The sequence below is a fragment of the Acinetobacter parvus DSM 16617 = CIP 108168 genome (genome assembly GCF_000368025.1).
GTDB lineage: Bacteria > Pseudomonadota > Gammaproteobacteria > Pseudomonadales > Moraxellaceae > Acinetobacter > Acinetobacter parvus.
Genome location: NZ_KB849210.1, coordinates 90229 through 147899, shown reverse-complemented (window position 1 = coordinate 147899; position 57671 = coordinate 90229). Strand labels below are relative to the sequence as shown.

The 57671-nt window shown below is 43.8% G+C and carries 44 protein-coding genes, 4 pseudogenes and 1 riboswitch (1 of these 49 running past the window's edge); of the genes and pseudogenes, 24 read left to right on the top strand and 24 right to left on the bottom strand.

Going from position 1 to position 57671, the window contains the following annotated elements:
- The 4 genes from F988_RS01355 to exaC all read right to left on the bottom strand — a co-directional run.
- Nucleotides 1–220 carry the 5' end (the start) of an AAA family ATPase gene (locus F988_RS01355; RefSeq protein ID WP_004680690.1) on the bottom strand. Its footprint begins 1163 nt before the window's first position, so 220 of the gene's 1383 nt are visible here — the first part of the coding sequence; the start codon lies at nt 218–220; its stop codon lies beyond the left edge, outside the window.
- A gap of 24 nt (nt 221–244) precedes the next feature.
- Entirely contained in the window at nt 245–1753 is a 1509-nt protein-coding gene (locus F988_RS01350; RefSeq protein ID WP_004680689.1) for an AAA family ATPase, read from the bottom strand.
- A 9-nt stretch (nt 1754–1762) separates the two neighbouring features.
- Nucleotides 1763–2530 carry a bifunctional phosphoribosyl-AMP cyclohydrolase/phosphoribosyl-ATP diphosphatase HisIE gene (gene hisIE, locus F988_RS01345; protein ID WP_004680688.1) on the bottom strand — a complete coding sequence of 256 codons (768 nt, stop codon included), beginning with the start codon at nt 2528–2530 and terminating at the stop codon, nt 1763–1765.
- Between the two features lie 294 nt (nt 2531–2824).
- On the bottom strand, nt 2825–4336 hold the full coding sequence (gene exaC, locus F988_RS01340) for an acetaldehyde dehydrogenase ExaC (protein WP_004680687.1): 1512 nt from the start codon (nt 4334–4336) through the stop codon (nt 2825–2827).
- 140 nt (nt 4337–4476) lie between these two features.
- Here exaC and F988_RS01335 point away from each other — a divergent pair, with 140 nt between their 5' ends.
- Entirely contained in the window at nt 4477–5658 is a 1182-nt protein-coding gene (locus tag F988_RS01335; protein WP_004680686.1) for a helix-turn-helix domain-containing protein, read from the top strand.
- Nucleotides 5659–5888: 230 nt separating this feature from the next.
- Here the strand turns inward: F988_RS01335 and mdh are convergent, their stop codons facing one another.
- From mdh to F988_RS01310, 5 genes are all read right to left on the bottom strand, one after another.
- Entirely contained in the window at nt 5889–7061 is a 1173-nt protein-coding gene (mdh, locus tag F988_RS01330; RefSeq protein ID WP_004680685.1) for an iron-dependent methanol dehydrogenase, read from the bottom strand.
- A gap of 472 nt (nt 7062–7533) precedes the next feature.
- Complete coding sequence (locus F988_RS01325; protein WP_004680684.1) at nt 7534–9153, bottom strand: ABC1 kinase family protein; 1620 nt, start codon at nt 9151–9153, stop codon at nt 7534–7536.
- A gap of 12 nt (nt 9154–9165) precedes the next feature.
- Entirely contained in the window at nt 9166–9876 is a 711-nt protein-coding gene (locus tag F988_RS01320; protein WP_004680683.1) for a ubiquinone biosynthesis accessory factor UbiJ, read from the bottom strand.
- Between the two features lie 10 nt (nt 9877–9886).
- A complete protein-coding gene (gene ubiE / locus F988_RS01315) occupies nt 9887–10828 on the bottom strand; it encodes a bifunctional demethylmenaquinone methyltransferase/2-methoxy-6-polyprenyl-1,4-benzoquinol methylase UbiE (RefSeq protein ID WP_004680682.1) in 942 nt (313 codons plus the stop codon).
- 193 nt (nt 10829–11021) lie between these two features.
- On the bottom strand, nt 11022–11729 hold the full coding sequence (locus F988_RS01310) for a DUF8198 family protein (protein ID WP_010589489.1): 708 nt from the start codon (nt 11727–11729) through the stop codon (nt 11022–11024).
- Nucleotides 11730–11933: 204 nt separating this feature from the next.
- Here F988_RS01310 and pap point away from each other — a divergent pair, with 204 nt between their 5' ends.
- Both pap and F988_RS01300 read left to right on the top strand, forming a co-directional pair.
- The gene (gene pap / locus F988_RS01305; RefSeq protein WP_004680681.1) at nt 11934–13352 is read left to right on the top strand and encodes a polyphosphate:AMP phosphotransferase; all 1419 of its coding nucleotides are present in this window, start codon (nt 11934–11936) and stop codon (nt 13350–13352) included.
- Between the two features lie 21 nt (nt 13353–13373).
- On the top strand, nt 13374–13631 hold the full coding sequence (locus tag F988_RS01300; protein WP_228127715.1) for a hypothetical protein: 258 nt from the start codon (nt 13374–13376) through the stop codon (nt 13629–13631).
- A gap of 40 nt (nt 13632–13671) precedes the next feature.
- On the opposite strand, the gene F988_RS01295 is transcribed toward F988_RS01300, so the two are convergent.
- A complete protein-coding gene (locus tag F988_RS01295) occupies nt 13672–14178 on the bottom strand; it encodes a hypothetical protein (RefSeq protein WP_004680678.1) in 507 nt (168 codons plus the stop codon).
- A 182-nt stretch (nt 14179–14360) separates the two neighbouring features.
- On the opposite strand from F988_RS01295, the gene F988_RS01290 reads away from it, so the two are divergent.
- The 3 genes from F988_RS01290 (at nt 14361) to recD (ending at nt 23582) form a co-directional block, all read left to right on the top strand.
- Entirely contained in the window at nt 14361–17999 is a 3639-nt protein-coding gene (locus tag F988_RS01290) for an exodeoxyribonuclease V subunit gamma (protein WP_004680677.1), read from the top strand.
- A gap of 3 nt (nt 18000–18002) precedes the next feature.
- Nucleotides 18003–21731 (top strand): UvrD-helicase domain-containing protein, encoded by a 3729-nt coding sequence (locus F988_RS01285; protein ID WP_004680675.1) that lies wholly within the window; start codon nt 18003–18005, stop codon nt 21729–21731.
- Between the two features lie 147 nt (nt 21732–21878).
- Nucleotides 21879–23582 carry an exodeoxyribonuclease V subunit alpha gene (recD, locus tag F988_RS01280; protein WP_378251354.1) on the top strand — a complete coding sequence of 568 codons (1704 nt, stop codon included), beginning with the start codon at nt 21879–21881 and terminating at the stop codon, nt 23580–23582.
- 719 nt (nt 23583–24301) lie between these two features.
- Here recD and F988_RS01275 read toward each other — a convergent pair.
- Nucleotides 24302–25600: a serine hydrolase domain-containing protein gene (locus F988_RS01275; protein WP_004680673.1), complete on the bottom strand. Its 1299-nt coding sequence runs from the start codon at nt 25598–25600 to the stop codon at nt 24302–24304.
- Between the two features lie 237 nt (nt 25601–25837).
- Between F988_RS01275 and rpsO the strand changes: the two genes are divergently transcribed.
- From rpsO to F988_RS01255, 4 genes are all read left to right on the top strand, one after another.
- Complete coding sequence (gene rpsO / locus F988_RS01270) at nt 25838–26107, top strand: 30S ribosomal protein S15 (protein ID WP_004637724.1); 270 nt, start codon at nt 25838–25840, stop codon at nt 26105–26107.
- Nucleotides 26108–26376: 269 nt separating this feature from the next.
- Nucleotides 26377–28464: a polyribonucleotide nucleotidyltransferase gene (gene pnp / locus F988_RS01265; RefSeq protein WP_171062016.1), complete on the top strand. Its 2088-nt coding sequence runs from the start codon at nt 26377–26379 to the stop codon at nt 28462–28464.
- An 86-nt stretch (nt 28465–28550) separates the two neighbouring features.
- The gene (locus tag F988_RS01260) at nt 28551–29774 is read left to right on the top strand and encodes a magnesium transporter CorA family protein (RefSeq protein WP_010589390.1); all 1224 of its coding nucleotides are present in this window, start codon (nt 28551–28553) and stop codon (nt 29772–29774) included.
- A 237-nt stretch (nt 29775–30011) separates the two neighbouring features.
- Nucleotides 30012–33011 (top strand): hypothetical protein, encoded by a 3000-nt coding sequence (locus tag F988_RS01255; protein ID WP_004680670.1) that lies wholly within the window; start codon nt 30012–30014, stop codon nt 33009–33011.
- Between the two features lie 62 nt (nt 33012–33073).
- Here F988_RS01255 and F988_RS01250 read toward each other — a convergent pair whose 3' ends face one another.
- From F988_RS01250 to F988_RS01230, 5 genes are all read right to left on the bottom strand, one after another.
- Nucleotides 33074–33400 carry a chaperone modulator CbpM gene (locus tag F988_RS01250; RefSeq protein ID WP_004680669.1) on the bottom strand — a complete coding sequence of 109 codons (327 nt, stop codon included), beginning with the start codon at nt 33398–33400 and terminating at the stop codon, nt 33074–33076.
- An 11-nt stretch (nt 33401–33411) separates the two neighbouring features.
- Nucleotides 33412–34377 carry a DnaJ C-terminal domain-containing protein gene (locus F988_RS01245; protein ID WP_004680668.1) on the bottom strand — a complete coding sequence of 322 codons (966 nt, stop codon included), beginning with the start codon at nt 34375–34377 and terminating at the stop codon, nt 33412–33414.
- A gap of 255 nt (nt 34378–34632) precedes the next feature.
- The gene (gene hslO / locus F988_RS01240) at nt 34633–35508 is read right to left on the bottom strand and encodes an Hsp33 family molecular chaperone HslO (RefSeq protein WP_004680667.1); all 876 of its coding nucleotides are present in this window, start codon (nt 35506–35508) and stop codon (nt 34633–34635) included.
- A gap of 118 nt (nt 35509–35626) precedes the next feature.
- Complete coding sequence (locus F988_RS01235) at nt 35627–37444, bottom strand: cation:proton antiporter domain-containing protein (RefSeq protein ID WP_004680666.1); 1818 nt, start codon at nt 37442–37444, stop codon at nt 35627–35629.
- A 37-nt stretch (nt 37445–37481) separates the two neighbouring features.
- Nucleotides 37482–39707 carry a primosomal protein N' gene (locus F988_RS01230; protein WP_004680665.1) on the bottom strand — a complete coding sequence of 742 codons (2226 nt, stop codon included), beginning with the start codon at nt 39705–39707 and terminating at the stop codon, nt 37482–37484.
- 161 nt (nt 39708–39868) lie between these two features.
- Between F988_RS01230 and gspF the strand changes: the two genes are divergently transcribed.
- The 3 genes and pseudogenes from gspF to F988_RS01215 all read left to right on the top strand — a co-directional run bounded on the left by gspF (nt 39869) and on the right by F988_RS01215 (nt 42223).
- Nucleotides 39869–41074 carry a type II secretion system inner membrane protein GspF gene (gene gspF / locus F988_RS01225; RefSeq protein WP_004680664.1) on the top strand — a complete coding sequence of 402 codons (1206 nt, stop codon included), beginning with the start codon at nt 39869–39871 and terminating at the stop codon, nt 41072–41074.
- 8 nt (nt 41075–41082) lie between these two features.
- Nucleotides 41083–41616: a type II secretion system major pseudopilin GspG gene (gene gspG / locus F988_RS01220; RefSeq protein ID WP_004680662.1), complete on the top strand. Its 534-nt coding sequence runs from the start codon at nt 41083–41085 to the stop codon at nt 41614–41616.
- Between the two features lie 262 nt (nt 41617–41878).
- Nucleotides 41879–42223 (top strand): annotated as a pseudogene (locus F988_RS01215) (hypothetical protein).
- Between the two features lie 60 nt (nt 42224–42283).
- Here the strand turns inward: F988_RS01215 and lnt are convergent.
- Together lnt and F988_RS01205 are read right to left on the bottom strand one after the other, a co-directional pair.
- Nucleotides 42284–43843: an apolipoprotein N-acyltransferase gene (gene lnt, locus F988_RS01210; RefSeq protein ID WP_004680659.1), complete on the bottom strand. Its 1560-nt coding sequence runs from the start codon at nt 43841–43843 to the stop codon at nt 42284–42286.
- Nucleotides 43840–44679 carry a CBS domain-containing protein gene (locus F988_RS01205; protein WP_004680657.1) on the bottom strand — a complete coding sequence of 280 codons (840 nt, stop codon included), beginning with the start codon at nt 44677–44679 and terminating at the stop codon, nt 43840–43842. Before F988_RS01205 ends, lnt begins: the two co-directional genes overlap by 4 nt.
- A gap of 175 nt (nt 44680–44854) precedes the next feature.
- Between F988_RS01205 and tusA the strand changes: the two genes are divergently transcribed.
- Together tusA and F988_RS01195 are read left to right on the top strand one after the other, a co-directional pair.
- Entirely contained in the window at nt 44855–45112 is a 258-nt protein-coding gene (tusA, locus tag F988_RS01200) for a sulfurtransferase TusA (RefSeq protein ID WP_004680654.1), read from the top strand.
- 35 nt (nt 45113–45147) lie between these two features.
- Nucleotides 45148–45942: a tetratricopeptide repeat protein gene (locus F988_RS01195; protein WP_004680652.1), complete on the top strand. Its 795-nt coding sequence runs from the start codon at nt 45148–45150 to the stop codon at nt 45940–45942.
- A 263-nt stretch (nt 45943–46205) separates the two neighbouring features.
- Here the strand turns inward: F988_RS01195 and F988_RS01190 are convergent, their stop codons facing one another.
- Nucleotides 46206–47918 carry an electron transfer flavoprotein-ubiquinone oxidoreductase gene (locus F988_RS01190; RefSeq protein WP_004680650.1) on the bottom strand — a complete coding sequence of 571 codons (1713 nt, stop codon included), beginning with the start codon at nt 47916–47918 and terminating at the stop codon, nt 46206–46208.
- Nucleotides 47919–48158: 240 nt separating this feature from the next.
- Here F988_RS01190 and F988_RS01185 point away from each other — a divergent pair, with 240 nt between their 5' ends.
- From F988_RS01185 to F988_RS01165, 5 genes and pseudogenes are all read left to right on the top strand, one after another.
- The gene (locus tag F988_RS01185; protein ID WP_004680649.1) at nt 48159–48743 is read left to right on the top strand and encodes a DUF1285 domain-containing protein; all 585 of its coding nucleotides are present in this window, start codon (nt 48159–48161) and stop codon (nt 48741–48743) included.
- Between the two features lie 47 nt (nt 48744–48790).
- Complete coding sequence (murI, locus tag F988_RS01180; RefSeq protein ID WP_004680647.1) at nt 48791–49669, top strand: glutamate racemase; 879 nt, start codon at nt 48791–48793, stop codon at nt 49667–49669.
- Nucleotides 49670–50128: 459 nt separating this feature from the next.
- Nucleotides 50129–51112 (top strand): annotated as a pseudogene (locus F988_RS01175) (DUF4062 domain-containing protein); the annotation flags it as partial.
- Nucleotides 51113–51199: 87 nt separating this feature from the next.
- Nucleotides 51200–52216, top strand: coding sequence for a ferrochelatase (hemH, locus tag F988_RS01170; RefSeq protein ID WP_004680643.1), 1017 nt, complete (start codon nt 51200–51202; stop codon nt 52214–52216).
- A gap of 23 nt (nt 52217–52239) precedes the next feature.
- On the top strand, nt 52240–52884 hold the full coding sequence (locus tag F988_RS01165; RefSeq protein WP_004680640.1) for an MBL fold metallo-hydrolase: 645 nt from the start codon (nt 52240–52242) through the stop codon (nt 52882–52884).
- 27 nt (nt 52885–52911) lie between these two features.
- Here F988_RS01165 and F988_RS01160 read toward each other — a convergent pair whose 3' ends face one another.
- The gene (locus F988_RS01160) at nt 52912–53103 is read right to left on the bottom strand and encodes a DNA gyrase inhibitor YacG (protein WP_004680638.1); all 192 of its coding nucleotides are present in this window, start codon (nt 53101–53103) and stop codon (nt 52912–52914) included.
- Between the two features lie 91 nt (nt 53104–53194).
- Here F988_RS01160 and F988_RS01155 point away from each other — a divergent pair, with 91 nt between their 5' ends.
- Nucleotides 53195–53842 (top strand): class I SAM-dependent methyltransferase, encoded by a 648-nt coding sequence (locus F988_RS01155; RefSeq protein WP_004680636.1) that lies wholly within the window; start codon nt 53195–53197, stop codon nt 53840–53842.
- The gene (locus F988_RS01150) at nt 53832–55025 is read left to right on the top strand and encodes a TIGR03862 family flavoprotein (protein WP_004680635.1); all 1194 of its coding nucleotides are present in this window, start codon (nt 53832–53834) and stop codon (nt 55023–55025) included. Before F988_RS01155 ends, F988_RS01150 begins: the two co-directional genes overlap by 11 nt.
- Here the strand turns inward: F988_RS01150 and F988_RS15650 are convergent.
- Both F988_RS15650 and F988_RS01140 read right to left on the bottom strand, forming a co-directional pair.
- Nucleotides 55014–55300 (bottom strand): annotated as a pseudogene (locus F988_RS15650) (DUF6508 domain-containing protein). The gene F988_RS01150 and the pseudogene F988_RS15650 overlap by 12 nt on opposite strands.
- Nucleotides 55301–55379: 79 nt before the next feature.
- Entirely contained in the window at nt 55380–55712 is a 333-nt protein-coding gene (locus tag F988_RS01140) for a HopJ type III effector protein (protein WP_004680631.1), read from the bottom strand.
- A 264-nt stretch (nt 55713–55976) separates the two neighbouring features.
- Nucleotides 55977–56043: riboswitch (Fluoride riboswitch) on the top strand.
- Between the two features lie 129 nt (nt 56044–56172).
- Here F988_RS01140 and crcB point away from each other — a divergent pair.
- Nucleotides 56173–56553 (top strand): fluoride efflux transporter CrcB, encoded by a 381-nt coding sequence (gene crcB, locus F988_RS01130; RefSeq protein WP_004680627.1) that lies wholly within the window; start codon nt 56173–56175, stop codon nt 56551–56553.
- A gap of 113 nt (nt 56554–56666) precedes the next feature.
- Here the strand turns inward: crcB and F988_RS01125 are convergent, their stop codons facing one another.
- Both F988_RS01125 and F988_RS01120 read right to left on the bottom strand, forming a co-directional pair.
- Nucleotides 56667–56921: a type B 50S ribosomal protein L31 gene (locus F988_RS01125; RefSeq protein ID WP_004680625.1), complete on the bottom strand. Its 255-nt coding sequence runs from the start codon at nt 56919–56921 to the stop codon at nt 56667–56669.
- 98 nt (nt 56922–57019) lie between these two features.
- Entirely contained in the window at nt 57020–57460 is a 441-nt protein-coding gene (locus F988_RS01120) for a protein NO VEIN domain-containing protein (RefSeq protein ID WP_004680623.1), read from the bottom strand.
- A 41-nt stretch (nt 57461–57501) separates the two neighbouring features.
- On the opposite strand from F988_RS01120, the pseudogene F988_RS14225 reads away from it, so the two are divergent.
- Nucleotides 57502–57671 (top strand): annotated as a pseudogene (locus tag F988_RS14225) (IS4-like element ISAba33 family transposase); the annotation flags it as partial.

Genomic DNA, 57671 nt, shown 5'->3' with positions numbered 1-57671 from the left:
GCATAATGTCCTGATCCGCAATCACAACACCAGCAGTACGAATATCCTTATAGCGTGCCGAAAACCAGGTCAGAGCCTGATAGATATTTTTTAGAATGGTGGTTTTACCTGTGGACTGGTCACCCAGAATCAGGGTAATCGGATATTGTTCAGGTTGAAACTCAATGTTTAAGTCCCGAAACCTGCCAACATGCTTAAATAGAACCGATTCAAGTTGCATAAGTTCACCTCAGTCACGAGCGCTTTAACCTACGGACTGGCGAAGACTTGAGGGAGCGCTTTGTTTTAGCTTTAATTGTTGTATCAGGTCATAAAGATGATGGATATTTAAACTTACTTTAGCACGCGTACAGGCGACGTAAAGTAGTCTTAATTCCTCATCTGTAATTTTATGTTCCAGTCCGTTAATCTTGAACTGGTAATCATCTTCAATATGCACCCGATTCCATTCCAGGCCCTTGGCCTTATGCGCGGTTGAGATCACATAGTCTGCCTGTTCAATCGGGGTAATTTTCGCCAATGCCTTTTTCAGTGGTTCAGTGCCATGTTCATCCACCAGCTTGACCAAAGGCTTGATGTCACTGCCATCATTGGTTTCACAGTATTCATGCACATCATGCCATGAATTAAACCACGCCAGTTCAGGCACATCGGTAATGCGTTTGCCCTGTTTTAACAAACTCGCTGCATCGACAAATCGACTGAGTTTTTGATGGTCGGCTTGCAGGCTGACCTTATCACCATGCAGCAAGCCTGAAAGCAGTAATTCCATTGCACGCGCATTGGTACGACACAAAATTGCATCGCGCATTTTGGTATGCGGTTTATTCACCACACTCGATTTAGCATTTGGATTGCCCAATAACGGAACAGTTTCGTTTAATGCACCAAGCAGACTATTGGCAACATCGGCGATAGCGTCACCAAAACGGAATGAGGTGGTGAGACGACTTTCGGGCAACGGCATTTGCTGCATGGCGTTGATTGCGCCACGCCAAGCATAGATTTGCTGATGTGCATCACCCACATAAATCACTTGTGTGCTTTTCTGGCGCAGTAAAATGCCGAGCATCAACGGATCAGCATCCTGAGCCTCATCAAACAGCACATAATCGGCGGGAATGTTGGGTTCAGACAATGCCCAAAGTTTGAGGTAAATATCGTGACCAATCCCTGCCTGATGGTTTTGATCAATTGACTCTAACCAACGGCGTTCAACTGCTGGATATAAGTGCTGTTGTAACGATTCAATATCATCTTGATGCAACCAGCTTGGTGCTTGAATATGACGAGGTGCAGGGTATTGTGAGCTGGTCGAGCAGAAATAGCTGACCGCATTAGCAACTAAACTCGCCAAGCGGCTTGGCATCAACACATATTTTTCATAACGTCCGCCCATTAATCGCCGCAGGGTAATGGGTTCCAGACGATATTCTTTTGCGATAAAACTTGGGCTTAAGCGAGGTAGTCGTAATTTATCAGTCACACCACGCGGTACACTGCGGAAAGCCAGCGAGTGAAAGGTACGACAATTTACATTGCCGTGAAATTTACTTTGTGCTTCCGATGCAATGGCCTTGTTAAAAGCCAAATACATACCACGCCGTTCGGGCATGGCGTCACTGATCATTTGCAACGTCGTGGTTTTACCTGTGCCAGCATACGCAATCACTTTAAAGGATTGCCCTAAACGGGCGTTATCTATGGCAACCGCTTGCTCATAGGTGGCTTTGGGTTTTTCGATACTCGACACAGGAATGGGTTACGCCTCTTTACTACGGTTGGCTTTTTCAACCAAACCAGAAAGACCTTGGCGACGCGCGAGTTCATCCAGAACAACGTGTGGGTCAAGATCAAAGTAACCGAGCATGACGATACTGTGGAACCATAAATCTGCAACTTCATAGATCAGGTCGTGTTTATTTTCCAGTGAAGCATGCGCCGCATAATCTTTGGCCGCGATGATACTTTCCACGCTCTCCTCACCGACTTTTTCCAGAATTTTATTGATGCCTTTTTTGTATAGGCTGGCAACATAAGAACTATCTGCTTCAGCTTTTTTGCGTTCTTGCATCAAACGACCTAAGTGACTGAGTACGTCGACTTGTTCAGCCTGACCATGATCGTGTGCTTCTGTTTTGGCGGATGCGCCGTAAATTGCAGTCGGATCTTTCAGTTGAGCATCAACAATTTCCCAACCTTGAGGGGTGAGTTTGCGATAGAAGCAAGACTCACGACCTGTATGGCAAGCAATACCACCATGCTGTTCAATTTGCAGAATAATTACATCAGCATCGCAATCCAAACGAATTTCATGCACTGTTTGGAAATGCCCTGATTCTTCGCCTTTGTGCCACAATTTTTGACGTGAACGTGAGTAATACACGGCTTGATTTTTTTCAGCCGTCAGTTGTAATGCTTCACGATTCATCCACGCAACCATTAACACTCGACCAGTTTGATGATGTTGTGCAATGGCAGGAACAAGACCATTGGAATCAAATTTAACTTCATCTAACCAGTTTGACATGAGTGAAAAATCCATTGAGTGGAAAGCCGTTAGTGTAGCGTTTGTGGCTAGGGTTGGCTATGTGTGTTTGTTTTTATTTTGGCATACGCAAGACACTCAGATGATATGAGTGGTTGATTTAGTCTTTTTATTAAATCAGAAAGGATGCCTTGCTAAAATTGTATGTGCCGCCTAATTACAATGAGTTTGAAAACATCATTGCAACGTAGGTGGATCGTGGTCGAGTGAATAAATAAAAAGGGCAAATGTCATATACATTCGCCCTTTTCAAAAAGAATGACATGGATGCCGTGTTTAGAAGAATCCAGCAGGTTTAGTTGAATAACTCACCAATAAATTCTTGGTTTGTTGATAGTGATCTAACATCATTCTGTGGTTTTCACGACCAACGCCTGATTTTTTATAGCCACCAAATGCAGCATGGGCAGGATAGATGTGATAACAGTTTGTCCAAACACGGCCTGCTTCAACTGCTCGACCAGCGCGGTATGAAGTATGTGCAGAACGAGCCCAAACCCCAGCACCTAAACCATAGATGGTGTCATTTGCGATTTTGATGGCTTCATCAAAATCTTTGAACGTTGTTACAGATAGAACTGGTCCAAAAATTTCTTCTTGGAAGATCTGCATCGCGTTGTGTCCTTTGAAGACAGTTGGTTCGATATAGAAACCTTCCCCCACTTCTTGTCTAGCACCACCACCCGTAAGAAGTTCAGCACCTTCTTCTCGACCCATGTTAATACAACGTAGGATTTTTTCCTGTTGTTCTTGCGAAGCTTGTGCACCAACCATTGTTTCAGTATCAAGTGGATGTCCAACTTTGATACGTTTCACACGCTCAATGGCTTTTTCTAAGAACTTATCCGCAATACTTTCTTGAACTAATGCGCGAGAGGGACAAGTACAAATCTCGCCTTGATTGAGTGCGAACATTGCAAAGCCTTCAAGTGCTTTATCAAGAAAATCATCTTCTTGATCCATAACATCTTCAAAGAAGATATTTGGAGATTTTCCACCAAGTTCTAAAGTGACTGGAATAATATTCTCAGTTGCATATTGCATGATCAACTGTCCAACTTGGGTTGAACCTGTAAATGCAATTTTGGCAATACGAGGATTAGTGGCAAGTGGACGGCCTACTTCGACACCATAGCCATTCACAACGTTTAATACACCAGCAGGTAGAATATCTTGGATTAATTCTAAAACAAGTAGAATGCTTACAGGTGTTTGTTCTGCTGGTTTTAATACGACACAGTTACCTGCTGCTAGTGCAGGAGCAAGTTTCCATGCAGCCATGAGAATTGGGAAGTTCCATGGAATAATTTGTCCAACGACACCTAAAGGTTCGTGGAAATGGTAAGCAATTGTATCTTCATCGATTTCTGAAATGCCGCCTTCCTGTGCACGGATACAACCTGCAAAATAACGGAAATGATCAATTGCCAGTGGAATGTCAGCTGCCAATGTTTCACGAACTGGCTTGCCATTATCCCAAGTTTCCGCAACCGCAAGCATTTCAAGGTTTGCTTCCATGCGATCAGCAATTTTGAGCAAGATATTTGAACGCACTGTTGGAGAACTTTTATTCCATTCAGCCTTTGCTTTATGGGCTGCATCAAGTGCAAGTTCAATGTCTTCAACCGAGGAACGCGGTATTTTTGTAAATACTTTGCCATCGACAGGTGAAACGTTGTCGAAGTATTCTCCTCTTACAGGAGCTACCCATTGGCCACCAATAAAGTTTTCATACTGTGCTTTAAACTGGACTTTGGAATCTGGTTGATTCGGATCGATGTAACGCATATATATATTCCTTTGCTTATAATTGATCTTAAGCGTCTACAGCTTTGGTATAAGGTACTTTTGTACGCTATTTGACTAGCATATAAGGGTGAAGGTTGGAGAAAGGTTGGAAAGCATGCTCAAGTGTGAGGGATACACAAATGTTTACAAAACAAGAGCTGATACGGCAAAGACAGTCTATTGATCAGTTAAAGCATCAAAATAGCCTGTCTCCCCAAAGCGCTGAGAAGTTAGAGCAGAGTATTGCGAGTTCTTGGCAGCGATCAGTGCTGTCTTCAATTCCAAAGGAGCGTTTGGCAGCACCTTTGCTCAACCACAATAAAAAACATAAAACCAGTCTGGATAAGGCCTTAAATGCCTGTTCCAGTGAACTGGGCCATATTGCCGCACAATCCTCGATGGTGATCGCTGTCGGTGATGTGGGAAGTACCATTATATGGACTGCTTCAAGTACACAAATGCAAAGTGCCGCTGAAAAGGTACATTTCATTGCAGGTGGGCAGTGGGCAGAGGAGGTGGTTGGAACCAATGCTTTGGCCCTGTCATTAAAAACCCAACAATCCAGCTGTGTATTTTCCAATGAACACTACATGGAATCCATTCATGACTGGGTTTGTTATGCAGCCCCAATTATCGACCCTTATTCCAAACAGGTACTGGGTGTGGTCGATTTATCAACCACCTGGAAAAAACACAATAGTCTAGGGGTTCTGGCAGCAGAGCGTTGTGCCTCCATCATTCAAACCGCACTTATTGATCAGCAAAGGCAACATTTGTATATTCGGGCTTTTTCAACCCCGCAAATTTTCTTTAATGGTAAATCGTTGGTTCTTACACCACGTCAAATTGAAATTTTGGCAATTTTGGTGCTGTGTCCAAATGGTTTAAATCTAGAAAAATTACACCAGGCCCTATATGGTGAGCGTAAGGTCAGCATTGGCACATTGAAAGCTGAAATGTCACAACTCAGGGATATTCTGGGTGGGATGCTAGGTTCACGGCCCTATCGTTTATTGGCCGATGTGGAGGCTGATTTTCTTTTGGCGGAACAGGCGCTTGATTCTGGTTATGTGGCTTCTGCGCTACAGTTATACAAGGGGGTGTTTTTGGCCAAGACAGAAAGCCCTTTTTTATGTGCATGGCGGGATTGCCTGGAATCGCGTTTAAGTGACGCGATTTTTAAAACCACAGAAACGGATCTTTTACTGAAGCATGTTGCTCATTTCCCAGAGGCAATAGATGCGGTTGAACGCCTGATGGAGTTATTGCCCTCAGAGCATCCGGCGCATTTATCACTGCATAAGTTTAGAGATGTGTACTAGAGCTTGCGTGTGGCATTTCATAAAAGCTGCTGTTGACGTGCAAAGTGAGGCCATATTTTATTTTTGGTTTAATGATTAAAGAAATCAAATGTATATCAGGATATTAGTTCAGTGCTTATGAACTGAGATCAAGAATTTATAATAAAAAAAGTGGGAATATCACCAGTTGGCTATTCCCACAAAAAAGTAAGCTGGTTCTCGGAGGCTTTGACTTACTTTTAACAGAAAGGTCAGAGTGCTGCCTTGAAGATCTCCACAACCTGGGCGTGAGTCGCCTTACGCGGATTGGTCAGCATGCATGCATCCTTTTGGGCATTTTCAGCCATGATTGCAAGATCCTCAGTTTTTACGCCAAGTTCATTCAGGCCAGATGGGATTCCAATTGAGGATGATAATTCCCGAATGGCATCAATGGCCGCGAATGCAGCTTCAGTTTCAGTAAAGCCGTCAGTATTTACACCCATCAATTCTGCAATTTTTGCATAACGATCCTGACAGGCAATTAAGTTGAATTCACAGACATGAGGTAGCAGTACCGCATTGCATACACCATGCGGCAGGTTATAGAAACCACCTAATTGATGTGCCATCGCATGAACATAACCAAGAGATGCGTTGTTAAACGCCATACCCGCCAAATACTGTGCATAACTCATGGCATCACGTGCCTCAATATTTTCGCCATTGGCGACAGCGGGGCGTAACCACTGGCTAATCATGGTAATGGCCTTTTCTGCACAGGCATCGGTAATTGGATTTGCTGCTGTGGAAACATAGGCTTCTACCGCATGCGTTAAAGCGTCCATGCCAGTTGCGGCGGTCAAGCCAGCGGGTTTGGCCACCATGAGTTTAGGATCGTCAATTGCAATCAGTGGGGTACAGCGCCAATCGACGATTGCCATTTTTACATGGGTGTCGGTGTTGGTAATGATACAGAAACGGGTCATTTCAGATGCTGTTCCCGCCGTTGTATTGATTGCAATCAACGGTGTCATGGGAACAGTGCTTTTATCAATGCCTTCATAGTCACGGATATGTCCACCACCAGCCGTTACCAGGCCGATGCCCTTGGCGCAGTCATGTGAGGAACCACCGCCTAAAGAAACGATGAAATCGCAGCCATTGTCATTATAGGCCTGTACGCCATGATGTACATTGATATCTGTTGGATTGGGCTCTGCCCCAGGAAAGATATGGCTGTCTACGCCAGCATCTTTTAAATATTCTGCAATGGTATTGGCTACACCAAATTTAAATAAGCCTTCGTCCGTTACAATCAAGGCTTTTTTAGCGCCGAGATTTTGAGCTTTCGTTCCAATTTCTTTGGCACAGCCAGGGCCAAAAAGTGACACGCAAGGGATGTAAAAACCGTTTGTTTGATCTGCAATATTCTTAAAAGCCATGGAGTGATTCCTTCTTCCATAATCCATTGTTTGTTATTCAGTGATCTCATCACTGTAGGTCTAGTATGGGAGGGTTAAATTTTTTTCCCACCTACCAAAAACCTACCAATAAATAAATGGGGTAGCATTGGAAACAGGAGAAGTGGTTCTGATATCCAACACAACAGGGGGTAGGATTTTCTTGGAAATAGTTTAAAACCACAGTTGATGGCATAATATTTTAATTAAATCAAATTCTTAATTTGGTTTTTTACGAGCTGGATGGAAGAGTTAAAATCAGGCGTTCAGCAGGAAATGGTTTTACTCAATTGAAAGGGTTTGGAATATTAATCATTTATACGAAGATTTAAAACGGAAGTATATAAGTCCTTTCACTTGAATCTTTATATTTATTAACTGGCCGTGATGAGGAGCCAGTCGCACCCCATCATACTTGAAGCTAAAAAGTCCCTTGTTTATAGGCGGGTGTGGCTTATTTCATAATACGCCACAGCGCCAACAAGCTACTCAATACAATTAAGACAATTGAGACAAACCACGGCGTAATAATGGCAATGGTCAGCAAAATCAGCATGGTGCTGCCAAACATCCAGCTACGGCGTTGCTGCTGCTGCATTTGCAAACGCATCTGCTGAATTTCTTTCAGCTGTTTATCATGCCAGGCTGACTGGTTTTTCAAGCCATTGAGGCTGTCAATCAACAGGCTAGGCAAGTCCTGTGCGCCCAATAATAAATCAGGAATTTGCTGACCAATTTCCTTGAAATTTTTCACTGGATTCATATTGGCCTTGACCCATTCAGTGAGAATCGGTTTTGCCAGTTTCCAGATGTCCAGTTGTGGGTAAAGGTCAGTGCCCAGACCTTCAACATGAACCAGCGTTTTTAAAAGCAACATGAGTTGTGGTGGAATTTCCAGATGGAAACGCCGTGCAATATCCATCACCTGAATCAGGATGCCTGCAAAATCCAGTTGATCCATCGGCTTGGACACCATAGGGCCAACGGTACGACGCATTTCACGTGCCAGTGCATCCTGATCGGTTCCTGGTGGAATCCAGCCAGCCTGATGCACAATCTGAATCAACTGCATAAAGTTGCTATTCATCACCGCCAGCAGCATCCGAGCAACCGTCATCTGGTCAGACTTGGACAGCTCACCCATAATGGCACAGTCCAGTGCAATAAAGCGTGGATTGCTTGGGTTAATGGTTTCAACAAAGACATTGCCAGGGTGCATGTCCGCATGGAAAAAGTTGTCTCGAAATACCTGGGTAAAGAAGATGGTTAAACCTTTTTCAGCCAGGTCTGCACGATCCATACCCAAACGATCAAAGGTCGCGATATCTGAAATAGGCACACCCGTGATGCGTTCAGCCACCATCACGTCTTTACTGTCCATATAGACTTCAGGTACATACATCATGCTGGAGCCTGTAAAGTAATGACGCATTCGGCGAGTATTGTCCGCTTCTAGACTCAGGTCAAGCTCATTTAAAATGATCTGACGGTAGTCCTGAATAATCTCGGACAGGTGCAGGGCACGGGCAGCTTCCAGACGGTTTTCCAGCCAATTCCCCAGCCATGCCAGAATTTCAAAGTCCCGAAGAATCTGGTTGTGAATATCAGGACGGGTGACTTTTACCACCACCTCACGACCATCATGCAATGCGGCAGTATGCACCTGTGCAATCGAGGCAGCGGCAAGTGGCTGTTCATCAAAACGGGCAAACAAGGTGCCAACATCGGCCTTGAGGGATTCCTGAATCCGCTGTTTGGCCAACTGGGTGTCGTAGGGTTTGACGCGATCTTGCAACAACACCAGTTGTGACAACACTTCTGGCGGAATCAGGTCACGACGAGTGGAGAGCAATTGACCCAGCTTAATCGCCAAAGGCCCCATCTCTTCCAGTGCTTGCTTGAGTTTAAGCGGATTCTTTTTTTCACGGCTTGACCAAGCCGCAGGATGCATTTTAATCACACCCAAGGCATGTTGGGCTTTTACAGGTAATTCTTCCGCAGGAAATAAAGTGTCAAGGCGATAATGTGCTGCAATGCGCCAAAGTTCAAATAACCGTCTAACATGCGGAATCATATAAAATCTTACCTAGTCTTGTGTGGGGTTCAATAATTCCTCTCCTTTTGAGGGGGAGGTGAGGAGGGGCTGTGATTGGGCCTGTAATTGCTGAAATCTGGCTTCCAGACGGTCTACTTCCTGATTGAGCTGGCGGGTCTCCCGATTCAGGTCATCCATTTGCCAGCGTGGGGCAAATAAGCCGCTATCTTCTTTTAGGGCATCTTCAACAAAGAACAGATGGCTTTGCAATGAGCGTTTGAGCTGCTTCGGTGCAAGCTGAATCTTAGCCAGTTCATGCGCCAGCTGAGGACCAATCCACGGAGAGAGATGTGCGGCAAGGTCAGGTTCTGCCTGCTGTATGATACGCTGGATATCCTGCAATAAATGATAGTCACCTTGCAGTGGAATATTGCCAATCTGGTCCATATCACTGAGCAGGAGTTTGACTAATTCGACCACATTGGCGACATGCAGGGTGGCTGTGGCATCTGTAATTTTATTTTGGACATCGTAGGGACGCTGTTCAAATATTGATGGGGTTGGACTGTGTCCAGTCACGGTAGGTTCCAGACGAACTTTATTTTCATCAAAAAAAACATCAACTGAGAGTTGTGGGCTATCAATCACAATACGTAATAATTGCCCTTGCAGTTGATTGAGTTGAATACGTGTTATCGCATCCAAATCAATCACATGATGAATGATACGTTCGACTGCACCGAGTGCTAAAATCGACCACATATCTTAAGCCTTAAAGTTTGAATCCGCGGTGAACTGCAACAATACCCCCAGTGAGGTTATGGTAGTCACAGCTTTGGAAGCCTGCATTTTCCATCATGCCTTTGAGGGTACGTTGGTCTGGATGCATACGAATAGATTCTGCAAGATATTTATAACTTTCAGAATCATTGGCAATCAGTTTACCCATGATTGGCAGGGCCGTGAATGAGTAAAGATCGTAGAGCTTTGAAAATGGCTCAAACACAGGTTTGGAAAATTCGAGGATCAGTAAGCGGCCACCTGGCTTAAGTACACGGTACATGGCTGCAAGTGCTGCATCCTTATCGGTCACGTTACGTAAACCAAAACTGATGGTGACGAGGTCAAAACTATTGTCTGCAAAGGGTTCTAATGTTTCAGCATTGGCAAGCACAAAATCCACATTGGTACAGCCTGCATCAATCAGGCGGTCACGCCCAACATTGAGCATGGATTCATTGATGTCTGAGAGTACGACATGACCTTGTGGACCGACTTCACGGCTAAATACTTTTGCCAGGTCGCCTGTACCACCAGCAATATCCAGTACATGCTGTCCACGACGCACGCCTGACATGTTAATGGCAAAACGTTTCCAAATACGATGGATACCGAATGACATCAGGTCATTCATGATGTCGTATTTGCTGGCGACGGAATGGAACACTTCCGCCACTTTCTGTGCTTTTTCATCGCTGCTGACAGTTTGATAGCCAAAATGGGTGGTTGCGCCAACATTACCTGTATTGGCACCACGCGGCAGGTTGTATTTCGGTACGGAACCTGTTGGTGCTGAGGTCAAATCCTGTTGTAAAGATTGCTGTTGACCTTGTGGCGCTCCCTGCGGAAGCGGTGTGCTGAGGAAAGGACTGACTTTGTCTGAACCTGGGTTTTGCTCAACTTCTGGGGTGGGCTGTTGGTTTTCGTTAGACATTGTTTTCTCCTAAACTTTCGCTCTAGCGGCACGAATCAGCATGCATCATGACAGATTTTGTATTTTTTTACAGGGTCTAGCATATCATTGTTATGAATAATATACAGAAAGTCACTTTCCAAAAAGTGTTTTAATTTTTTATGTGAAGATGAAAAAAATCCCTCTTGGTAGAGGGATTGGAATAGTCCAGCATTTAACTGCGGAAAGGATCTGGATGCCCTGAATGGACTTTCTCAATGATCTCGCGTTCTTTTGCGGTAAATGTTTTGATAAACGTTGCAGCAGACTTCATAGGCTTCATTGCAGCAAAACCTTCTTGGATAAAATCGTACATAGGTTCAAATTGATATTTGGTTGCAATGCCTTTACACATTTTAAAAGCCGCATACATCATCGTAGAGCGCATATACTTATCTAATGTGAGACCAAGCTCGTCAAGTAATTGTAATTGTTCATAACGTACATCGCCTTGATCGAGTTTGACTAAGGTCTGGCGCATGATTTCATCAGTTAGTGGTGTTTCCAAAGGATAATCTTTGAGTAGTTGTTCTGCGACTTGTTCATCGAGTTGAGTGGCAAGTACAGCAAGACTGACCGATTTTGTTCCTGTTTTAATTGCATTTTCAGGGAGTAAGCTCTCTGCTTTATGTGCATATTTCAACAGGCGTTCGATTTGCTGTGCAATTGCCTCAAAATCAGGACCGCCATACAAACGATTGAGAAAATACTGTGCCATCAGTTGATTTTCAGGCAGAGCAAAAAATTCTTTATGGGTTTCTGCGATGCGTGCTTTCATCCACGCTTGTACTTCATGCAGACGTTGCTTAAGTGCTGTATTTTGGTGGTAATTCAGAGTTTGGTATTGTAATAAAAGATGATCAAATGCAGCGAGTTTTGACATATTCGAACTCAAATAAAATAAAACCAGAAAATCATAGGGCGCATCATAACTGAGAACCATGACAGCATAAACCCTAAATGTCCAACAATCGGTCAATATGTTCATGCACTCATTTTGTCTACAGAAATTGTACAAGGGCCTTTGTTGGTACTGGGCCGATTTCACTATACTGATTTTGTGATAATGAGCCGTTTAGAGCAAAACATGAGTGTCCAACAACCAAAATTTGAATTACGTGATGAAGACGAACTCTCGCTGGATCTGATAGAGGCCCAGTATGCATTGAAAGACAGTCGGGGCAAGAGCAATGCAAAGAGTGTCCTGATTCTGGTCAGTGGCATTGAACTGGCGGGCAAGGGGGAGGCGGTCAAGCAGTTACGTGAGTGGCTTGATCCACGTTACCTGAAAGTCAAGGCGGATGCCCCAAAGCTATTGACAAATAACCAGACATTTTGGCAATCCTATACACGCTTCATTCCTGCCGAAGGTCAGATCGTGGTGATGTTTGGCAACTGGTACAGTGACTTGCTGGCAACGGCAATGCATGTGTCCAAGCCATTAAATGAGGCGTTGTTTGATGGCTATGTTGAGCAAATGCGTGCGTTTGAACATGATTTGCAACATAACCATGTGCATGTGGTTAAGGTCTGGTTCGACCTGTCATGGAAGTCTTTACAAAAACGCTTAGACCAAATTGATGCGTCCGAACAACATTGGCATAAATTACATGGTTTAGATTGGCGCAATAAAAAACAATACGATACCTTGCAGAACCTCAGCCACAGGTTCACCGATGACTGGTTTATCATTAATGGCGAGGATGAAAAGTACCGCGACCAGTGCTTTGCACAATATGTTTTGCAAACGCTTCAGGAACTTCCTGACCATCAAACTAAAGTCACGGAAAAATGGCAACAAGCACAGATTCCCACAGCACTATTAGAACCTTCAAAACAAAGCTTAGATAAAGATGACTACAAAGAAAAATTGAACAAATTAACCAAAAAAGTAGCTGATGCATTACGTTACAACGAACGAAAAGTGATTGTTGCTTTTGAAGGTATGGATGCTGCAGGTAAAGGGGGAGCGATAAAAAGAATTGTTAAAAAATTAGATCCACGTGAATATGAAATCCATAGTATTGCTGCACCTGAACGTTATGAATTACGCCGTCCTTATTTGTGGCGTTTTTGGAATAAACTCAATGATGGCGGAAAAATTACCATTTTTGATCGGACCTGGTATGGGCGTGTGCTGGTGGAGCGTGTTGAGGGTTTTGCCTCAGTGGTTGAATGGCAACGTGCCTATGATGAGATTAACCGTTTTGAACAGAACCTTGTGGATAGCCAGACGGTGATTGTCAAAATCTGGCTGGCGATTAGCAAGGATGAACAGGCCGTCCGTTTCAAGGAGCGTGAACAAACCCCACATAAGCGCTTTAAGATTACCGAGGAGGATTGGCGTAACCGTGATAAATGGGATGACTACCTTGAAGCCGCTGCGGATATGTTTGAGCGTACCTCCACCGACTATGCACCATGGCATGTGATTGCGACGGATGATAAAAATACGGCACGAATCGAAGTTCTAAAAGCGATTTTAAAACAGTTGAAAGTTAAGTAAGACTAAACTTCTGATGAGTTCATGAATATGTGGAAAAAATTGTTAAAAATAGGATTAATTTTAAGCTCCATATTTCTGCTCGCTTTTGTTTTTTTTATTGGATTTTATCTGTATATGATTTATGGTGTTCATCCCTCTGATGAGGGCAAGACAAGTATTTCATGTATATGGGAAAATGGAGAATTAACAGCAGAAAGAATAACCATTATTCAAGGCAAAAGAGTCATGACACAAGCTCAGGCTGAAGATTGTGCCGATTTAACACACTCGATGAAATGACTGAATCACTGATAGTCGGCTGATCAGTCATGTTCATGTTTTAAGCTACAATCGTACTACGGCTTTTTTGCTGAATCCGTTTTGCAAGTGTGTAGCAGTCCTGAATATGTGCCTCGGTGATTTTACGCATCATAAAGTAGCCAAGGCTGGCCGCCACCAGTTGCCCACCCAGAGGAATGAATTTAGTCACCTGTTTGGTGGCAATCTTGGTGAAAAAACCATTAAATGTTTTTTTCATTGCGGTACGTGCCACCACAAAACCTGACAACTCGAAGCCACGTTTACGCAGTTCATCCCAGTGAACTTTCTTGGTCTCTGGGTCATAAACGCTGATATGTTCAGGTGCCAGGCCAAAACGTGCATTAATATCAGGAATGATCTGCGTGAGCATGCCTAAATCAACCACCACATCGAAAAATGGAATGGGGACAATGGCCGCGCCAGCAGAGCAGTAGGCGGTCTTCTTGGTACGCGCCAGACATTCATCACGGATTTGTTCCAGATTTAAGCCTGGGTCAATTGAATCAGGAATTTTTTCAATTTTCATAAAGTTATACCTAAAGTCTATCTCTTGGTCGTATATTCAAGCGCATTAAATGGTGAATTTCAAAAATTTTTTATTTCATGCTGTGTTTAACGTGACATAGTTCCACAAGCTTGTATAGTGATGATTATCTACTTATTTTTATGTATCAAAATAGTCGTTTATTGATGAGGTTGTATTAACGGATGGGTATTCATGTTATTCAGAGTCAACGCCTTGATGTGTTATTGCAAGGTGTGATGGCATCCATTACCCAACCCAGTGCCTCCCCGTTTCAGGTGTTTAAAACCCAGCATTTTATTGTGCCGAGTCCTGCCCAGGAGCAGTGGCTGACCCAGAAAATTGCTGAACAGCAGGGTATGACGGCCAACTATCAATTCCATCAAAGAATTCGTGGTTTCCAGTGGTATGCCTATCAACAAGTGTTGGAGAATAAAGAACAAGTCCGTAAGGCCAATATTCCGCGTTTGATTTTAAAGTGGCGTATTCATCAAGCTTTACAGCCTTTTATTCAACCCGAACAGAATACTGTTGTGAATGAGCACCCTTTATATTCAATTGTGCAACGGATTTATGACAGTGCCGACCAGTTGCAGCACGGCACAGAAAAACAACTAAAAAAACAAAGTATGCTGTATTGGGTGGCGGAGCAAGTTTCGCAGCTGTTTAATAACTACATGATTTATCGCGGTCATTGTCAACGGGGATGTACGGGCGTTTGCCGCTGTGCAAGCAACTGGCTGTCGGCATGGGGGCAAGATCATCCGCTGGATATTGAACGGCTAATCTCGCAAACTGACCAGCAGATGTCCGCATTTAGCCTCAACCAGACCCAGCAACTAGAAGCGTGGCAACGCTGGCTATGGCAAAACTATTTTCATGCCGACTTTGAGGAGATGCAAAGTATTGATGCCGATTTCTGGCGGATTCTGGACAATCCACAGACCCGCCAGCGTGCATTGGCACAGCTGCCAGATCGGGTGATTGTGTTTACCCTGCTGGACTTGCCACCCAGCCAACTGCAATTTTTACGCCGTCTGGGGCAGTATTTGGATGTGTTGATTTTGCACTATAACCCCTCGCAGGAATATTGGGCGGACAGTGTCGATCCACTGTGGAAACAGCGTTATGATTTGGGTGTTAAGGAACGTTTTATTGCCAAAAATCCTAATGCGAGTGATGCGGAAATCCAGAACTTTTTTGAGCAATTTAATTTAGAATTTAATGCCTTAAGTCGTGAATCACGACATCCTTTATTAACTCGTTTGGGCAAACAGGCACGTGACCATTTCTCTTTATTGTCACAACTTGCAGGAGGGGAAGAAGGAATTTGGGAAGATCTCTTTGTTGATTATTTTCCAGAAACCTTACTGGGTAAAGTCCAGTCCGATATTTTTTATCTGGCAGAACCTCAGGCAGGGCAATATGAGCTTGCATCGAATGATGAGTCGATTCAGTTGCATGTCTGCCATTCCAGTTTGCGTCAGCTTGAGGTACTCAAGGAGCAGTTGACCCATTGGTTATCGCAGCCAGATTCCGTTGCTCGCCGTCCTAGTGATGTGCTGGTGCTTGCACCCAATCTGGCTGAGCTTGAGCCTTTGATTCGTAGTGTATTCCCTGCTGTTCCCAATGAGCATGAAGTGTTTCTGCCCGTCAAGATTGCAGGCGTGGCTTCACTGGATGCCCTGAATGCATGGCGTGCGGTGCTGGGGCGTTTGCAGCTTACACAGGGACGCTTTGCCCATGATGATTTTGCCGACTGGCTCAATCTGTCTGCGACACAGCAGCGTTATGGCCTGGACTATACCCAGGCACAACGGATGCTGGACTTGTTGAGTGATGCAGGCTTTAAGCGTGGTCTGGACGCTGAACATTTAAAACAGAGCCTGAGTGCCAACGATCAGGACTATCGTTATAGCTTTAAATTTGCGCTGGATCGTCTGGCATTGGGAATTGCTGTGCCAGCGCATGTGTTGGTGCAGGATATACTGAGCTATGCACAGGTGCAGCCAGATGATTTTGAGCTGATTGGAATCTTGATCCAGATTTATCAGGATTTATCTATCCGACGCAATTGGCTGATTGCGCATGAGTTGGGGCAGCAGTCACCTGTTGAGGACTGGCTGAAAAAGCTCAAGGATGATATTCAGGAGTTTGAGCAAGCCGATATTGTTGCCCTAAAGGCCGTGCGTGAGATTGTGCAAAAGCAGGAGCGTATGCTGACTCTGGCGAGTTATTATGATGATGCTGAAACCCATTTGCGCCAGATTACTCTGCCGTTGCCGTATATCATTGAGGAAATTCAACGGACGCTGCAAAGCCAGTCAGCACAGGTTGAACCAACAGGGCAAATTACCTTTAGTCAGATTGGACAGATTCGCCCGATTCCTTATCGTCTGATTGTGCTGCTTAATATGGATACAGGCAAGTTTCCCAATCGGGATGCGCATATTCCCTTTGACTTAATGGATGCATTACGTCAGCAATTGGGTGACCGTTCTCGTCTGGAAGATGATCAGGGGGCCTTTCTGGATGCAGTGCTTTTGGCGGAGGAGCAACTCTGGCTGTTTTATAATGGCTTTGATGTCAATGATGGGGAGGTGCGTGAACCCTCCACTATTTTGCAGGCTTTTCGAGATCATTTGGCGTTGATTGTAAAACCGACTAGCAGTGAAGATAGGCCTCCTTTATCAGAAGCGGATTTAGCTGGATTGGAGGCATTACAAATCCCACCACAGCTTTATCCGCTGTATCATTTACATCGTCTACAACCATTCGATCCACTCGGCTTTGTTTCGGATCGACCTGTGCGCTTCCAAGATCAATGGTTTAAGGTCGCTTCACAGATTCAGCAGGTCAAAGGAGAGCGGCAGGCATGGGTGAATACCCGTTATCCTGTTGAACATGATGAGATGCTGATTCTAAATAGCCAGCAATGGATTCAGGATGTGGCGTTCCCCGCGCGTTTGTATTTAAAAACCCTGGGGGTGGAAAATTTAACGGCAACCGAACTGGTGGATCAAACTGAACCGTTATTGCTGGATGGTTTGGGGAAATATGCTATTCGCCATTTTCTACAGCAGCAGGATGAGCAGACCTCGGCTGGCATCTTGCAGGATCAACTCCCTGTTGGAAAGGTACAGCACAGTGCATGGCAGCAAAGCCGCTTAGAGCAACAGCGCTTGCTTGAACGTTTACAGCAGTATGCGGCAGCCCCGACACTCACCACACAACGGGTCTGGCGTATCTCAAAACAACTACAAATGGTTTGTGTCACGCCAAAACAGAATGTACAGGACTGGGTTAGTCTGGAAGCGTCGAGTGCGCGGGCTAAACGTTTTGTTAAGGTCTGGCTGGAGTATTTGTTGTGGCTGGCTCTGCTGAACGATGACTCCGCTACAGAAAAACGCCGTATCGTGGTATTTAGTGACCAAACCGTGATTTGTGAGGGGCTGGGTTCCGAACAGGCGAAACACTATTTAAAGCACTGGTTGCAACTATGGCAAGAGGCGCAGCAACAGCCTGTGGTGTTACCCGCAGCCTTGATCTTAAAGCCAATGGAAAAAGGCAATTCCCACCAATGGGTTGAGCAGGAGTCTCGATGGGTTCTGGTTGAAGACAGCCAAAAACAGGTTTTAAAAGATTGGAATGATACAGGTGATTTTTCTGGTTTTGATATGGCTCAAAATGAAGCGTGTAAATTGCATCGTGACTGGCAGTTCCTTTTGCAGGAACAGGATGCAAGTGCATTGTTGCACTATGCCTGTGATCATTATTCCCATGCCTTATACCAGCCTATTTTTGAATTTTTACGTGTGGAGTAAGACATGAACTCAAAATATCCAGTGTCTTATCAACCGATTCGGGATATTCAGTTTGAGGGGCTGCACCTGATTGAGGCCTCGGCTGGAACAGGCAAAACCTATACCTTATCCAGTTTGATGGTGCGGATTTTTCTGGAAAAATACCTGCCGAATCAGGTCATTGCCACCACGTTTACCCGTGCTGCCGCCGCCGAGCTAAAAAGCCGTATCCGTTTGCGTCTGGTGGAGATTCAGCAGTATCTGGAACCGTTACGCAGCGTACTGGAAACTGATATTCACATGCAGGCGGAGCAGGAAACTGATCCACTGAAACAGCATGTGTTAAAAACCTTTGCGCCACGTATCGCCTATGCCTGTGAACGGCTAAAACTTGTGATTGACCAACTGGACGAGCTGTTTGTCGGGACACTGGACAGCTTTAGCCAGAAGCTGTTGCGCGAGTTTGCCTTTGAAAGTGGCAAGATTGAACGTGCCCAAATCACTGAGGATGCCAAGAGCTATACCCGCCAACTGATTCATGATGTGTTACGCGAATGGATTCAGTCGCAGCCACAACAGGTGATTGATTTTTTATATATGAGTCAGCAACTAAAGAGCGTAGATCAGTATATTAAAGTGGTTGAAGAAAGTTTGAATTTTAGTTCAGCACATTTGAAACAAGTAGATTTGCCTGTGTTTAGCACCGTTGCGTTTGAATCATGCTTGCATCAGTTCGCAGTAACTTCTTCGCAGTACTTACAAGAATTACAGGATTATTATCTACTCAATGGTGCATATTATAAGTTTATTAATAAAAATGCTTTTGCAAAAGATCGTTTTCATTTCATTTTTCAAACAGGCTTAGTTCGGCTGGCTCAGCAAATTCAAGAGCAGGGCATAAATATCTATTTTGATCAAAACGCGTTCAAAGACGTCGATGTTTTATTTTTAGATTCTAAAGGACGAGCTCGAAGCAGTATTTTTAATAAATGTGATCAAAGTATTCAGGACTGTTTTTACCAGCATCCTTTGATTCAGTTATTAAAAGATATTTGGGAGATGAAACTTAAAATTCAAAATGATTTAGATCAATTCAATACCTATTTACAGTTTCATCTTTGTCAGCAAGTCAAAAAGCGTTTGCCTCAAGTGTTGCAACAAAAAGGTGAAACCACTTTTGCCCAGCAGATCAAAACCCTGTCAGATGCCTTAAAGGGCGAACAGGGACAACATTTTGCGGTATTTGTACAGGCACGTTATCCCTTAATTCTGGTCGATGAGTTTCAGGATACCAATCAGGATCAGGATGATATGCTGGCGAGCATCTGGCGGCATCCACAGCGTTACCAAAAAGGTTGCATGATTATGGTGGGTGACCGTAAACAGGCGATTTATGGCTTCCGTGGCGGCGACATGCTGACATTCCTGAATGCCTATCAGGATATTATGGCGAAGCAGGGGCGTGAATATAAACTGATCCACAACCACCGTTCGGTCAAAGAACTGGTTGAAGTGGTTGATGTGCTGTTTCAGCGGCAAATGGATTTTGGCGAGCAGGTGATCTATGACCCAATTCAGGCTGGTTCACGTCCACATCCTGCCCTGATTGACAAGGAACAGTTCAATCTAGCACCGTTGCGCTGGCTGCAACTGCAAGAGGGCAATGAGCAAGCGACTCAAGTGGCCTGGAAAATTCAAAGCTTATTGAATCAGGCGCATTTGCAGCAGCTATGCCTGGATGGTGAGATACGCAAAGCCATTTGTGAAGATGATATTGCGGTGCTTTCCCGTAGCCACCGACAACTGGACGAGGTTCAATATGCACTGGAATACTTGGGAATTCGTGTGAATCGTCCCTCAAAGCGCAGTGTGTTTGACTCAAAGATTGCACAGGATATAGGCGCTTTACTCACGGCGTTGCTTGATCCTTATGATGAAGCCAAGCTCAAACGGGCTTTACTCAGCCGTTTATTTGGCTTTGATCTGGCTCGATTATTGGCCTTAGAACAAAGTCCAGAGGGTCTGAGCCATTATATCCAGCAATTCGATGACATCCGTGAGATGTGGCTGAATCAGGGCTTTTTATCGGCATGGCAACGTTGTTTAAATCAATTTGAAATTTGGCAGCAACTGGTTGCCACCCAGAGCAAGGACAATGAACGGGCAGTGGTCAATCTGCGCCATCTCACTGATATCCTGAGTCAGCACAGCGAGCATGTGCAGGGGGCACAAAACCTCTATCACTGGTATTTAAAGCAGCTCAATTCACCAAGTGACCGTGAATGGGAGCTGGAACATAAGCTTTCCAGTGAAGCTGGGGTGCAGTTAATGACTATCCACCAGTCCAAGGGTTTGGAATTTAAAATCGTCTTTTTACTTGGAGCAAATAAAGCAGCACCAGACTCAAAAAAAGAGGCTTTAAATTTTTCAACCACGGAAATCCAGTTACCAGAAACAGGGCAGACCCGAATGCAACGCGTGGTGGCGATTGCGGATAAAAACTTTCTGCAACAGAATGAGCTGGATCAGCACCAGCAACGGGCGCAGGCTGAGCAGAACCGTTTGTGGTATGTGGCGCTGACCCGTGCCAGTCATCGGGTCTATGCGGTGTTTGAACCTGAAAAGGGAGATAAGAACAAACTTTCAGGATTGGCATTCTGGAAGAATCAGGGTGAGGCATTCCAGCATCCACACTGTCTGGATGAAGCTCTGGTTTTGGAACGACCACAGGCTCTCCACCGCCAGCAACAGACCCAACAAAGAATCCCACTTTCTGCTCAGCCTTTACCTATGCAGCGTTTTTATGCACGAGGCAAGACCAGCTTCAGTTATCTGGCACAGCATTTAAGACACAAGGCCAGTCATGCGGATCGTCTGGCCAATATTGAGCAGAACTTTGATCAGGCTGAAGATGAGCTAAACGTTATACTGACAGCATTTGCGCCTGTTTCCCAACCAATCGCGTGGATTAAGCAATATTTTCCGAAAGGAACACTGGCTGGAAATTTCCTGCATGAGATTTTTGAGCAGATTGATTTTCAGCGACCTGAAACATGGGTTGAGGAAATCCGCCGCCGTTTTAAGAATACCTATCAAGGCTTATGGTTTGACTTGCTGGATCAATACCAGAATCACTTTCCAGCACGGGAAAATTCAGAGCAGCAACTATACCAATGGATTGCGGTATGGTTGGGTGAGGTATTGGCCACGCCACTGAACGATGGTTTCCAATTAAAACAATTGCTGACAGGACAATATCTGTCGGAATGTCCATTTTATCTGGCCTTGTCGGATCGTGTGCTGGCCATGCAGCGCGTACAGCAACTGTTCACAGAATATGGCATCAGCATGCCTGAATTACTGGAGGCGAAATCTGCCCGTTACTTAAATGGCTCTATTGACTTGGTCTATTTTGACGGTCAGCGTTATCACATTGCTGATTATAAAAGTAACTATCTGGGCGCTGAACAGGCAGATTACCAGCCTAGCCAAATTGCAGATAGTATGTCGCTGTCGAGCTACTGGTTACAGGCGGCCTTGTATCTGGTGGCACTGCACCGCTATCTGAGCGTGAAACTACAGAATTATCAGATTGAGCAGCATCTGGGTGGGGCATCCTATCTGTATTTGCGTGGCATGAATGGACAGGCGCAGCAGGGCTATATGTACTGGAAACCTGATGATGAATTTATCTTGCGTCTGGATGCCGTCCTCGGATACTTCTCTGAGGATAAAATGGGTAAACCAATGTAGATAAAAGTAATTAATTTAGATTAAACAGTAGCTTACTATGTGGATAAGCATGTTTATAACCTTGTGGACAAGCGTGTGGGTAAGTTTGAGGATAACTCTGTGGACAAACAGGTAAATAATCAGTCAGCAACGGCGGGCTGGCTTGAGATGTGGAGTAGCTATCTCACACAGGCACCATTTTCCCAATCAGCTCAGGCAGTTGGCGCGGCGCAAATGCTACAGCAACTGATTGAGGCCAGCCTGCAAGGCGACAGTTGTATTGAGGCAAATCCAGCACAGCTTGAGGCGCTGGGCGATCTGGTGGTTTGCAGCGATGTTGCAGGCACTCACGTTGCCCCATGCGTCCACGATCAGCAGGGCTTGGCATTATACCGATATTGGCAACTGGAACAACGCCTAGCTGATCAGATTTGTCGATTAAAGCGACAAACGATTCAGTTGCTCGATACAGCACCTTATCAGCACTTGCTCAGCGATGAACATCAGCAGGCCGCCCTTAAAATGGTGATGCAGCAATGGTTGAGTATCATTACAGGGGGGCCAGGAACAGGCAAAACCTATACGCTGGCTCGTATTATCGCGGTACTGAACCAGATGATTCCTGACCTGCGCATTGCGATGGCGGCACCGACAGGCAAGGCAGCCCAGCGTATGCAGGAGGCCTTGCAACATTCATTGAATGACCCCAAGCTGCTTGAGTCGGGATTGGTCACCGATGAACTGCGCCACCAAAGCACCCAGACCCTGCACCGTTTGCTGGGTATAGGCAATCGGCAGATCCCACGTTTTCATCAAAAGCAGCCTTTGCCCTATGATGTGATAGTGGTGGATGAAGCCTCCATGCTGGACTTGAATCTGGCAACCCTGTTGTTTGAGGCGGTGCCTGAAAACTGCCGCATTATTTTACTGGGTGATGCCAATCAGCTGGCTTCTGTGGATGTGGGTTCTGTACTTGCAGACTTACAGCAGGTGCAGGGCTTGGCTGAAAACCGTGTCCGGTTGCAAAAAAGCCGCCGTTTTGCGGGTGAGGCAAAAATTGGACAGTTGGCAAGATTTATTCAGGCCCAGCAGCAGCCAACACAACATGCTCAGGTATTGACCAGACTGCAACAGGAGATTGCTGCACCTAGCAGCTTGCAACCGATTGCATTATCCAAAGACATGTCAGACTTTATTCAACTGGAATATTTGCCCAAGTATGGTGAGTTCGAAATTGAACCCTATCAACAAAAGCTGATGTATGGGTTTCAGGGCTATGTTGAGGCACTGCAACACTATGTGCAGGGCGATGAACCAGAACCGTATATCCAGCAGGTGATACACGCATTTGATGATTACCGAATTTTAACCGCCGTTCGACATGGGCAACTGGGATTGCAGCAACTGAACCGTTATGCTGAACAGTGGCTCAATCAGCAGCTTAAACAGATTGCGGTGGGCGACTGGTATGTGGGCCGTCCCGTGATGATGACCTACAACGACTATCAGCTTGGAATCTCCAATGGAGACATTGGCATTTGTTTTAAACATAGAAGCCAATCTCAGCAGTTTGAGGTGTATTTTCCAAGTCTGGATAAATGGATTGCTGCACACCGCTTACCTCGTAACATGCAAACTGCATTTGCGCTCACCATTCACAAATCACAGGGCTCTGAATTTACCCATACCGCGATTGTTCTGGATGCCCCCGCAGAGAAGTTACTGAGTCAGGAACTGATTTATACCGCAGTGACGCGCGCAAAAAAAGTGGTCAGTATTCTGGCCGATTCAGGCACCTTGCAACAGGCGCTTACAATTCGAACAGTTCGCCGTAGTGGTTTAGTACAAAAGATCAATTTTGCTGGATTATAAAGTTATTCTTTAAAATTCACCGTTTTGTAAGAAAAAGCTTACAAGGATTCGAGATATTGTCGCTAGAGCAAGCCGAATGTTTTTGAGATTATGGAAACACAACGAATCTGGCACGGAAAGCTAGATAAATCGCAAAACGATAATAAGAAAGTCTGAAAGACAGCGAACTTACAGTGAGGTAAGTGATAAAAGAGGAAACTTACAGCCGCTAAGCCTTGTAGTTTTGGGAGAGACTACAGGGCTTTTTTATTTTTATCCATATTAAATGAATAAAATCATGATAAATATTGGTTTTATTTTAACCAGTATTGTTTAAACTCTACTTGTTCAAGCATTGCGTCAGATCGGTTGCATGTCTTGTCCATGCACATTTATCTAGTGAAAAATAACGGCAACATCTAAAAGCTACGGTATCGTTGTTTGACAGCTTTTCTGGATTATTCAGTTAAATGTTATAAAGAACCGTACGTTTTTGCTTACAAAGAGATGAGAGAAATCCTATTTTTCTTCATAATTAATTTCGACAGAATGGTAAGTACAGAGGAAAGAAGATATCACCAAAGGAAACGTAAAAATCATAAGATTGTGGTAAGCGTTCAGAGGGTCTGAATGAAAAATAACAAGCAATAAAAATAAATCAAAACCAGAATAATAAAAACTACGCGCAAAGGCTCAGGTGAAAATCTGGGCTTTTTTGTGCGTAGCTGTTCTTCAACTGATTAAACCAGATCATTTTCACTACGGTCAGTGGCAAATAATGAGCGGCGCTGGTTTTTCGGGATTTTTGGACAGTTATTTGAGATTTGGTACAACATTTTTGTCAGCGCAGGCAAGTGGGTACCGACTACAGATTTTCCTGTGGTGAGTAATGACACACTGATATCACGCTCTGGATCGGCCCAGTATAAAATATTCGAGAAGCCAATATGTCCAAAAGCCTGTCCTGTCATTGGCCCAAACAGACCGACAGGGTTGCTGCCCAGCATTGGGCCAAGTGCATAACGCATTGGCGCAAGTAAACTACGGTCGATACTGACGCCAGAGGTCGGCAAGGTCGAACGGAAAACGGTTTTGGCACTCATGATCTGTTTGCCCTGATATTCACCACCACTGAGCAACATTTCAAAAAAACGTCCTGACTGCTCTGCACTGGTGTAGATGTTGCCAGCAGGGCAGATGATGTCCATGAAACGTGTGTCATTGGTAATGTCCACAGCGGTTTGTAGCCCAGCACCCAGCACATGCTTTAAATAACGATCCGTACCTAAACCTGGATGCATGCCAGTGGCGTAGTTCATTGCCACATCTGCGCGGTACTCTGGTTTTAGGCCATAGTTGAAATAATCCAGACCCATTGGCTTTTCAATATGTTCAGCCAGATATTCACGCACGCTTTGTCCTGTGACACGCTTGATCACCTCACCCAGAATATAGCCTGCGGTCACGGCATGATAGGCAAGATGCGTACCTGATGGTGAAACTGGCTTGGCCGCGCACAGGCGTTTTAGAATCTCTTTCTCATCAAACAGCAACTCAGGGGTGATCTCACCGTCGATCCGTGGAATTCCACCGCGATGTGATAACAGGTGGAACAGGGTCGCACGCCGTTTGCCATTGACCCCATATTCAGGAATGTAATAGCTGATTGGATCCAGCAGGTTCAGGTCACCACGCTCATCCAGCATGTGTACCAGCATGGCCGTGACCATTTTAGAGGCTGAGAACAGGCAAACGGGAGTGTCTGGTGTGCCGATCTTGGCATCAGCACCCAGACCATCGGGAGTGTTGCCCTGAGCGTAGCCAATGCTACGGTTCAGCAGGATTTGTCCCTGACGGCGTAGACATAGGGTAATTAAAGGATAGTTCCCCGTTTTATAAAGACATTCAACACTATCCCAAATCTTCTGGACCTGCTTTTCCGTCAAGCCCCCCAATTCAGCCGCGACTTCATCTTTGGAACGAATGACTTGATTGAGGTCATCTGGCACATAACAGGTATTGGTGGATAAGATTTTCACGATTCCCTCGCTAATTTTTCGTTTTCTTTCATTTCTATTGTAAACTGAAAACAGAATTGATAAATAGTTTGCCTGTTTTTCTGACAATTGTCATTGTCCCAATGATGAAATAAAAACATTTTTGCAATATAGCCATAGATCACTTAAAATAGGCGAATTGCTGTAGTGATGCACGGCAATCAGTTGCTTGCAACTGATCATTATCATTTTATTTTTTAAGCATCTCGGAGAAATCGAATGGCTTTAACTAACGCAGATCGCGCAGAGATCATCGCTAAATTTGCTCGTGCTGAAAACGACACAGGTTCACCAGAAGTACAGGTTGCTTTGTTGACTGCTCAAATCAATGATTTGCAAGGTCACTTTAAAGAGCACAAACATGACCACCACAGCCGTCGTGGTTTGATTCGTATGGTAAACCAGCGTCGTAAACTACTTGACTATTTAAATGGTAAAGATCACGGTCGTTATGTTGCTTTGATCGGCGCATTAGGTTTACGTCGTTAATTCGATTTGGCTTTATTTTCGGTATTTCGCATGTTGCAATGCCTTAACGCTGAAAACAAAGTTTCGCCTGATTTAAGTTAGGCGATTTTTAGAAGGGGCGCATGTTCGCTCCTTCTTTGTGTTTAAATTTATTTAAAAATTTTGATCTGGTGCGATGGCTTCTAAGCTTTGTCATTTATCCACACGCCAGTTGTGGTCTGAATGCCAAACCTTAGGGGTCTCACTAGAATAACTTTTTAAAAGACATCAGGAAAATATAATACATGTCAATGTTTAATATCGTTCGTAAAGAATTCCAATTTGGTCAACACCAAGTTGTTTTAGAAACGGGTCGTGTTGCACGTCAAGCAAATTCAGTTTTAATCACAATGGGTGGTGTAACTGTGCTTGTTGCGGTTGTGGCTCAGCCAAAAGCAAAAGCGGGTCAAGACTTTTTCCCGTTAACTGTGAATTATCAAGAAAAACAATATGCGGCGGGTCGTATCCCTGGTGGTTATGGCAAGCGTGAAGGCCGTGCTTCTGAAGCAGAGACTCTAATTTCTCGTTTGATTGACCGTCCAATTCGTCCATTGTTCCCAGAAGGTTATTTCAACGAAATCCAAGTCACAGCAACAGTTGTGTCTTCTGACAAAACCATGGATGCTGATATTGCTGCAATGTTGGGTACATCTGCTGCATTGTCGATTGCAGGCACACCTTTCCGTGGTCCAATTGGTGGCGCACGTGTTGGTTTGATCAATGGTGAATATGTTCTTAACCCAACGTTAGAACAACTTGCACAATCTGATCTTGATCTTGTGGTTGCAGGTACAGAGTCAGCAGTGTTAATGGTTGAATCTGAAGCGAAAGAACTTTCAGAAGACCAAATGTTAGGCGCAGTACTTTTCGGTCATGACGAAATGCAAATTGCTGTACAAGCAATCAAAGAATTTGCTGCAGCTGTTGGTGCGAAAGAATCAGAGTGGGTTGCTCCAACTAAAAATGAAGCGCTTCTTGAGCAATTAAAAGCAGCTTTCGAAGCGAAAATCTCTGAAGCATATACCATTGCGGTAAAACAAGACCGTTATGCAGCTTTGGATGCGTTGTATGCAGAAGCTGTAGCTCAGTTCGTTCCAGAAAATGACGAAACTGGCATTGCAGACGAAGTCAACGAATTATTCGAAGACCTTAAATACCGCACAGTACGTGACAACATCTTGTCTGGCAAGCCACGTATTGATGGTCGTGATACAAAAACTGTTCGTGCTATCGACGTTCAGGTTGGCGTGCTGGGCCGTGCCCATGGTTCAGCATTGTTTACCCGTGGCGAAACTCAGGCACTTGTGACTGCAACTCTGGGTAACACACGTGATGCGTTGATGGTTGATACCTTGGCTGGTACCAAAACTGACAACTTCATGTTGCATTATAACTTTCCTGCATACTCTGTAGGTGAAACAGGTCGTGAATCTGGTCCTAAACGCCGTGAAATCGGTCATGGCCGTTTGGCGCGTCGTGGTGTACAGGCGGTACTTCCTCCAGTTGACCGTTTCCCGTATGTGTTACGTGTGGTTTCAGACATTACTGAATCAAATGGTTCATCTTCTATGGCGTCTGTATGTGGTGCTTCGCTTGCACTGATGGATGCGGGTGTTCCGCTTAAAGCACCAGTTGCGGGTATCGCAATGGGCTTGGTGAAAGAGGGTGAGCGTTTTGCAGTACTTTCAGACATCCTGGGTGACGAAGACCATCTGGGTGATATGGACTTTAAAGTAGCAGGTTCTGCAAACGGTATTACTGCGCTTCAAATGGACATCAAGATTGAAGGGATCACTGAAGAAATTATGGAAGTTGCATTAAACCAAGCTTTTGCTGGTCGTATGCATATCCTAAATGAAATGAATAAAGTCATTTCACGTGCTCGTGCAGAAATCAGTGCGAATGCACCGACTTTCGAGGTGATTAACATCAATCCAGACAAGATTCGTGATGTGATTGGTAAAGGTGGTGCTACCATTCGTGCCATTACAGAAGAGACCAAAGCTGCGATTGATATCGAAGACAATGGCACAGTTCGTGTATTTGGTGAAACGAAAGCTGCTGCTCGTGCTGCGATTGCAAAAATTCAGGCACTGACTGCTGAAGTTGAGCCAGGTACAATCTATACAGGTAAAGTGATTCGTATCGTTGAATTTGGTGCATTCGTGAATATCTTGCCAGGTACGGACGGTTTGCTTCACATTTCGCAAATTTCAAATGAACGTATTGCCAACGTGACTGACGTGTTAAAAGAAGGTCAGGAACTTAAGGTTCAGGTTGCCGATGTTGATAACCGTGGTCGTATCAAGTTGACCATGAAAGACATCGAACAAGCGTAATCACTGCAATCGACTGACAAAAAGCTCGCCTTGTGTGGGCTTTTTTATGGCATGATATTTTTAGGATTTAAATGAATATCAGGGTTATGCAGCTTTATTATTTTTATCGTCATAACAGTGAAGATGCGATTTTTATTAGTGCGGAAGAACAATCAGAATATACGCTGGAATTTTTGTGGGTGGATAGTTTAAGGCAGGATCTGGTCAACCATACAGAATCCTGGCAGAAGAATGTCTATGAACACACAGGGCTGGTTCTGAATGAGTTTCATCTGCGCGACCTACTCAATATTGAACATCCGTGTGCTTTCGACAGTGTTGAGGAATATGACCTGCTGGTGTTCCGCAAACTGATTAGCCCAGACGACCAGATTTATGAAAGTGACAGTCCACTGGAATCCCATGAAAGTGTTTTTGGCCTGGCCACCACACCAGTGAGTTTTATCCTCACGCCGAATGTCCTGGTCAGTTTAAGGGAGCAGGGCAATAAGGCGATGGAAAGCTATATTCAACGTATCCAGACCATTATGGGGCGGGCGATTGAGGAACAAAATAAACCCCGTAAATTACCAAGTACACCTGCTGATTTATCACTTCGTTTATTAAACAGCATGATTGATGGCTACCTAAACCTGCGTACCCCACTGACACGCCGTGTTGAATATTGGCAGCAACAGTTATTGCAAGGAAATCGTCGATTTAAACAATGGCATCAGTTGTTTCATGAAGATATGGCATTTCAGCAGATTGAAAATCTATGTGAAGAGCAAATTGAAACCTTGCAAGAGTTTCGGGATGAGCTTGTAGATAATTATCATCATGTGGTTGGAGAACATAAACACAAAACTCAAGATATTCTGTTGGTTCGTTTAAATGATTTGATGAGTCATGTCGAACGCGTGCAAAAGCATACTTTACGCTTGAGAAACGCCATTCAATCAGCCATTGATTTACACTTTTCGGCTATTGCGAATCAGACCAATGAAAATATGCGGATTTTGGCGATCATCACCGCCGTATTCGCACCCCTGACCTTGCTGACGGGAATTTATGGAATGAACTTTGAGTTTATTCCAGGATTAAAGTCACCTGTCGGGTTCTGGATCATGCTGGCGGTGATGTTATTAAGCACAGTGCTGTTGCTGTATTATTTCTATCAGCAACATCTGGTGGGGCGGGGTGAGCGTAGTGTGATTGACCTGCTGGCGCAGCAGCATAAACAACGCAACTTGAACCTGCTCTGGTTTCTGGACTATGAACCGATTAAGCAAACCCTCAAGGAGGTTGAGAAAATGACTAAATTTAAGTAACCAATGGCTGTATAGAACTGAGCCAAGTTTATTATTTTTTAAGCTTTAATTTTATTTCGTTAATATTTTGTATTTGTAGGTTTATGCTTTATTTTTTAAATAAAATTATAGGTTTATTTGAGATTCTAATGATTTTTATTTTATTGAAAGGTAAATAAAAATACCAAATTTCAGTGATGTTGCTACAAAAAATGATCATTTATAATTCAAGTCTAAAATATAAGGGGGAGAAATAGAATGTCATACCGTTTATCAATAACATTGCTGCTTTTGCTGCCGTTGATGGGATGTGAACTGAAAAATGAAGATCAAAATAAATCAAGTTTGAATGAGCATACCCCATCGGGTTCATCGTTGATGGCGCAATACCCAATGCTGGCTGAATATTTAGACATGGATGAAAGTGAGTTTAATATTTATTTAAACACTGGCTTGGACAGCATAGGAGTGCGTGATCTAACCAAACCAGAGAATATTAAGTCACTCAATATTGGCTATCCAGTTGATACCCAGAAAGCGACTTATGTGATGCGTTCGGTTTTTAATTTGGCTGCACTGAAAAAAGACGATCTTTTGTTTGTCGATGATGCCCAGTCTTCAAGAACAGATAGTTTTGAGATTAAGAGTAGTGCAAGCAGTAGTTTAAGAGATCAGCAATGGTCGGTTGGCGGTTCTGCAAATATTAAAAGATTCGGTTTTAAAGTTGCAGCGAAATATCATCATGCCGAAGCGAATGCCACAGCCAGTACGGTAGGAAGTGTTTCTGCGATTATGCGTCAAGTGGGTGCGGGTAAGACGATTACAATCGGCACTGTGAGTATGGATGATAGTGGTGATAACTTTACTGCATATTTAGTTGGAACAGCACTGACTGAAGAAGAGCTTGAAAAGAAAGTACATACCGTGGTTGAACCTGCGAGTGTAGGCAAATGTCATTATATTAAAGCCGTTAATATTGATGGTAAACCGTTGGATAAAGGGAACATCTATGGCAGTATTCAAGTGCTTTCAAAAATGCAGACTATTTTTGCGCAACTTCAAACACAATATAATCAATGTAATGATGCTGAAACTCGTCAAACGTTAGTGGTCAATATGCGAGAATTGCGTAAGCACATTATTAAAGAGATACAAACATTTTATAAGCAGAATGGCGATTCTTTTGTCACAAAAGTTGAAGTGATGAATCGTGCGATTGGTGAGGGAAAACTAAGTTTTGGTAGCAACAGTAGTAATTCAGAGCATTATAACGGAGGTGGATTATCCATATCTTATAGTGGTATTGGCGCAGGAGGTGGAGTCTCCGCTGAGTTTACTGAATCTTTAAGAAAGGCAAAATCAGATATATTTAAAAACATTAACATCACCGTGACAGCTGAACCTGATTCAATTGGTAATTCAATTGATATTTCTGGATGGAGAAAAGAACTCGGAGATTGGATGAATAATCTAAGTGTAGAAGCAGGGAAGGCTATTGTACTTCCTACAGCAAGTACACTGCCAAAAACGGTAGACATCAAATTTCCTGATACTGAACTTCAAAAGCCAAAAGAAGAATTACAGCCCCCTAGCCATTTGTTTAAGAGTTTGGATGAATGGGAAAAATATTATAAAAAAACAGATCCAGAAAAAGATGCACAAACAACACAAGCAAAAGTAGAGCAGGGACAACCTCAACCTCAACTCAATAGTTCTGTAACACTCTATCAACAGTTTCAAAAAGAGCTGAATGCTTTAAATGAGGCAAGAGATCAACAAAAACAAGCGGAGCAAAAACCGTTACTGTTTGCGCTGAATGCAGACGACAATGGTAATAATGTACGAGTACCAGGTACATTTACCAATGATTTTGAATTACGTGCTTATGATGAGGTCATCCCTCAGTTACGCCCAGATTTGAAAATTCCTGACGAAACAGAACAGACGTTCGAGGGATATGAAAATTTACAGACTTTAATGATAGAGCTGGAAAAACTTGGACGTTTAAATAGTTATTTAAGTTTCTTATCGACTTTACCTGTGAGTCAGGTTTCATCTGAACTCAGTCAAAAGTTCAGTCAATTTTATAGCAATGCCGCAGATAAGGCTTATGAAATCATAATCCAATCAATGACCGCTGGTGTAGATGTGAACTCGAATATCTTGAATGGTTGGATGCTGGATCAGCTTGGTAAGATTGCGAAGACAGCGGAAAATGCCAATATTTATCAAGGTAAATTGTATGAAGAATTGGGAACACCTGAATATTATGATTATGTGAGAACATTGTTAGACCCTGTAAAAGGTAAAGTCTGGTCGGAGGGATCTGGGGGATATATGCCACTCCGTATCCAGGCGAATGGCGAGCCTGAGTTGGCCATTTGGGCAGATATTTCAGCGTATAACGATGATAAGTACGGCAACAAAGTCATGCAATCTGTGGCTTATCGAGACAGAGGGCAAAATCCTTTGAGTCTGTATAAAAATACCCCAATGCAAACCCCATGGTATCCTGTATATATTTTTAATCCTCAGGATCAAGGAAAAGACAAAGCGACTTTGGTCTTTATACAAATGTTCGGTGCATATCAGACAATTTATGGGCGTGCCTGGGTAGTACAACCCACGCCACAATGGCTTGGAACAGTGGATAAAAACCATAACGATGGTGTGTATATATCAAAAGACTCAGGGATTGCACCAAGTTTAGAATCGAAATGGGCATTTTGGGCAAGTTCAAAAGATGATAAACAAGATCGTTATCAGGTGCTGAATGATGAAATGAAAAAAGTTATCTTTTCATCAGGCAACTCATTCTTACCTGATGGCAACTGGGATTACTCGCTCAACTTCCCTTATACGAGCAGCCCTGATGATAAACTTTGGAAAAAATTTAATGTACTTTATCTACCATTGACGGGACATGATCAATCTACCTCTAAACCAATCTTGGGTTTACATTCGGTTGCTCGACCCTATAACCCAAACAATTCGTTAGGTGCATATCGGTATTTTAAAGATCAGGCAGGAACTGTATATAATCAGCAGAAGCAAATCAAAGCTATCCCTCAGTCACAGTCGTTAGTGTTATTACCTTTAAATACTAAAAATACCGATTTTTATCAAAATACAGCGGCAAAAACTGGTTATTTACTGCCTTTTGACTATGCGCCGAAACGTGAAGCGATTGATATTGTGAATGCAACCAGTATGCAAACCTTTCAAAAATTAGCACTGTTCAATCAGTTAAGTAAATGACCAGACTTGAAATTGATTGAAATATAAGCATCATGGCTTATATTTCAGTTTTTATTTTTCAATTAATGAAAATGTTTTAATTGCCTGCGGAGTTGCTGCACTTCATCAATCAGGTCCAGCATCACCGCAACCGCAGATAGGCTGGCATCAAAGTCACGTTGTAAACGATAGGCTCGACGTGCTCGGGCGACATCTTCACCGATAAACTGATAACTTTGTGGATCGACTTGGATTTGTAAAATTTCATAATCAATCAGTTTTAAAACCCAATCTGTACTTTGGCCACATGCTTCTGCAAAGTGTTCGAGATCAAGTGCCAATTGTTCATCAATAATTTCAACTTGGCAGTGACCGTCATATTGAATTTCTTTGTATTGAATAGTTGTCATGATCTTGCTCCTTATGAGGCACGAGGTCGGAAAGTGGAGAAGGCTTCGGCAAACTGTTGATAAGCCTGTTGTTCTTGTTCACTGTGTGCTGGTGGTAAAACAATATTAATAATTAGATATAAATGCCCTGCGGTTTTATTTGGTATTCCTTTATCTTTGAGACGTAATTGTTGTCCATTTTTGGCATTTTTAGGTAAGTTGACTTTGAGTTGCCCTGCGGGAGTATTGACTTCAATGCTTTGTCCTAGAGCTGCTTCCCACGGAGTTACATCAATAGTTTGATAGACATCAGCCCCTTCAATACGAATACGATCGGTATCTTTATATTGGATTTCAATATAAAGATCACCATTTTCACCGCCATTAATACCACTTTGCCCTTGACCATTTAAGCGAATTTGCTGACCTTCTTTCATTCCTTTTGGAATCTTAACCTGCAAGGTTTTCCGCTGTACTTCAGGCTCACCATAGACGTTATAAGTTGGAATTTGCAAGGTAATCTGTTGGGTTGAACCGTGATAGGCAATATCTAAGTCAACTTGAATGCTGGCATGCTGGTCTTCGCCCTTGTAACTGCGTTGCTGGCGTTGCGAACGCTGCTGCCCACCACCAAAACCTGAGCCAAATCGACCAAATAAATCCTCAAAGCCACTAAAGTCTGCACCCCCATCGTCTGAACTTTGGCGATAGAACTGGGAACCATCGAATCCACCCGTGCCCTGACCAAATCCGCCAGCACCCTGACCAAAGCCAGCAAAACCCTGCGGATGATCCAGCATCTGGTCATATTCAGCCTTTTTAGTGGCATCACCCAAGGTATCGTAGGCGACATTAATCGCCTGCATTTTGGCTTCAGCATCTGCCTCTTTACTAATATCTGGATGATATTTCTTTGCCAGTTTACGATATGCTTTTTTGATTTCGTCTGCTGAGGCATCTCTTGAAACACCGAGCTCTTCATAATAATTTTTTGCCATGATCTTAAATATAATAATGAGATGTTTCTTTTATTATGAAGCGAATTGCCAAGATTTCAATAGGCTGGATTGTATAAGACTTGTTTTGTTGTTTTGGAAAAAATGCCAGCACTTTGGCTTGGCTGACACCGATCATGATATCCATTGGGCTATAACTTTAACTGAGATAGAGTTTTGGATAAATGCCTTATCCAGTAGACCTTAACGTAAAATAAAAAAAGACGGCAGCCCGTCTTTTTTTATGAGAAAAATCAATTAACTCAAATGTTCACCAAATAAGGCCAAAGCCTCTTCGGCGGTAAATTCATAGCGTGCATTACAGAACTGGCAATCCATCTGAATTGGATTCTGTGCTTCCAGCGTTTCGTGTACCGCATCCACCCCAATCTGGATCAGCGCATTGGCACAGCGTTCCTTTGAACAGGTACAACCGAACTTTAATTGCTCAACATCAGGTAAACGTACCTCTTCCTCGTTATACAAACGATAGAGAATTTCATTGGCTGGTAGGTCGGTTAGCTCTTCTGGTTTTAGTGTTTCAGTCAGCATGGTCAGACGTGGCCATAAGTCCTCATCCACCAGTTTTTGTTCTTCCTCATTATTGCGCGGAAGCAACTGAATCAGTAAGCCACCCGAACGTTTACTGTTGGTTGCCAGAACAATATGTGTTGGAATCTGTGCAGACAGGTCATAATACTGCATCAGGCAACCTGCCAGTGTCGGTTGATCCAGTGGTACAATCCCCTGATAGCGTTCGCCATGCTCAGGTTCGATATTGATAAATAGAACAGGACTGCTCAGTGATGCAAGTACAGTACGGCTATCCGACCCCTCTACGAATCTTGGGTCATCTTCATAATCCGCCAGTGCGCGCACTTCACCCAAGTGGTTGCATTCCGCCATTGCCCACTTGAATGTGCCATTGGCTTGAATTTGCAGGCTGATACGGCCACGGATTTTAAGCGTGCTTGCCAGTAAGGCGGTGGCACTGAGCATTTCACCCAGCAGGCTTTGCACCGCAGGCATATATTCACGTTGTGCCAGAATGGTTTGCAGCGTTTCTTCCAAATGAACCACCTCACCGCGAACAGGGCAGTCTTCAATATAAAAGCGTTGGCGTAAATCAGACATCTTTTTCTCCAGTATTCCGTACAGCGCACAAACAACGCTTTGACTTGCCAAGTTTGAAAGACTTCACAAGTGGGTGAATGGCGGTATGCAGTCAATAATGGTGGCGCTTTACCAAAACTCAAGATGTTTCATGCGGCGATTTTGCAGCAGTTTGTGTCACCTGATCATCAGGCAAGCATTCTGGAGAAATAATTTTTATGTTTTCAAATAAATACTCAAGTTCAGCTAGTGCATTGGGATAATGGTCCATTGTTGCATACTGATCATGAGACCAGAGCGACTGATTCAGCAACTGTTGATCCTGCTGCTGGAACTGGCTGATTTGTACCTGTGCATCCGCAGTTGAACATCCAGTTTCAATCAGTGCCTGTTGGGCCATATCCACAGAAGATAAATAGGTTTCACGCCAAACATGCTGAATGCCCAAATCATGCAGTAAATGGGCATGATGACGGTCACGCGCACGTACCAGCAAGCTCAGGTCTGGATAATTTAAACGAAGATGACGAACCAGGTTCATGCTGTCCTCAACATCATCAATGGCAACAATCAGCAACTTGCAATATTCAATACCTGCCGCACGCAGATTTTCGACTTGGGTGACATCGGCATCCAGAAAATGGTGTCCATATTGTTCAATAAAGTCGGCATCGGGCTGGTTGCTGTCCATCACACTGAACTGCCTGCCTTGCGCATGTAAGGCGCGTGCAACGACTTGTCCAAAACGCCCAAAGCCCACGATCAGAATGGGATGCTGTGGCACATCCTGAATAGGTGCAGGCGTTTTTTTCTGTATCAGGGGTAAGATTTTGGCATTCATTAGCCAATACAGCAGTGGGGTGAGCAGCATCGAGCCAAATATGATCAGCAAGGTCGGTTGCAAAATCTCTTTGTTGAGTAACTGTTCGGTTTCTGCGATTTTTAGCAGAATAAAAGACACTTCACCGCTTTGTGTCAGCAGGATGGACAGTCCAAGGCTGAACTTGGTAGAACGGTGCTGATAATAACTGCATGCCGCAATCACAACGGTTTTAATCAGCAACAATCCAAGAATGCAACCCAGAATGAATAAAGGTGACTGTAGCAGGGGAGCCAGGGAAAGTCCCAGTCCTATGGCAAGGAACAACAACCCGATTGCCGCATCTCTAAAAGGGGAAATAATCCGTTCAACCTCTACCTTAAACTCAGTCTCTGCCAGTAAGATGCCTGCCAGAAAAGCGCCAATCAGTACATGGATATTCAGAATATCTATGATTAAAACCACTGAGAGAACAATCAATAATCCCAGAACTGGAATCAGCTCAATACTATGGCGATGTGCCAAAAAGCGAAAGGCAGGACGAACCAGATAACGGCTTGCGAGAAACAAGCCTGAAATGGTAGCAATAATCGCAGCGAAATAGGCGATTCCATGCTGGGTTGATGCGGTGTCTTCCAGTAGGGGAAACAAGCCAATCAGAACCACTGCAAACAAGCTGTGTAACTGTAGGCTGGATAGTGCAGTCTGCCCCAATTTACTGTTGATTTGTATTTTATTTTGAAGCAGTTGCTGTACAAGGGTGATGCATGACAGGGCAAGTGCAAAGCCCAGAATCATACTTTTTAGAAAATCCTGTAGGATGAAAAAACTGGCACTGACCAAGAAAATAATGCTAAGTAACAGTGGCAATCCACTATTGATCATCAGACTATGGCGCTGTACCCAGAGTTGTTGCGGTTTAAAGGCAAAGCCCAGAAACAACATCAACATGATCATGCCCAAGTCAGTCATTTGACTGATTAGCCCTGCATCATGAATCAGATTAAAAACACCAGAACCCAGCAATAGCCCTACGATTAGATAACCCAAAATAGAGGTTGAGGCATAGCGTTTTGCCAATGGTGCAAAGATTAAGGTCGCAAGCAATAATAAAATGATTTGTAGCAGTAAGGACATCTAATGCCTCAAATTTTTATGTTTCTCATATTCAGTTCTAACTAAACTCCTGTGGGTCCACATCAATCGACAGTCTCAGTTGATGCTGACGAGGTAAATGTACCACTTGTTGCCACCATTGACGTAAATAAAAATGCAGTTTTGCCCGATCAGCAGACAAAATCACCATGTGTGCCCGATAACGGCCTGCTTTACGTTCCATCGGTGCAGGAATAGGCCCCCAAATATCAACACTGTCTGTTGCCATCACTCTGAATTGCTGGGCAATCTCAGACAGGAATTGTTGGCTATATTCTCTATCTTTGGATTCAACCCGAACCAGTGCAGCATAACGATAGGGCGGCAATAACGCTATTTTGCGTTCAGCCAGCATGTGCTTTGCAACGGTTCGGTAATCATGTTCAATCAATGTGGTCAGCATGGGGTGGTCAGGGCGTAGGCTTTGCAGATAGACATTGCCTTTGTGTTCCCCGCGTCCTGCACGGCCCGCAACCTGAACAATCAACTGGGCAGTACGCTCTGGCGCACGGATATCCACACTTAATAAACCTGCATCAATATCTAGAATGGCAACTAGGGTGACGTGGGGGAAATGATGTCCTTTTGCCAGCATTTGCGTACCCAGCAAAATCGTGGGTTTGTTTTGCTGAATACGGTCATAAATCTTCTGCCAGCTTCCCACCCGACTGGTGCTGTCACGATCCACCCGAATCACATCGTGATGCGGAAACAGCTCATTCAGGTGTTCCTCAACTTTTGCTGTCCCTGCACCCAGACTTTTCAGCGTGTGTTGCTGACATTCAGGGCAATGTTCAGGCAAACGCTGAATGGTGCCACAATGATGACAATGCAAATAATGATAGGGTTGTGAATGCACAGTAAAGTGGGCATCGCAATGTGGGCAATTGGCTTGCCAGCCACAGCTTTCACAAATCAGCACAGGCGCATAGCCACGGCGGTTGAGAAAGATCAGTACCTGTTCCTTGCGTTCTAGTGTCTGCCTGATTTGCTCAATCAGGATTTGGCTGATGCCATGCTGTTTTTTTGCCACTTTCAGGTCAATCACATGCATTCTGGGTAGGCTCGCAACGCCAGCACGCTGGCTCAGTTCAAGCAGATGCAATTTACCTGATTCAACCAAATGATAGCTATCAATACTAGGTGTGGCTGAACCCAGAATCACAGGGCATTGTTGCAAGTGCCCACGATACAGTGCCACATCACGGGCATGGTAGCGAAAACCCTCTTGTTGCTTATAGGAAAGATCATGTTCTTCATCCAGAATAATCAGGCCAAGACGGGGCAATGGCGTGTAAATCGCTGAGCGCGTGCCGATGATAATCGAGGCTTTACCCGTCTGGGCATGTTGCCAGGCCTGTAGGCGCTTTGAGTCATTCAGGCCTGAATGCAGCAAAGCCACATCACAGTGAAAGCGAGACTTAAAACGTGCAACGGTTTGCGGGGTCAGGCCAATTTCAGGCACCAGCACCAGCACCTGTTTGCCCTGTTTTAACACCTCATACATGACCTGCAAATAAACTTCAGTTTTACCACTGCCTGTTAAGCCATCCAGTAAAAACGCCTGATAGTGATGCAGCGATTTTAAAATTTGTTCAATGGCTTGCTTTTGGTCTGGATTGGCTGTGAGTGGCATTTGTGCCAACTGTACAGGCATAGGCGTGAAATCATGCGGTTCAAGCTGACATTGCACCAGCCCCTTTTTTTCCAGTGCCTTCAGTGTGGCGGTTTCCACGCCGCTCAAGTTTAAAATATTCTCTGTGGTGCCATGCGGATGCAGCTTGAGAATCTGGTAAGCATCATATTGTTTTTGCGAGCGTTTCAATAAGCCATTAGGGTCATCATGTGGAATGACTTTCCATTGATGAAACAGGATGTCCAGGGCGCGGCCTTGCCTGAGTAAGGTGGGTAAGGCGCTTTGTATGACTTCGCCAATTGGAAATTGGTAATATTGTGCTGACCATGTCAATAAAGTTAAAACTTTTTGGTCTAGAATCGCTTCATTATCGAGCAATTCTGTGATCGCCTTAAGCTTGAATTGACCTGTAAATGCTTCGTTTGGATCAAGCTTTTCAGTGATGATGCCAACTAGGTTCTGCCGTCCAAACGAAATCGCAACGCGTGCGCCAACTTGTGCCTGCACATATTGCTCGGCACTGAGCGTATAGTCAAACGTGTCATAAATATAGACAGGAATGGCAACTCGAATACGGTACAGAATCGCGTTAGAATTTTGGTTCGGCATATAGGTTTCAATCAGGTGTAAAATGGCATGACTGCATGTTGTTGAATTATGCTAAAGTGCTGTGCATTATGTCGATGAATTTCTTGCGGAACACTGGTTCCCCATCTCATACACGGATATAACGGTAACGACAACTATTTTGGGACAATTAGAACAGAACCATGCCTGCTTATCAATTTACTGCGCTTGATGCTTCGGGAAAGCAACATAAAGGTGTGCTTGAGGGAGATTCCGCGCGCCAAATCCGTCAACAGTTACGAGATAAAGCATGGACACCGATTGCGGTCGATGCGGTTGAACAAAAAGACAAACAGCAACAGCGCTCATGGTTTAGAAAGGGTTTTGGTGCCTATGATTTGGCGTTGATGACCCGTCAGCTTTCAGTGCTGGTTGCGGCAGGTATTCCGCTGGAAGAAGCCTTGCGTGCGGTCAGTAAACAAAGCGAAAAGGCCCATGTGCAAAACCTGTTAATTGCCGTGCGTTCTAAAGTGCTGGAAGGCCATTCACTGGCTCAGGCCATGCAGCAATCAGGTCGTTTTCCTGAGTTGTATATTGCTACGGTTGCGGCAGGTGAGCGTTCGGGGCATCTGGACCTGATTTTAGACCAGCTTTCAGACTACACTGAAAACCGCTTTGCCATGCAGAAGAAAATTCAGGGCGCGATGATTTATCCAATTATCCTCATGCTGATGTCATTTGGGATTGTGATGGGCTTGATGACCTATGTCGTGCCTGAAATTGTCAAAACCTTTGAGCAAAGTAAGGAAGCCTTACCGTGGATTACGGTTCTGCTGATGAAAGCCAGTACCTTTATTCGCCATACATGGATTGCAATGCTGATCCTTGCTGTGATTGCAATCATTCTGTTTACACGGTTTCTAAGAACCACCGCAGGGCATTATGCCTTTGACCGTTTAACACTCAAGTTGCCTCTGTTTGGTAAACTCTCGCGTGGTATCAATGCAGCACGTTTTGCCAGTACGCTGTCGATTTTGACCCGTTCAGGTGTACCTTTGGTTGAAGCGTTACGCATTGGCGCGGAAGTGAGCAATAACTGGGTGATTCGTGATGCGATTGAAGTGGCGATGGAACGTGTAACAGAAGGGGGTAATTTAGCAACACAATTGGAGCGTTGCGGTTATTTCCCACCCATGATGGTACAAATGATTCGGAGTGGTGAAGCTTCGGGTGAACTGGATCGTATGCTGGATCGGGCATCGACCATGCAGGATCGGGAAGTCACTACCTTTATCTCTACCTTGCTGGCATTGCTGGAACCGTTGATGCTGGTGTTTATGGCAGCCATTGTGTTGGTGATTGTGATTGCGGTCATGTTGCCAATTATTAATATGAATAATATGATCTAGGAAATTTGATGTTTGAGATGAAAATGAATAATTCAGTGAGTGAACAGCATTCTAAGCATAATCCTAATTCTGCTACTCGAAGCACAGCTTCTCATCTTGCGACCCGACCGAGTGTTGCTCGGTTTTCTCGGGTCTCAGGATTCACCTTAATCGAAGTGATGGTGGTGATTGTGATTTTAGGTGTACTGGCTGCGCTGATTGTACCTAACGTGATGGGGCGTGGTGAAAAAGCCAAGGTGGACACCACCAAGATCACACTGAAAGGGGTTGCTGGCGCATTGGATCAATACAAACTGGACAATAGCCGTTATCCAAGCATGCAGGATGGTGGTCTGGATGCCTTGGTAAACCAGCCTGCCTCTGCAAAGAACTGGTTGCCAGGTGGTTATGTTAAAGGCGGCTATCCCAAAGACAGTTGGGAAAATGATTTACAGTATGTAATTCCAGGCCGTGAGGGTCGTTCATTTGATTTATATTCCTTTGGTGCGGATGGTAAAGAAGGCGGCGAGGGTAATGATGCCGATATTTATTATCAGCCATAATCCTTGAATAAAATATCGCTTCACTTTTGCATTAAATAAATAGAGAGTGAAGTGATAATGTTTCCTGTTTCATAAATAAAATATAAGGATTTGAAAAATATATAAATTTTAAAACAAATAGTATGTGATATTTATAACAAGAATTATTCCCATGTGTAATGGTTACAAGAAACGGAAAATAACAGGAAAAATAGACTTTTTCTTTATATTAAAGCTTTGCATAATAAATTCAAACCATTTAAATCAGGTATGGAGTGAGCAGATGAAAGCATTTTTTATGTTGGATGAACTGAATCAGTTTCATTGGGCAATGCTTAAATCTGTGTTGCTTATTTTAAGCCTGTTGCCGATCAGTGAGGGCGCTTTAAGTTTATGGCATGCTACAGAAGGTAGCAGCCAGATCATGATTGGTTTTTTTGCATTAAGCATGTTGAGTGCATGGTTTGTACTGTGTTTTCTAAGTGCCTTAAAAACAACCCTATGGGATAATCAGGAGATGATTTCCAGATACGAGCAATTGTTGTTTAAGGCTTAATGCTATCTTCCGATGTTATTTTTATCGAGTCTGGTTGCATATTTATCCGTGCAATTGCCATTGGCCTTGTAACTCAAAGATCAATCCCGTTATAAAAAAAGAGCGTTGATTCAAACGCTCTTTTCATCTTACCTACCGCCGTGACTTAAAGGACACATCGACTTTACGCGGACGATAAATCCAGCCCATAACCAATAGAAGAATGGAAAAGATCAGGATTGGATAATCGCTCAAACGGTTATACAGTGTTTGCCCCTGCATTGCAGGTAAATCACCACGTAATACAAACTCTTCATCCAGAGGTGCCTGTTTCACGATATGGCCATTGTGGTCAATAAACGCAGTCACGCCTGTATTGGTGGCGCGAATAAACCAGCGACCATTTTCCTTGGCGCGCATTTGCACCATTTGTAGATGTTGCCAAGGTCCAGCCGTTCCTGTAAACCAGGCATCATTTGAAACCGTGATTAAAAAGTCGCTATTCGATGCATTGCGGCGGGTGAGGTTCGGGTAGGCGACCTCATAGCAAATTGCGGCTGCGAGTGCATGACCTTTTACGATCAGTGGCTTCTGATTGGCTTCACCACGCGAGAAACCACTCATGCTGACATCGTTCTGCATGGCGGGCAGTACCCATTTCAACATGCCTGACAATGGAATGTACTCACCAAACGGCACTAAGCGTTGCTTTTTATACAGACCGTGAGAGTCGCTGCCCGAAGACATGAGGCTGTTGTAGTACAGTGGTTCACCCACCTGCTGTGATTTTGCCACGTCCCAATAGGGAATACCTGTGACCCATGCTGTATCTGTCTTTTTTGCCTGAGCTGCCATGGCCTCCAAAAATTCAGGAATATCGGTCTGGAACATTGGAATTGAAGATTCAGGCCAAACGATCAGGTCACGCCCCCATTCCGCACGGGTCAGGGTTGCATAAATCTCTAAAGTCTTGATCTGGTATTCAGTCAGCCATTTCAGGTCTTGAGGAATATTGCCCTGAATCAGAGACACGCTCAGTGGCTTTGCAGCTTTTGGCTGAACAAACTGGATGAATCCAGCCCCCCATGCTCCTAGCACCAGCAAGGCGGATGGAATGGCCCAAAACCAGCGCCGATTTAAAATTTCGACTAGCGCACATGCCAGCACAATGACCACAAATGAAACTGCATAAATACCAAATAAAGGTGCATAGCCATCCAGTAGCCGTTCAGTAAATGCATATCCAGCAAACAACCATGGGAAACCTGTAAATACCCAGGTTTTTGCCCATTCAAACATCACCCAGAGCGGGGCAAAGGTGAGTGGTGTTTCTGGGAAAAAGCGACGGTACAGCCATGTTTGAAAAGCAGTAAATAAGCCCATTGCGGCTGCCATAAAGACAATCATCAGGATGCTTAAAAAGGCATTGGTATCGCCATAGGTATGGATGGAGGTGTAGAGCCAGAACGCGCCGACAAACCATAAACCAAAACCATAGGCCCAACCCAGCACAAAGGCCTGCTTGGGATTCCTCTGGCGTAACACTGCATAAAGCAAGGCTGGCGATAGAATCGCCAGCCACCAGAAATTATAGGGTGCGAGTGCCAAGCTAAAGATTGCGCCTGAGATCAGCGCAATCAGCAGTGGAACAATAAAGGGAAGCTGTTTTTGTGGTTGAGATGAATTTAACAGCTTTTCAAAATAGCTTCTCATTGACGGACAGCTCGAATCAGATGAATAGTGCGTGCATCTGCTTCAATAATGGTAAATTGCCAATCCCCAAGCTCAATGGTCTGACCCTGTAAATCGCTGACTAAACCAATTTCTTGCAGCAGTAAGCCGCCCATAGTTTCAACTTCATCGTCAGAAAAATCAGCATCTAAAATAGTGTTGAAATGTTCAATGGGTGTAAGTGCTTGCACAATCCAGGTATTGGCTGTGGTTGGGTCATTGTCTGGCACGATATATAACGCTTCTTCATCGGCAATATCGTGTTCATCTTCAATTTCACCAACGATCTCTTCGAGAATGTCTTCAAGTGTCACCAGACCAGAGGTTGAGCCATATTCATCAATCACGATGGCAATATGGGTCTGGGTATTCTTTAACATGCGTAGCACCTGATCTGAGCGTGCACTTTCAGGCACAAATACAGGCTGGCGCATCAATGAACGAATATCGACTTTGATATTGCGCTCGGTCAAAAAGGGTAAAAGATCTTTTGCTAATAAAATACCGACCACATTATCGCTTTGATCTGCTGAAAACACAGGGAAGCGTGAATGCGCTGAATCAATCAGGATATCTAAAATATCCAATAACTGATCATCTTCCTGTAAGCTGATGATTGCAGTTCGAGGCGTCATGACTTCCCGAATTTTTGTTGCTGGTAGATCGAGAACACCCTCAAGCATAGCAACAGTATCTGGTTCTAAAAAACGACGTGAGTCTTGAACTAACCTGAGTAATTCATCGCGGGTTTCAGGTGCAGTACCTAACCACTTTCTTAAGCCACGCATACCCCACGACGGACTGGATTCCTCGACCATGATCTTTCCTAAAGACTCTCTATATCAATTAGATGATTTTCATCATACCGAAGAAAAAGCGGATATGCATTAATAAAACGATGCGAAAAATGTACAGTTTTTCAAAAAGCTGTTGATGATTTTTATCGACTTACTTTATGTTAAAATGTGAATATTAAAATATATGAGTATGATGATGTCCGAACAACCTCAACTTCCCACTGTTCAACTTAATACTAGAGGTTTACGTTGTCCTGAGCCTGTCATGATGTTGCATCAGGCTATCCGCAAGGCAAAGTCGGGTGATGTTGTGGAGGTGCTGGCAACCGACCCGTCAACCTCATGGGATATTCCAAAATTCTGTATGCATTTAGGGCATGAACTATTATTAAAAGAAGAAAGTCTCGATGAAAACAGTCACACTGAATATCGCTACTTGGTACAGAAAGGGTAGTCTGGATATTGAATTAAATTTGAGGAAATGGCCCAGTGAAATTAAAACAGCTTGAAAAACACATGTGGGTTTTTGAAACTTTGATTGATGAGGATATAGAGCAGCAATTTGATGAAGCATTGGAGTGCTTGTCTCAAGGCAGTTTACTTGCATCAGAGCTGACTCTAACCAAGCTACTTTCTGAGTATCCCCAACATATTGATGCTTGGGTTCATCTTGGGCTGGTTTATAAATATTCTGGTCGAAAAATGGAATCTTATCTTGCTTTGCGTGAGGCTCATCGTATTGGATTGGCAGCATTTTCCACTACATTTAACTGGGATAAAGATTTATTAGAATGGGGCTTTATTGAGAACCGTCCATTTTTAAGGGCTTGCTTTAATTTAGCCTTACATTTGGCTGATACACCGATGGCTGTTGAAGCGGAGCAGATTTTTACAAGATTAGTGAAGATATCCCCAAATGATAATCAGGGAGCACGCTATCTGTTATTAAAACGCTTTCTTGAAACAGGGAATAAATTAAAATTGCAATGGCTGGATACCAAGTATCCAGAAGACCATAGCCCTGAATTTTTATATGGAAAAGTATTGTTTGCATTAATGCAGCAAGATATGGATAGAGCTAAAGCCACATTTTTTGAAGCAAAAGCTGCTTTTCCACTGGTTGCTCGAGAACTCAAGAAAAAACGTCATCCTAAACCTGCTGAATTTGAGGAGGGATATATCACTATGGGTGGGAAAGATCAGGCATTTGTTTACTGGAGAGAGTTTGGTCATCTTTGGGAATATGGAAGCCCCACTCATGAGTTTTTATTGGCCAATATATAGTCATGCTATGAATAAGCCCTGACATTTTGGGACAGGGCGATATATTTATTATGCTTCCTTGATCAGGCTATTTTTAAGCAAATTTTCAAACTTGGCTATCTCAGTAATTTCACGCCATTGAATATTCTGATGTTTGAGTTGCTTAAAAACCTTTCCTTTATCTGCATAAAAAGAAAAAATTGAGTTGATTTTAGCTCGAATGTTAAAAGAAACAAAGCCCTAATCTTTCAATCAGGGCTTTGAGTAATGACTACGATAATAGATTACATATTCGGGTAGTTTGGACCACCGCCACCTTCTGGCGTTACCCATGTAATGTTCTGTGATGGGTCTTTAATATCACAAGTCTTACAGTGTACACAGTTCGCAGCGTTGATTTGGAAGCGTTTAGAACCGTCATCATTTTCCATCACTTCATAAACACCAGCAGGGCAATAACGTTGAGCAGGCTCATCCCATTTTGGTAAGTTTACGTTGACTGGAATAGATGGATCAGTCAGCTTCAAGTGAGCTGGTTGATTCTCTTCGTGTACGGTATTTGATACAAATACTGAAGATAAACGGTCAAAGGTCAACTTACCATCTGGTTTTGGATAGTTAGGTTTGAATGTTGACGCATCTACAGTTTTAAGCACAGCAAAGTCTTGTTTTAAGTCATGTAATGTAAATGGTACTTTAAAGACATTTTGGTCAATAAAATTGAACGCACCACCAATCCATTGACCAAACTTGTGCATCGCTGGGCCAAAGTTACGCGAGCTATATAACTCTTCTTTTAACCAAGAGTTGTTATATTTTTCAGTGTATGCGGTTAATTCTTTGTCGAAATGATCTTCGCCTTCAGTGACACGTGCAACGGCTAAATCACCACCTTTCGCTACACCCGCTGCAATCGCTTCAAATACAGCCTCGCCACATAACATGCCTGACTTCATTGCAGTGTGTGAGCCTTTGATTTTTGAGTAGTTCAAGAAACCTGCATCATCACCAATCAAACAACCACCTGGGAAAGTGAGTTTAGGTAAGGCATTAAAGCCACCTTTCACAACCGCACGGGCACCATAAGAAATACGTTTACCGCCTTCTAGGAATTGCTTAATTGTTGGGTGAGTTTTCCAACGTTGCATTTCCATGAATGGATACATGTGTGGATTTTCATAAGATAAATCAACAATCATACCCAACGTCACTTGGTTGTTTTCAGCGTGGTATAACCACCAACCACCAGATGAACCCGTTTCATTTAATGGCCAACCTGCACCGTGCATCACCAAACCTGGCTTGTGTTTCGCAGGGTCGATTTCCCAAAGTTCTTTGATCCCGATACCGTAGTGTTGTGGATCAGCATCTTTATCTAGGTTATATTTAGCAATTAGGCGCTTACCGAGGTGACCACGGCAACCTTCAGCGAATAAAGTATATTTCGCATGAAGTTCATAACCAGGAGTAAAGTTGTGTGTTGGCTCACCATTTTTGCCAATACCCATATCACCTGTCTGGATGCCTTTTACAGTACCATCTTCATGATAAAGTACTTCAGATGCAGCAAAACCAGGGAAAATAGAAACTTCTAATTCTTCAGCTTTTTGACCTAACCAACGAACAACGTTACCAAGAGAAATGACATAGTTCCCTTCGTTGTGCATTGATTTAGGAACCATCCAATACGGCATCTTTTGTGCTTTAGTATCAGATAATAAGAAATAAGTTTCGTCATCCGTTACAGGAACATTCAGCGGAGCGCCTTCTTCTTTCCAGTTCGGGAACAATTCATTCATGGCACGTGGTTCAAGTACAGCACCAGAAAGGATATGCGCACCAACTTCAGAGCCTTTTTCAACCACACAGACTGAAAGGTCAGGTAGGTTGTTTTCAATCGCTAATTGACGAATTTTAATCGCAGCAGATAAACCCGCAGGTCCAGCGCCTACGATCACTACGTCAAACTCCATCGCTTCACGTTCGATGTGTTCCATGTAGGACTCCTCATATTTTTAAGGGTGGCAACCGTAATATTGCGATTCGGTGCTGCCATGAGTGTTCTGTATTGCCAAGCACAAAGACACTATTGTACTTGCAAACGTTTGGGATAGTATAGTTTTAAACCTTGGACTCGCCAATTGGCTGAGCGGTCATATTTTTTCGTCAGCTAGGCATAAACGACGATAAATGAAAATGATTCTCCATCAGACTCGCTACAAAATAAGGGAAAAATCATGTTTTCTGATGATAAAAACTTAATGAGCATAGCACAATACGTAAAAGATGTACAGCAAAGTCACAAAAGGTCAATTCCACCTTTAGACCAGTGGCATCCAAAGCATTGCGGCAAAATGGATCTAAAGATAAAAGCCAATGGAGAATGGTGGCACGAAGGTCAATTGGTCAAGCGGCAGGCTTTACTCGACCTGTTTAGCAAGGTGCTGTGGAAAGAGGATGGAAAGTTTTACCTGAAAACACCTGTTGAGCAGATTGAAATTGAGGTTGAGGATGAGCCACTGCTAATCAACCAGGTGGATCAGGTTGAGATAGAGGGCAAGACCTATTTACAGCTCACCACCAGCAATCAGGATGTGGTGATTGTGGATGAGCGACACCCAGTTTTTATGCGTGCCTATCCAAATGAAGCAGGAGAGGATGAATTGCGTCCTTATGTGCATGTTCGTTTTGGAATGAATGCGTTGATTCAGCGTCAAAGTTTTTATCACCTTGTGAACTATGGCAGTTTGTCTGAAAATGCACGGGGTGAGACAGTTTTGACATTAAAAAGTGGTGATTTGGTCTTGCATTTAAGCACCTGAGGTTTAAGCTTAAAAGAGTGAAGAAACCACAGTGTTAATGTATTTGTATGACTGCTGTCCAATCCCTGCCCGTATTGGCTGACCCCATGCCACATGCATCCTCTGATGCGCCGATTGGGGTTTTTGATTCAGGAATTGGAGGCTTGTCGATTGCGCAGGAGATTGCCCGACATTTACCCAACGAACGGATTCTCTACTATGCCGATACCGCGCATGTGCCTTATGGGGCCCGTTCAGATCAGGAAATTCGACAATTAACAGCGCGTGCGATTGAGTGGCTGTATCGGCAGGGCTGTAAGATTGCGGTGGTGGCATGCAATACTGCATCGGCATTTAGTCTGGACTACCTACGTGACTACTATGGCGAGCATTTTCCGATTGTGGGATTGGTGCCTGCATTAAAGCCCGCTGTACTGCAAACACGGTCGAAAGTGGTGGCTGTGTTGGCGACACCTGCAACCTTTCGCGGACAGCTCATCAAGGATGTGATGAGCAGGTTTGCCGAACCTGCTGGCGTTCGGGTTTTAAAAGTCACCAGTCTGGAACTGGTGCCTTTTGTTGAGGCGGGACAGCAAATGAGCCAGGCCTGTCTGGATGTGTTGCAGGATATATTGCAGCCTGTGGTGGAGCAGGGCGCGGATTTTTTAGTGCTGGGATGTACTCACTATCCTTTTTTAAGGGATGCAATTCATCAGGTTTTTGATAAAAAGTTAAAATTAATTGATTCTGGACAGGCAGTTGCGCGGCAAACAGCCTATATTTTGATAAAAAATAGGTTATTATGTGACAAAATAAGTCATAATATTACACGTATTGAATGTTATGTCAGTGGTCATAATGCTGTTGAATTAAAATCGGTACTGCAGCATCTCATGCCAGAACAATTAACATGGACGATTCAGAATTTAGATGATCTGGGCGCCTAAAAGCATCAGTTGATTCATATTCAAGATTTTATTGGGGTTATTGTTGATAAGGCTTAAGCGAAACAGCTTAAGGGTTATTGATAAGTGAACTGGGACCTAGCCTATGCAAGATACTCGCTATCAGGTTTTTATCCGAATAGCCGTAAAACCTCGGGGTTTAGCCCGAGGATATAAGGCTGCAATCCGCTAGTCCCCCTTGTGGGGATTAGCTAGGATTGCTAAAAACATTTGAATCTAGTAATCCATGTGCTATGATAATTACGTTGTATATTTTTAGTCAGCAGACTGATACAACACGAAAAAAACAGTTTTCCCCATTGTAATCCGTGCACTCTTTGCAATCCGAAAGGTAGGACTACATTGGAATAAGAAGCAGAGAACTATAGTATCTGTTTCGTGGCAGGACATTGCCATCTAGCAGTAGGAATCCCCGTCCTTTAGGTCGGGGAGGATGTCAATTCTACGTCTGGCAATGAAATGCAACCAGAACGGGCGGTTTTGGCCCAGACACTGGTTGGAATGGGGTTCTTTTCGTGGGGCTTGGAACAGCGCACACCCTTAAGCACCTCGATTGCTCGCCGACAGATTGATGACTGTGATTACGTGGTGATTTTGCTGGGGAGCCAGTATGGCGAGCAGTCCGTTTCAGGTGTGGGCTATATGCATCTGGAATATATCTATGCCATGACCAAACAGAAACCCGTGATTGTGTTTATGCATGAAGAGCCAGAAGCACGCGAAGCTAAACTGCATGACCATAAAGCCGAGTTAAAAGAAAAATTCAAAGAGTTTAGAAAACAGCTTCAACATGAAGTTGATCAAGTTTTTACCTATCTTAGCTTAAGGGATCTGGAGCTTGCTGTTCGCTCCAGTATGCCACAAATGCTGGAACGCTATCCTGTGGTGGGGTGGGTTCGTCCACAAAATACGCAAGTTTTACAAGATGAAATTGACAGTTTGCGTGCCAAGGTTAAACAGCTTGAAACTGAAATAGGCAGTCGGGAAGCCGATCCACTCACCAGTGTGCTCAAGGTGTCCATGCATGAGGTGTATTCATTTGAATACCGTATGCATGCCTATCAGGATGGTAATTTCAAAGAAGTTAAACCATTCCGTAAAATGACATGGGCACAGTTACTGAATGTGCTTGGTTCATCATTTGTGATTCCAACAACTGAAGAATATTTTTCCAAGCGCATGAATGAATATCTAAACGAAACGGGTCTGGATGATGCGCGCAAGGAAATGCCACGCGCGCATGCTGTTTCACGTGCACAGGTGAATATCCGTGCCCTGCATGAAATCAAGTTGCAGATGCGCCAGAATGAGTGGATTGTGCCAACAGGACGAGATGACCGCCAACGTATGCTGTGGCAACTGACCGCAAAAGGGCAGAAGCTTCTGGAAAGCAATCGGGTTTTTCAGTTTAAGACCATGCATTAATCCAATTTAAAAAAGTACGGCAAATTAAAAAAGTACGGCAAAACTGCTAAAGTATAGGGAGAAATTCAGCTATAGCGGAAGTGATGTATGTCAGCGACACCAAAACCCAAAGTAACTGTGGTTTTAGCAAATTTAGGTACGCCAGACCAAGCCACTGTACCAGCAGTACGTCGTTTCTTAAAACAGTTCTTATCCGATACCCGTGTCATTGAAATCCCCAAAGTAATCTGGTGGATTATCCTGCACCTGTTTGTACTGACTTTTCGGCCCAAGCGGGTTGCCGAGGCGTATGCCTCAGTGTGGTCAAAAGATTCTCCAATGCGGGAAATTGTACTTGAGCAAACACGCTTGGTTAAACAACGCTTGCAAGATGAAAATCATCAGCTTGACCTCACGGTCGTCCCTGCGATGACCTATGGGCAACCGAGCATTTATGATGTCTTGGCACAACTGGAAAAAACACCGCAAGAGCATGTGATTCTGTTGCCGCTATTTCCCCAGTATTCAGCCACCTCAACTGCACCATTGTATGACGCCTTTGCCAGATGGATTCCACAGCAGCGTCATTTGCCAGGTCTGACCCTCATCAAGGATTACTACCAGCATCCGCTGTTTATTCAGGCATTGGCGGATAGTGTTCTCAACTATCAGGCTGAACATGGCAAGCCTGAAAAGCTGTTGATGTCCTTTCATGGCATTCCCCAGCCTTATGCGGACAAGGGTGATCCTTATGCTGACCGTTGTCGAATCACTGCCCGTTTAGTTGCAAATGTCTTGCACTTGAAAGATGAGGAATGGGCGATTAGTTTTCAATCTCGCTTTGGTAAGCAGGAATGGGTCAAACCCTATACCGACCAGTTATTACAACAATGGGGCGAGCAAAAGGTTCAGTCCGTGCAGGTGATTAGTCCTGCATTTTCGGCGGATTGTTTAGAAACATTGGAAGAGTTGGCGATTCAGAATAAAGAACTGTTTCAACATGCGGGTGGTGGGGAATATGCCTATATTGCTGCGCTGAATACCGATCAGGCCCATATTGATTTGCTTGCTAGTCTGGTTCAGGCTAATCTTGATGCCCTAACCCATACCTTAGCCCACCGTTAACTGCGTTTTAGCCAGAGGTTTTTATGCTACAAGTCAAAATTGTCCCTGTGACTGCCTTTCAACAAAACTGCTCGATTTTATGGGACAGTGAAACCAAAGACGCGATTTTGATTGATGCAGGCGGTGATGCGGCAGTGCTGAAAAAAGAAATCGAAGCCTTGGGTCTGCATGTGAAAGCATTATGGCTCACCCACGGACATCTTGATCATGCAGGTGCGGTCGGTGAGTTGGTTGATACATGGAAAGTGCCTGTGATTGGTCCACATAAAGAGGATCAATTCTGGCTGGACATGATTCAGGAAGTTTCGGCACGTTATGGCTTCCCGATTCCACAACCCGTCAAGGTCGATCAGTGGCTAGAGGGTGGTGAAGTGCTGAAACTGGGTGAGGATGAGTTTGAGGTGCGTTTTGCGCCTGGTCATACCCCAGGCCATGTGATGTTCTACAATGCCAAACATGGTTTATTATGGACGGGGGATGTCCTGTTTAAGGGTTCTATTGGGCGTACTGATTTTCCTAAAGGGAATCATCAGCAATTGCTGGATTCCATCCAGCGTGAATGTTTTAGTTTGCCTGATGACACGCAATTTATTTCAGGGCATGGGCCAATGAGCACCATCGGCTATGAAAAGCGATTTAATCCTTTTGTGGCAAGTAAAGCGGGTTGAGTTCGGTACGACTAAACAAGAAGATGATTAATCCTCATAATCATCTTCATGGCGTTTGAGATCGGCCTGAGGCGCATCCTGAGTTGGGAGTTTATATTCGTCACTTGCCCAGGCACCCAGATCAATCAATTTACAGCGTTCTGAGCAGAATGGACGAAAATCATTATTTTCCCATGTGCTTGGCTGGCCACAACGAGGGCAGGGAAAGGTACGGGGCATAGAAAACTCCTAAGGCAGAAGGTAAATAGATTAGGCAAACGTCAGGTGAGTTGTTAGACTTATGCCGATTTATAGATAGTTTGATGGGATTATGTTGATTCGTCAATTTCAAGCACAACGCATGCGGGCACCACGTGATTTTCAGCCGATTCCAGATACCCCGATCTACGTGGAGATTGGGGCTGGAAAAGGCAGGCATGCCTTGTTGTTCACGGCTGAACATCCGCAGGTAACGTTGTATGCGATTGAACGAACCAGGGAAAAGTTTGTGGCGATGCAGAAACAGCATCAACTGGAACCGCGTGAACATTTAAACCCTGTGCATGCCGACGCCTTGCCCTGGGTGGTGCATGCCCTGTTTCCTACACAGGTTGAACAGTTTTTTATTCTCTATCCCAATCCAGAGCCACATAATCCAGCACAGCGCTGGCTGAACATGCCATTTTTCGAGTTCCTGTTGTCTCGCCTAAAACCGAATGGCATGATTACGCTGGCGAGCAACATTCCAGCATATATTGATGAGGCAGAGCAACAGCTTATTGATGTGTGGAAATTACCTTACCAAAAGCAAAAGATTGCAACAGACTCAGCCCGTACCCATTTTGAAATTAAATATTTAGAACGTGGTGAGCTGTGCCAGCAGTTACTAATCACTAAACCACAGCACTATCAGACCCGTTTTGATGATTTTGCGCCGTTACAAGGGCGGAACATACAAGGGCAGCCTGATGGCGAATAAGCGTATTGCGATTATTGGTGCAGGTCCAGCAGGATTGATGGCGGCTGAAGTGCTGAGCCAATACAACTACGATATTGAGGTTTATGAGCAAAAACCATCGGCGGCACGCAAGTTTTTAATGGCAGGCAAAACGGGACTGAATATTTCCCATGCCGAGCCTGTTGCAACGTTTATACAGCGTTATGACCATGCTGAATGGCTAGGCTCATGGATTGAGCAATGGGATGCAAAGTGGATTCAGCACTGGATGCAAGGTTTAGGCATTGAATCTTATATTGGCAGTTCAGGACGCGTCTTCCCTGTAGAAATGAAAGCAGCACCGTTACTTCGTGCTTGGTTAAAGCGATTGATGAATGATGGGGTAAAATTTCATTATCGTCATCGTTGTGTGGATTTATCCAACAATCAACTCACGATAGAGAATCAGACTCAGCAATTTAGTGCAACTTATGATGCGATTATTTTGGCCTGTGGTGCAGTGTCATGGGCACAATTAGGTAGTGATGGCGCGTGGCAGCAATGGCTTTCCACCGATGAAATTGAACCCTTTCAACCGAGCAATGTCGGGGTATTAAAAACATGGTCGCCATTTATGCACGACTGTTTTGGTCAGCCACTGAAACGTGTCAATGCATGGGTAAATGCAGAAAATAAAACGCATGGCGATATTGTGGTTACGCACTATGGTTTGGAAAGTGGAGTTATTTATAAACTGGGACGTGAGTTAAGACAGCTTGCAGCCCAGAATCTGCCCTTTCAACTGCATCTGGACTTACTCCCTGATATTACGATTGAACAACTGGAAAAGAAATTACAGGGCAATAAAAAGCAATCTATGACCAATATTTGGCGTAAAGCAGGGCTGGATACCGTCAAAATTAATTTACTTAGAGAAGTCGTTGCTAAAAATTTATGGTCAGATGCAACGCAGATGGCACAACAGATTAAACACCTGATGATCTCTTTAGATGGTTTCCGCCCAATTGAGGAAGCGATTAGCTGTGCTGGTGGTGTGAAACAAGTGGCATTGTCTTCACAATTACAATTGCAATCAAATCCTTATGTGTTTTGTTGTGGAGAAATGCTGGATTGGGATGCACCGACAGGTGGCTATTTGTTGACGGCTTGTTTTGCCACAGGGCGAGCGGCAGGGCAAGAGGTGTATGAATTTCTATCTAAGTAATTCTTGATTTTGCTTAATTGCTTTGAGGATATTTAGAATCGTGCTCTTTTCAAAAAAAGAAATTAGTAAGCCATCAGTGAAGCGGTCAGCTCGTATAATGGTGGTCAAAAGCTTACAAAGGGTTAAAGTATCTAACAGATTAAAATCATAATGTTCTTGTTTTAATATATTTTTCCTTCTTGCCAATTTGGCCAATCGAATACAATGCATAAATCTAAATCATGGAAAATCTCAAAGAACTCATTTACAACGTCACTCGTATCCCAATATGGCATAGAAATCGTACCATCTGGGCGTTGTTCTCCTGCCATGATAGGACTAAAATACTTGAATATAGTCCTATCGTAAATCTGTTTATTTCGCTGCTAAAGCTTCACCCTCAAACTTCACGCCATCCCAGCCATTCTGCATAAACTGACGGATATTCTGGTGGTCGTTTGCTTCAGGTGTGGCAAGTACAGAGGCATAATGTTCCGCAAACAACTTGAGGGTGTCCTGTTGGCTTAAACCCTCAAGTTTGGCGAAAGAGAATACTTTGGCACTGCCCTGATTTTCAGTTGCCGCATTAAACTGCGTGCCATTTTGAAAAGCGGTTGGCGTATGCTGATAACGCGCCTCGATAAATGCCAACACGTCTGCAAACTTCACAGAACCATCTTTTAATTGTGCCAATAATGCTTGAGCCATATTTAGTTCTCTGTTGATCAAATGAATGGCAGCATCATAGCATTGAATCAGTGGAATTGAAGAAGACAGGAATTAAATTGGATGCAGCAACACAGGTGGTTTAAGCCCGGAGTAAAGAATTAAGCTATTTTAAAGTCATCAATATAGGAACTGTTTTTTCGTTTTTTACCCAGATTTCCCTAAGCCGCGGATAACTTAAGCCTTATGCACAGCTTTATCACGGCCCAAAAACAGCAGTTGAGTTGTCGAAAAATTATGTTATTTTAGGATAAAGGAGATGGCATTCTTCCTGTTACAAACCGCCATAGTGGCTAATGATGCCTACGTGACCCTGAATAGGGGACGTAGGTTCGTGCGTGCTCTATTCTCTATCTGGAGTTCGCAGATGAAAAAATTTCTAGCACAAGCAAAAATCTATATCCAATCCTCCATTTTCTCCAAATCTTTTTTGGGGTGAGCCATGTATTATCCTTTAATTTCAATTGCCTTGGGTTCTGTGCTGGGTGCATGGCTGCGCTGGCTTCTGGGCTTAAAGCTGAATCCCATTTTTCCAGATATTCCTTTGGGTACGGTCACCGTTAATTTTGTGGGTGGCTTTATTATTGGCTTTGCAATTTCTTATTTTTCCCAAAGTGCCCTAAGTCCCAATTATAAACTGTTTGTGATTACTGGATTTTGTGGCGCACTGACCACATTTTCGACTTTTTCCGCCGAAATTATTGCCCTATTACAAAGTGGCAAGCTGGGCTACGCCTGTGCAGCGATTTTAATTCATGTGATGGGGTCGTTGCTGTTTACCATTCTGGGCATGAGCCTGCATCAATGGCTGACGGCTGCTTAGCTTAAAAGATAAACAAACAGCTAATTTAGGCATAAAAAAAGAAGTCTAAGCGGAGGAGATAGAACCTTAGACTTCCAATATTAATAGCTTAATCAGCAAAACTTAAAACTAGATTAAGCCTTGCGGTTAAAACGGGAAAAACGTTTATTAAAGCTGGCGACACGTCCCTCATTGCTGGCCTGACGCACTTCACCTGTATAAAACGGATGTGATGCGCTGGAAATATCCAGTGTGACGTAGGGATAAACTTTGCCCTGATATTCCCTGGTCTGTTTGGTTTGAATGGTGCTTCCAATCAGGAAATAGGCATCGGCATTGGTGTCGTGGAAAAGAACCTGTTGATAGGCGGGATGAATATCTTTACGCATGATCAAATACTCCATAATTTAATGATATGTTATAATATATCATTGTGATTATTCAAGTCTATATTGAACTTTTTAAGAAGATCAGCTTTAAATGATGCCTAGGCATTTATTGTCACTCTGTATTTTATTGGCTGTTTTACAACATTTTCGTTCTGTGGGTTGAAAGGGTTTTTGATAGCCCATACTTTCGGTTTATCAGTTGTGATTTCATATACTATATAGATATAGTAGTTCTGATGTTTTTGGGCTGTTTGTAATTCATTTTCTGTGAAAAAGAAGTTTGTTGCTCCTGGCTTTGATTGAGTTGCTTTTACTTCTATATATCTTTCTTTCCCATCTTCATCAAATGAGACTATGTCGTAACCATACGCATCTGATTTAAGAGAAACTCGTTCTATTTTATCAACTAAAGCTGATTTTCCAGCATTGGATAGCCGTGACTTTTCTAATTCCATCACAAGCATTTCACCTCTATCTCCAAGTTTTTGATTATTTTTAGATTGTTTTTCCTCTGTACACGACAAAAATAGATAACTCATTGAAATAATGTCACAATAATTGTTTTCTAACGACGAATACTATGACACATCTCAATGAGTTATATCTTATCTTAAACAAATCTCTAAAATGGAACAAGTCACATTTAAAGTGCTTTTCGCTCATCATGCTTGCGATCATTTTAAAGCAAACGTGCAATCTTTCTTCTGCATCTAAAGCCTTGCCCATCAAGTGCTTACCACAATCATTTTA

What these genes read in the sequence shown, in the direction of transcription:
- hisIE (WP_004680688.1), bottom strand. Translation starts at nt 2,530, where the DNA reads ATGTCAAACTGGTTAGATGAAGTTAAATTTGATTCCAATGGTCTTGTT.
- exaC (WP_004680687.1), bottom strand. Translation starts at nt 4,336, where the DNA reads ATGCGTTACATCGATCCGAATCAACCAGATTCCAAAGTCCAGTTTAAA.
- F988_RS01335 (WP_004680686.1), top strand. Translation starts at nt 4,477, where the DNA reads ATGTTTACAAAACAAGAGCTGATACGGCAAAGACAGTCTATTGATCAG.
- mdh (WP_004680685.1), bottom strand. Translation starts at nt 7,061, where the DNA reads ATGGCTTTTAAGAATATTGCAGATCAAACAAACGGTTTTTACATCCCT.
- F988_RS01325 (WP_004680684.1), bottom strand. Translation starts at nt 9,153, where the DNA reads ATGATTCCGCATGTTAGACGGTTATTTGAACTTTGGCGCATTGCAGCA.
- F988_RS01320 (WP_004680683.1), bottom strand. Translation starts at nt 9,876, where the DNA reads ATGTGGTCGATTTTAGCACTCGGTGCAGTCGAACGTATCATTCATCAT.
- ubiE (WP_004680682.1), bottom strand. Translation starts at nt 10,828, where the DNA reads ATGTCTAACGAAAACCAACAGCCCACCCCAGAAGTTGAGCAAAACCCA.
- F988_RS01310 (WP_010589489.1), bottom strand. Translation starts at nt 11,729, where the DNA reads ATGTCAAAACTCGCTGCATTTGATCATCTTTTATTACAATACCAAACT.
- pap (WP_004680681.1), top strand. Translation starts at nt 11,934, where the DNA reads ATGAGTGTCCAACAACCAAAATTTGAATTACGTGATGAAGACGAACTC.
- F988_RS01300 (WP_228127715.1), top strand. Translation starts at nt 13,374, where the DNA reads ATGAATATGTGGAAAAAATTGTTAAAAATAGGATTAATTTTAAGCTCC.
- F988_RS01295 (WP_004680678.1), bottom strand. Translation starts at nt 14,178, where the DNA reads ATGAAAATTGAAAAAATTCCTGATTCAATTGACCCAGGCTTAAATCTG.
- F988_RS01290 (WP_004680677.1), top strand. Translation starts at nt 14,361, where the DNA reads ATGGGTATTCATGTTATTCAGAGTCAACGCCTTGATGTGTTATTGCAA.
- F988_RS01285 (WP_004680675.1), top strand. Translation starts at nt 18,003, where the DNA reads ATGAACTCAAAATATCCAGTGTCTTATCAACCGATTCGGGATATTCAG.
- recD (WP_378251354.1), top strand. Translation starts at nt 21,879, where the DNA reads ATGTGGAGTAGCTATCTCACACAGGCACCATTTTCCCAATCAGCTCAG.
- rpsO (WP_004637724.1), top strand. Translation starts at nt 25,838, where the DNA reads ATGGCTTTAACTAACGCAGATCGCGCAGAGATCATCGCTAAATTTGCT.
- pnp (WP_171062016.1), top strand. Translation starts at nt 26,377, where the DNA reads ATGTTTAATATCGTTCGTAAAGAATTCCAATTTGGTCAACACCAAGTT.
- F988_RS01260 (WP_010589390.1), top strand. Translation starts at nt 28,551, where the DNA reads ATGCAGCTTTATTATTTTTATCGTCATAACAGTGAAGATGCGATTTTT.
- F988_RS01255 (WP_004680670.1), top strand. Translation starts at nt 30,012, where the DNA reads ATGTCATACCGTTTATCAATAACATTGCTGCTTTTGCTGCCGTTGATG.
- F988_RS01250 (WP_004680669.1), bottom strand. Translation starts at nt 33,400, where the DNA reads ATGACAACTATTCAATACAAAGAAATTCAATATGACGGTCACTGCCAA.
- F988_RS01245 (WP_004680668.1), bottom strand. Translation starts at nt 34,377, where the DNA reads ATGGCAAAAAATTATTATGAAGAGCTCGGTGTTTCAAGAGATGCCTCA.
- hslO (WP_004680667.1), bottom strand. Translation starts at nt 35,508, where the DNA reads ATGTCTGATTTACGCCAACGCTTTTATATTGAAGACTGCCCTGTTCGC.
- F988_RS01235 (WP_004680666.1), bottom strand. Translation starts at nt 37,444, where the DNA reads ATGTCCTTACTGCTACAAATCATTTTATTATTGCTTGCGACCTTAATC.
- F988_RS01230 (WP_004680665.1), bottom strand. Translation starts at nt 39,707, where the DNA reads ATGCCGAACCAAAATTCTAACGCGATTCTGTACCGTATTCGAGTTGCC.
- gspF (WP_004680664.1), top strand. Translation starts at nt 39,869, where the DNA reads ATGCCTGCTTATCAATTTACTGCGCTTGATGCTTCGGGAAAGCAACAT.
- gspG (WP_004680662.1), top strand. Translation starts at nt 41,083, where the DNA reads ATGTTTGAGATGAAAATGAATAATTCAGTGAGTGAACAGCATTCTAAG.
- lnt (WP_004680659.1), bottom strand. Translation starts at nt 43,843, where the DNA reads ATGAGAAGCTATTTTGAAAAGCTGTTAAATTCATCTCAACCACAAAAA.
- F988_RS01205 (WP_004680657.1), bottom strand. Translation starts at nt 44,679, where the DNA reads ATGGTCGAGGAATCCAGTCCGTCGTGGGGTATGCGTGGCTTAAGAAAG.
- tusA (WP_004680654.1), top strand. Translation starts at nt 44,855, where the DNA reads ATGTCCGAACAACCTCAACTTCCCACTGTTCAACTTAATACTAGAGGT.
- F988_RS01190 (WP_004680650.1), bottom strand. Translation starts at nt 47,918, where the DNA reads ATGGAACACATCGAACGTGAAGCGATGGAGTTTGACGTAGTGATCGTA.
- F988_RS01185 (WP_004680649.1), top strand. Translation starts at nt 48,159, where the DNA reads ATGTTTTCTGATGATAAAAACTTAATGAGCATAGCACAATACGTAAAA.
- murI (WP_004680647.1), top strand. Translation starts at nt 48,791, where the DNA reads ATGACTGCTGTCCAATCCCTGCCCGTATTGGCTGACCCCATGCCACAT.
- hemH (WP_004680643.1), top strand. Translation starts at nt 51,200, where the DNA reads ATGTCAGCGACACCAAAACCCAAAGTAACTGTGGTTTTAGCAAATTTA.
- F988_RS01165 (WP_004680640.1), top strand. Translation starts at nt 52,240, where the DNA reads ATGCTACAAGTCAAAATTGTCCCTGTGACTGCCTTTCAACAAAACTGC.
- F988_RS01160 (WP_004680638.1), bottom strand. Translation starts at nt 53,103, where the DNA reads ATGCCCCGTACCTTTCCCTGCCCTCGTTGTGGCCAGCCAAGCACATGG.
- F988_RS01155 (WP_004680636.1), top strand. Translation starts at nt 53,195, where the DNA reads ATGTTGATTCGTCAATTTCAAGCACAACGCATGCGGGCACCACGTGAT.
- F988_RS01150 (WP_004680635.1), top strand. Translation starts at nt 53,832, where the DNA reads ATGGCGAATAAGCGTATTGCGATTATTGGTGCAGGTCCAGCAGGATTG.
- F988_RS01140 (WP_004680631.1), bottom strand. Translation starts at nt 55,712, where the DNA reads ATGGCTCAAGCATTATTGGCACAATTAAAAGATGGTTCTGTGAAGTTT.
- crcB (WP_004680627.1), top strand. Translation starts at nt 56,173, where the DNA reads ATGTATTATCCTTTAATTTCAATTGCCTTGGGTTCTGTGCTGGGTGCA.
- F988_RS01125 (WP_004680625.1), bottom strand. Translation starts at nt 56,921, where the DNA reads ATGCGTAAAGATATTCATCCCGCCTATCAACAGGTTCTTTTCCACGAC.
- F988_RS01120 (WP_004680623.1), bottom strand. Translation starts at nt 57,460, where the DNA reads ATGAGTTATCTATTTTTGTCGTGTACAGAGGAAAAACAATCTAAAAAT.